The sequence below is a fragment of the Ferrovibrio xuzhouensis genome, assembly GCF_042648965.1.
GTDB lineage: Bacteria > Pseudomonadota > Alphaproteobacteria > Ferrovibrionales > Ferrovibrionaceae > Ferrovibrio > Ferrovibrio xuzhouensis.
Map to the genome: position 1 here is coordinate 53,080 of NZ_JBHRYJ010000006.1, position 55,348 is coordinate 108,427.

Consider the following 55,348-nt stretch of genomic DNA (forward strand, 5'->3'; position numbering starts at 1 on the left):
TCGTCGGCCTGCCCTATGCTCTGCCGGAGACGATGGACGTCAGCGCGGTCAAGGGCGGTTCGCCACTCGGCGCCGGCACCATTGCCGGCCCGGATGGCAGCCGCCAGCCGAGCGAGACCGAACTGAAGACCGCCCGCTTCCAGGGCAAGCATGTGGCGGGCATTGCCGCCAAGCTGAAAGCGTAACAGTCTCCGCATACCCAGACTGCGGCGGCGGCCATGCAACGGACCGCCGCCGCGACAGGAGGTCGTCATGATTCATGTCATCCCGTTCGACAATCTCGGACGCATGCATATCGACTGGCTGAACAGCCGGTTCCACTTCAGCTTCTCCGGCGTCCCCGCCCCGATGGGCAACGGCTTCGGTGCCCTGCGGGTGTGGAACGACGACGAGATCCAGCCGCATTCCGGCTTTCCGATGCACGGTCACCGCGACATGGAAATCATCACCTATGTCCGCAAGGGTGCGATCACCCATGAGGACAGCCTCGGCAACAAGGGCCGCACCCCGGCCGGTGATGTCCAGGTGATGACCGCAGGTACCGGCATCATGCATTCCGAATGGAATGCCGAGGACGACCTGACGCATCTGTTCCAGATCTGGATCGAGCCGCGCCAGCGCAACCTCAAGCCGCGCTGGGACCAGGCGCAGTTCCCGAAGGGCGACCGCGCCAACCGGCTGGTGCCGCTGGCCTCGGGCGAGGAAGCGGTGCGCAGCGATGCGCCGTCGACCCTGCTGATCAACCAGGACGCCACGCTCTATGGCGCCCTGCTGGAGAAAGGTGTCAGCACCACCTATGACCTGAAGGAGAACCGCCTCGCCTATGTCGTCGTCGCCGACGGCAAGGCGATGGTGAACGGCCAGACCGTCGAAACCCGCGCCGGCGCCGCCCTGGTCGGCGAGGGCAAGCTGGAGATCAGCGCCCCCGAGGGCGCCGAGATCCTGATGTTCGACGTGCCGCGGCCGAACTGACCTGACGGCAGACGGCAGACAACCGGCCGGCCGCGGCTAATCCGCGGCCGGCTTTTTGCTGCCCGGCCCCTTGCCACCCAGCGCCTGCAGCGCCTGCTCGATCCGGTCGATGTCGCGCAGGTGGATATCGGTCTGCGTGAAGGGAATCTCGATGCCCTGCGCCAGGCAGGCCTTGTAGATGGCGAAGCGCAGGTCGCTTTCGATCAGGATGCGGCGCTCGACATCGGAAATATAGCCGCGCACCGCAAAGGTCAGCGCGCTGTCGCCGAAATTGCGGAACAGCACGGTCGGCGCCGGCATGCTGAGCACATCCGGGCTGGCCTTCAGGCAGTCGAGCAGCATGTCGCGGGCCTTGTCGACATCGGTGCCATAGGCGAAGCCGATATCGATATCGACGCGGCCGAGCCGGTTACGATGCGTCCAGTTCATCACCGGACTGGAGATCAGCTCGGAATTCGGGATGATCACCGAGGCGCGCGGAAAGGTCTCGATCTCGGTCGAGCGCACGTTGATGCGGCGGACATAGCCTTCCTTGTCGCCGACCACCACCCAGTCGCCGACCTTGACCGGCCGCTCGATCAGCAGGATCAGGCCGGAGACGAAATTGTTGACGATATTCTGCAGGCCGAAACCGATACCGACCGACAGCGCGCCGGCGATGATCGCCAGGTTCGACAGATCGAGACCGACGGCCGCCACCGCGGCCAGGCCGGCGACCAGATAGCCGAGATAGGTCAGCCCGGTGACCATCGAATTGCGCACGCCCGGATCGATGCCGTGCTGCTGTTCCAGCCGGGCATTCAGCCCGCCACTGAGAAACCGCGTCAGCGCGATGCCGACCACCAGCACCATCAGGGCGGCCAGCATGTCGCCGAGCGACAGGGTCACCGGCCCGATGGCGACGCCGAAATACAGTTCGCGCAGATAACCGAACAGCGCGCTGCTGCTCATGCCCCAGGACAGCAGCAAAGCCGCCACCAGCAGGCCGGCCAGGATGATCTCGGTGGCAAAGCCGAGCAGCAGCTGCGACGAGGTGCTGAGCGTGCCGCTCATGCCGAGCATCTCGCGAGCGGCGCGGGCCCGGCCTTCGGCATCCTCGGCGAACTGGTTGAGGCCGTCGCGCAGGGCGACGCGGACCAGGATATAGGCCGCCAGCGCCAGTACCGAGGACAGCAGGCCGTAGGACAGGAAGGCGGCGAAGCTGTAGTAACCGAGCAGGATCGCCGCGGCGGCCAGCAGGTTGAGCAGGACCATGCCCCAGGCCAGCAGGCGCACCGGGCGGTTGGCGGCAAAGGCCGGGCGCCACAGCCGCGGATCGGCAAACAGCAGGTTGAAGACGGTCAGGAAAACGGCGACGGCGGCGATCACCAGATTGCGGCCGGCAGTGCCGAAATCCGGCACGCGGGACGGCGCCACCAGCATCGACACCAGAACCACGCTGACCGCGAACAGCGCCACGCGTCGCAGCAGCAGGGTCTGCTGCTGCGGCGGCAGCGGGATCAGCGCCCAGGCCGGATGGCGCGGCGACAGCACCGCATAGGCCAGGCCGAAGGCCAGCAGGGCGATGCTGACCGCCTGCATCATCGAATGCACCATGGTGCCGAACAGGCCTGTGATCCAGCCGTCGGTGGCCAGCACGCCGTAGACGCTCCACAGCACCGCCATCGGTACCGCCGTGGCATTCAGCCAGGCGACGAAGGCGGCAAAGGTGCGCCGCGCCGGCGCCGGGCTGGCCAAAGCGGGATCAACGCCGAAATGACGGCTCAGCGGCCGCTGCACGATCACCAGCACGACGACGGCAATCAGCGCGACAACCGCGACCTGCAGCAGGGTGACCGGGCCGGAGCGCCGCGGCGCGACGGATTGCCACCATTGTGCCGGTGCTGCGATCACCTGGGTGGCGACCGCCGCGATGTCGGTCATGCCGTCCTGCCAGAAATCGGTGGTCAGCGGCGACGGTCCGCGGTAGCTGAGCTGGCGGGTGAACTGGCTGCGCGCCTCGTCGCTGACGCGGTCCTGCAGGGACTGGATGCGGGCCAGTGCCAGATCGGCCTGCTTCACATTGTCCTGCTCGGTCTGCAGGCGCGCGGTCAACTGGCGGCGCGAGGCGGCGATATCGGCCGACTCGCGCGGCTGGCCCGCGGCCGGCGCCGGACCGAGGGAGTCGAGCTGCGCCTGAGTGGCGGTGGCGACCTGCTTGCGACGGTCGCGTTCCTGGGTCGCCTCCACCCGCAGGCGGTCGAGTTCGCCGCGCAGGGCGGCAAAGCCCGTATCGTCCATGCGCGGATCGCCAAGCTGCCGGGTGACCGCGTTCAGTGCGCTGTCCCAGTTCACCGTGGCCGGACGGTCCTGCGCCATGCCGACGCCGGATACAGCCCACAGCAGCACTGTCAGCACGAGGAACAGCCCAGATCGACGCATTGTCTTTTCGCCTTGCAGCCAGAAATCCTGCAGCCGCCGCTCCATGGTCCCCGCCCCATCTTCCGGCCAGGGTGTCACGTTTCGGTGATACGCCGCCATCGGGGCGACGCTCGCGTGCAATTTACCTCCTTTGCTGCCATTTTTGGGCAAAAACAAGGCTCGGCTCATACTTCCGTCCGTCCGACACCCAATAAGGATCGATATCCCGCAATGGCGGCGAAACGCTTCATACCGCTGACACTGCTGATGCTGGGGCTGGCCGCCTTCCTGGCCCTCGACCTGCGGCATGTCTTCAGCCCCGACGCCCTGCGGCTGCACCAGGCGGAATGGCAGGACTGGATCGCCGTCCATCCGCTGCTCGGCCCGGCCGCCTATACCCTGCTCTATGCTGCCGTGGTCGCCTGCTCCCTGCCGGTGGCGTCTTTCGTCACCGTGGTTGGCGGCTTCCTGTTCGGCGCCTGGTTCGGCACCCTGTGGACGGCGCTCGGCGCCACTGCGGGCGCCGCCATCGTCTTTCTCGCGGCCCGCACGGCACTCGGCGACCGGCTGCGCGCCCGGGCCGGATCCCGCCTCGCCCGCCTGGAAGCGGAATTCCGCGACAACGGTTTCAGCTACCTGTTGTTCCTGCGGCTGGTGCCGGCGTTTCCCTTCTGGCTGGTCAACATCGCACCGGCGATGATCGGCATGCCGCTCGGCCGCTTCATGGCCGCCACCGCGCTCGGCATCCTGCCGGGCACTTTCGCCTTCGCCTATTTCGGCTATGGCCTGCAGGCGACGCTGCGCCAGAGTGAGCATCTGTCGCTGCGGGCCGTGCTGAGTCCGGAAATCCTGATCGGCTTGACTCTGCTGGCCCTGCTGTCTCTGCTGCCGGTATGGATCAGACGACGACGCCACCGCTCGCACAATGACTGAACAAAGAGCATGACCGAGCGGATCGACTGCGACATTGCCGTGATCGGCGCCGGCTCCGCCGGCCTGTCGGTGGCGGCCGGCGCCGCCATGCTGGGCGTGCGCACCGTGCTGATCGAACGCGGCCGCATGGGTGGCGACTGCCTGAATTACGGCTGCGTGCCGTCGAAGGCGCTGATCGCGGCATCACGCCATGCCGTCGGCTGGCGCCAGGCCGGCCGCCTCGGCATCCGCTATGCAGAGCCGGAGATCGATTTCCCCGCCGTCATGCGCCATGTGCAGGATACCATCGCCGCCATCGCACCAAATGATTCCATCGAACGCTTCACTGCGCTCGGCGTGCAGGTGCTGCAGGGAGAGGCATGTTTCACCGGCCCGGACAGCCTCACGGTCGACGGCCGCAGGATCCATGCCCGCCGTTTCGTGATCGCCACCGGCTCGCAGCCGCTGATCCCGCCGATCGAAGGGCTGGCCGACACGCCCTATCTGACCAACGAGACGGTCTTCGCCCTCGACCGGCTGCCGCTGCACCTGCTGGTGATCGGCGGCGGCCCGGTCGGCATCGAGCTTGCCCAGGCGTTCCGGCGGCTCGGCAGCCGGGTCTCGGTGATCGAACAACGGCACTGCCTGCCGCGCGAGGACACGGAACTGTCCGGCCCGGTGCTCGATGCCCTGCGCGACGACGGCGTCGATATCCGCCAGCAGACCGCGGTTGTCCGCGCCGAGAATACCGCAGCCGGCATCGTGCTGACCCTGCAGGCAGCCGACGGCACCACGGAGCGCATCGCCGGCTCCCACCTGCTGGTGGCGGCCGGTCGCCGACCAGCCGTTGACGGCCTGACGCTGGAGCGCGCCGGCATCGCCAGCGGCCCGGCCGGCATCACGGTCGACCGCGGCCTACGCACCAGCAACCGCCGGGTCTATGCCATCGGCGATGTCACCGGCCTCAGCCCGTTTACCCATACCGCCGGCTATCACGCCGCTCTGGTGCTGAAAAACGCCCTGTTCCGGTTGCCGGCAAAGGCCGATCACGACCTGATGCCGCGGGTGACCTACAGCGATCCGGAACTGGCCGCCGTCGGCCTCGACGAGGCCGCCGCCCGGGCCCGCCATGGCGCCATCCGCATCCTGCGCTGGCCCTTCGCCGCCACCGACCGCGCCCAGGCCGAGGGCCGCACGCAGGGTCTGGTCAAGGTGATCGTCACGCCGCGCGGCCGGATTCTCGGTGCCGGCATCGTCGGACCCGATGCCGGCGACCTGCTGCAGCCGTGGAGCCTGGCGCTCGGCCGCCGGCTCGGCATCGGGGCGATGCAGGCGATGATCGCGCCCTATCCGACGCGCAGCGAGGCCGGCAAACGGGTCGCGGGCGAGTTCTTCCGTCCGCAACTGTTCAATCCCCTCACCCGCCGCCTGGTCCGCTTGCTGGCCCGTCTGGGCTGACCGGCGCTATACTCCGGCCATGCAGAATCCGCCGTCCAGTGAGAGTGTCACCCTTCCGGCTGCCGGCCATGCCGTCGCGGCCCGGCATCGCTGGGGGCTGAACAGCCTGTCCGGCCGGCTGCTGGTGCTGACCTTCGCTTTCGTGATGCTGGCGGAAATCCTGATCTACCTGCCGTCGATGGCCCGATTCCGCATCACCTATTTCGAGGCCCGCATCGAACTGGCCGACCAGGCGGCACTGGCCCTGCTGGCAGCGCCGGACGGCATGGTCAGTCCCGAGCTGGAAGCCCAGCTGCTGCATAATGTCGGCGGCAAGCTGGTGGCGATGAAGCGCAAGGATTCGACGGCACTGATCCTGAGCGACCGGCAGGAACTGCCGATGCTGGGCGAACCGATGGACCTGTCGCACTGGATGTGGTGGGACTCGATCTTCGACGCAATCATGGCACTGACCGGCGATGTCGACAAATACGTCCGCGTCGTTGCCCCGTCGCCGCGCGACGCCGCGACCCGCATCGAGGTGGTGCTGCCGACCGCGCCGCTGACCGAGGCGCTGCGCGATTTCTCGTGGCGCATCCTGACGCTGTCGCTGCTGATCTCGATCGCCGCCGGCGGCCTCGTCTATTTCAGCCTGCAATGGTGGATGGTGCGCCCGATCCAGCGGCTGATCGGCAGCATCGTGGCGTTCCGTACCGCACCGGAAGATGCGCGGCAGACCATTCAGCCGTCGCGGCGCGGCGACGAGCTGGGACGGGCGGAACGCGAACTGCAGATGATGCAGCAGGACCTGCGCCAGGCCCTGATCCAGCGCGCACGGCTGGCCCAGCTCGGCATCGCCGTCAGCAAGATCAGCCACGACCTGCGCAACATGCTCGCCTCGGCGCAGCTCGTCTCCGACCGGCTCGCCGCCTCGGAAGACCCGACCGTGCGGCAGGTCGCGCCGCGGCTGGTCGGTTCGATCGACCGCGCCATCGAGCTCTGCGCCCAGACCCTGCGCTACGGCAAGGCCGAGGAGCAGACGCCGAAACTGCAGCGCCTGTATCTCGCCGCGCTGGTCGACGGCGTGGCCACCGGACTGGGCCTGCCGGAATCCGGCACCACCATTCGCTGGGTCAATGCCGTGCCGCCCGATCTGGAACTGCAGGCTGACCCCGACCAGCTCTATCGCATATTGAACAACCTGGCGCGCAACGCCTGTCAGGCCATGCCGTCGGGCGGCACCGTGCATGTCAGCGCCATGTCGACCGGCGACTGTGTGGTGATCGAGGTTGCCGATACCGGCGGCGGCCTGAACGAGACCGCGCTCGGCCATCTGTTCGAGGCCTTCCGCGGCAGCCGCAACGGCGGCACCGGGCTTGGCCTGGCGATCGCCCGCGAGCTGGTCCGCGCCCATGGCGGCGAACTGGAACTGGCCCGTACCGGTCCGCTGGGCACCACCTTCCGGATCACCCTGCCCGACGCCGCCTGCTGACCGGTCTCCGGCAATTGGCCCCCGGCGATTGGCCGCCCGGTTAACCATGTCGCTTAACTGTATCTTCAGCGCCAGGCCTGCAATACTGGACGTTGCCAGAATGACACAACCCGGTGCGGCCGCCTCGCGGTCGTCATGCGCAGGAGAGAAATCATGCGCCGGCTGCTGCAGTATCGCTATCTGATCGCCATGGTCCTGACGGTTGCCGCCCTGTCCGGCTGCAACAAGGCCGATGACTATGTTCCCGGCCAGGGCCTCGGCCAGGCCGGCCTGATCGGCATCGGCGTCGAGGTCGCCAAGATCAAGGTCGAGCGCCGGCTGGAAGTCACCTGCAATCCGCTCAACCTGCTGAGCGACGGCACCTACTGCGTCAGCAACTACAAGCCGACCGACCGCCAGGAAGTCTGGTGTTTCAAGTCGCTGGGCACCGTTGATTGCTACAACGAGCCGGACCCCTATTCGCTGGCCGGCCACCAGCTGCCGGCGGCGCCGCGGCCGCTGGCCGATCCGCGCATGCCGATGACACCGCCGGGCCGGCGCACACCGCCGCAGGTCGCTGTCGCCCCCGCCGGGATGGAACAACCGGTCGAGGCAACGCCGGCCGAACCGGCACCGACGATCATGGCCGCGCCGCAGGCTTCCGCACCACCAGCGGCCGCACCGCCGGCGCAGCAATAACCGCCGGGTGGCCCGTACCGCCGATCACGAAGCCGGCAACGCCCTCTTGTCCCGTATGACAGCGTGCCAGTAGCGCCGGACCTTTCCCGCTTCAGTCCGCCGTCAGCGCCGAGAGGCCGAGCAGCGCGCGCCGGCGCAGCCACAGGCTCGGCCGGTAGCGGTCATCGCCGGTGATCGCCTGCAACTGCGCCAGCACCGTGTGCACCGTTGCCGGGCCCATGGCATCGGCGAGCGCCAGTGGCCCGAACGGATAGTTCAGACCCAAGGTCATCGCCTTGTCGATATCGTCGGGTGAGGCCACGCCGATCTGCGCCATTTCGCAGCCGAGATTGGCCACCATGGCGGCAATGCGCTGGCCGATGAAACCGGGGCTGTCGTGGATCGCGGTGACCGCCCGGCCGGCCTCATGGAAGCGCGCGACCAGGGCATCGAGCAGGTCCTGTCGCCCGCCCGGCGCCCGCATCAGGGTCAGCCGCTTGTCGAGCCGGCCGGCGATGTCGATGGCGAACAGCCGCCGATGATCGAGCTGCAACCGCGCCGCATAGGTCGAGCAATCCTCGCCAAGCGGGGCACAGAGGATCGGCAGTTCGCCATCGTCAAAGCCGGTGACATCGAAGCCGAAGCTGCGCAGCAGTTCGCCGAGCGCCTCGTCCTCCTCGGCCAGCACCACGCGGGCGGCCGGCGGCGTGCTGGAGGGCGCATCGGGCGACGGCACCATGGCCTTGCCGTCCGGGCCGTATTCGAAAAAGCCGCGACCCGACTTGCGGCCGAACTGGCCACTTTCCTTCAGAAGCTGGTGCAACGGTGCGGTCGCCAGCCGGCGGTCGAAGAAATAGCCCTCATGGATGATCTGGCTGACCGGGAAATTCACGTCGATGCCGGTCAGGTCCATCAGTTCGAACGGCCCCATGCGGAAGCCCCAGGCGTCGCGCATCACCGCGTCGACCTGGGTCGGCGTCGCCACGCCCTCGGCAACGATCCGCAATGCCTCCTGCGTATAGGCACGGCCGCCGAGATTGACGAGGAAGCCCGGGCTGTCCTGCACCACTACCGGCACCCGGCCCATGCGCTCGCCCACCTTCACCAGCGCAGCGATGGCATCGTCGGACGTGCCGGGCGCGCGGATCACCTCGACCAGTTTCATCAGCGGCACCGGATTGAAGAAATGCAGGCCGGCGACACGCGTGCGGCCGCTGCAGGCGCTGGCGATGCTGGCAATGCGCAGCGAGGAGGTATTCGACGCCAGCAGGCAGTCCGGCCGGACGATGGCCTCGAGCTGGCGGAAGACCTCCTGCTTGACGGCAAGGTTCTCGACGATCGCCTCGACCACCAGGTCGGCGGGCACCATGTCTTCGAGGCGGTCAATCACCTGCAGGCGCATCTTCGCCGCCGCGGCGGCATCGTCCGCCAGCCGGCCCTTGCTCACCATCTGGTCGAGCTGGGCGGCAATGGCCTCGGCGGCCTTTGCCGCCGCGCCGGGCGCCGCATCGAACAGCCGGACGGTCATGCCGCCGGTAATGCCGACCTGGGCAATGCCGCGCCCCATCGCGCCGGCGCCAACGATTCCAACAATTTCAATATCTTGCAGCTTCTCGGGCAAAACTGTTCCTCCATCACAAACCCGGTGATCCTGCCGGGACGCATCTTGATCCGCAAGCCATCACCCCCCACATCTCCCCTAACCGGGGTGCCTCATGAGGGCTTCGGAAAGGATCTCGCTTACGAAGGAGACCGCAATGACGCGTGTGTCACTGTTTTCCAGTCCGCTGCTGCTTGGCTTCGACCATGTCGAACGCATGATCGAACGGGCCGCCAAGACCGGCAGCGAAGGCTATCCGCCCTACAATATCGAGCAGATCGGCGCCGACGGCCTGCGCATTACCCTGGCCGTCGCCGGCTTCGGTGCCCGCGACCTGTCGATCACCGTCGAGGACAACCAGCTTGTCATCCGTGGCAGGCAGGCCGACGACAAGGATCGGGTGTATCTGCATCGCGGCATCGCGGCGCGCCAGTTCCAGCGCAGCTTTGTTCTGGCGGACGGCATCGAGGTGATCGGGGCCCAGCTCGGCAACGGATTGCTGCATGTGGATCTGCAGCGCCCGAGACCGGAAGCCCAGGTCCGCAGCATCGCCATCACGACAACCGACAATGACAGCAGCGATGCACTCGGCGTTACCGGCAAGACCGGCAGTGCCGACTGAAAGGCCCAGCAAGGAGAAAAACCATGGCCATTCCCAGCAACCATGACGGATCGACCGCCGGCCGGCGCGCACCGCAGGCCATGAGCCCCGAGATGTTCGCCAATCTCGGCGCGCCTGATCTTGCCTATATCCGCCCGGTCACGGTCGACCAGGGCGAAGGCGGGCAGGTCAGCGCATGGGGCATCTTCGCGGCCAACGGCGACCAGCTCGGTCTGGCACCGCAGCGCGATCTTGCCTTTGCCGCCGCCGTGCAGAACGAACTGGTTCCGGTCAGCGTTCACTGACCCGGCAGCATCCGCCGCCTGGTTCGGCCATTTTCTCGTCAGGCCGGACAGGCGGCGGCAATGCGCGTGCGGTTCTCGGTTTCCATCTGCCCGGTCCGGGCATCGACCTCGATGACCGGGCGCTGCGAAGCGACCGGGATGCCCCAGTCCATCCGCAGATAGCCGGTGCCACCGGCGGAGACGTTCACCAGGATGGTGGTCGGTCGCGGACCGGCCACGGCAACCTCGTGCCGCCCGGGCGCCACATCACAGAAAAATACCCCGCCCGGCAGGGCCTCGGCGATCTTGCGGCCATCCAGCATCACCGCCGGCTTCGAGGCATCGCCGAGCAGCGAGTTTGGCCCGCCGAGGCTGAGCGTGGTGCGATAGAAATAGAGACGCCCGCGACCGGCGGCGATGGCGCCGTCCTCGTTGCGGTCAGGCGCCGGCGGGATGCCGCAGCCGGCCAGCAGCGGCACCAGACCGAGAAACAGCAGGCCGCAGAGGCGCGGAAGGAAACGGCTGGTCATGAGGAATCCTGGAGGTGAGCGGGGCCTCTGCTTTAGCCCTGCCGCCTTACATCCGCCTGACAGCGCCGCAGGAACCGTGGCCGCCCGCGGTCAGGCTGCCGCGTTGCTGGCCGAACTGTCGGTCAGCAGGGCGAACAGGGCATCCGCGCTTTCGGCGCCGCGCAGCTTTTCGCAGATCGCCTTGTCGCGCAGCAGCCGCGATACCTTGGCGAGCGCCTTGAGGTGATCGGCGCCGGCCGACTCAGGCGCCAGCAGCAGGAAGATCAGGTCGACCGGCATCTCGTCGATCGAATCGAAATCGATCGGCCGCTCGACACGGGCAAACAGGCCATACAGCTTGTCGAGGCCGGCGAGCCGGCCATGGGGAATCGCAATGCCGTTGCCGACACCGGTGGTGCCGAGACGCTCGCGTTCCAGCAGAACGTCGAAGATGGCCCGCTCGGGCTGGCCGGTGATCCGGGCCGCCCGCGCCGAGAGCTCCTGCAACGCCTGCTTCTTGCTGTTGGCCTTGAGATTCGCGACGACGCCGTCAGGACTCAAAAGCTGAAAGATTTCCATCGAGAAAAATGCCTCCGCGGCAGGTACCGGTAACGTCCGATCCGGAGATCAGGCCGTTTCATCGGCACTGGGCACACGCGTGTGGTGGTTACGCCGCTTGCGCTTGTCGCGCCGCAGCTGCTTGGCCAGTCGATCCAGAGCCTGGTCGAAACTGGCGTAGATTTCGGTATCCTGGCCTTCAGCCTGCGCATCGATGCCGGTGCCGACATGCACAGAGCAGTGGCAGCTGTACATCGAGCCTTCACGGCTGAAGACCACCTGGGCCTCGATGGCATTGTCCATATACTTCGCCACGGCGACTGGAAGCTTCTCGTCGATATACGCGCGCAAGGAATCGCCAAGGTCGAGGTGCTGTCCGGAAGTCAGGATTTTCATGATGCTATAAAACCCGAATTCGCTCGGTCGTGACATGATTGATTGTAGTACGGCCACCAGGGCCCGTCATGCCGGTCGCGGACCATAGAGAAGCCCCCCTCCCCTGTCAACCTCGGCCAAACCGCATCAAGTCGTTGATAAAAAACGACATTAACCTTCTCACAAAAATGAAACGGCTCTAATCGGCACTCAGGTGCTAATCATCAATCCACTGGCGCAGCAGATTCTTGCGCACCTTGTCGAGCATATCCTGCGCCGCCGCGGCCGCGCGGGCATCACGGCTCTGAATCATATTACTGATCATCGCCAATTCCAGCATGATTTCGCGCCGCGCGGGTTCGCGGATCATGCTCTGCAGCCAGCTGACGCAGGCGAGGCGCTCGCCGCGCGTCACCGGCCGCACCTCGTGAAAATAGTAGGTCGGGTACACCACCATCTGGCCGGCCGGCAGCTTGTAGGTCGAATTGCCCATGCCGCTCTTGATCACCAGTTCGCCGCCATCGTAGTCCTGCGGGCTGCTGAGAAACAGGGTGAATGACATGTCGACGCGGATCTTGTCGCCCTCATCGCCCATCAGGGCATTGTCGACATGGTCGCCGTAGAACATGCCCTCTTTGTACAGATTGAAGCGCGGCGGCAGAATCCGCCGCGGCGCCGCCACCGTCTGGAAGGTGCTGTTGCGGTTGAGCGCGGCAGTGATCAGATCCTGCGCCTCGGACATGCGCTCCGAGCGGCGATCGGTCTGCAGGTTGTTCTTCACGTTACGCGCGCGCCCGGCGGCGGTCAGCCGGCCATCGAGAAAATCCTCCGTGGCGGCATTCGTCCGCAGGGTCGCGACCTCGGCTTCGGTCAGAACATCCGGAATGACGACAAACATCAGAATTCCCCCGGCATCACAATCCCCTTGGCATCACGATTTCCGTGGCCGCAACGGCGGCGGGATAATCAATCGCCTGCTTCGGATTTCGTCTTAGTGCGGAAAATATCGCTCAGGCCTTCCGGGCCAGAGACAGTGACCCCCAGATCGCGGACGAGGCCATTGGTCAGGCCGTAGACCCAGCCATGTAGGCTGAGTTCCTGGCCACGCGCCCAGGCATTCTGCACGATCGATGTCTTGGTCAGGTTTACGACCTGCTCGCGGACATTCAACTCGCACAGCGCATTCAGCCGCTTGTATTCGTCGACCATGGCCCGCAGCTCGACCTTGTTCTTCTCGTAGGTCTCGCGGATCGGCAGCAGCCAGTGATCGATCAGGCCGAGCTGTTCGGGCTGCATTGCCGCACGCACGCCGCCGCAGCCGTAATGACCGGTGACGATCACATGCTTGACCTTCAGGAACTCGACGGCGAACTGCAGCACGGACAGGCAGTTGATGTCGGCCGGATGTACCAGGTTGGCGACGTTGCGATGCACGAACATCTCGCCCGGGTCGAGGCCGCAGATTTCGGTGGCCGGCACCCGACTGTCGGCGCAGCCGATCCACAGGTAGCCCGGATTCTGCTGATGCGCCAGCCGGTCGAAGAACCCCGGATCGGTGCGCAGCTTGTCTGCCGCCCAGATGCGGTTGGAGTCGAACAGCGGTTTGAGATCGGATGTCATGATGATGCCTCAGCCAACAGAGAGCAGGCCGGCTTTTTTCAGACGCCGGCGCTCCACCGAGGAGGGAATGTTCATGGCTTCCCGGTATTTGGCAACGGTCCGGCGGGCAATATCGACGCCCTTGCCAGCCAGCATCTCGACGATCTTGTCGTCCGACAGCACGTCCTCGGCGATTTCCGCATCGATCAGCGACTTGATGCGGTGGCGGATCGATTCCGCCGAGAAGGCCTCGCCGCCATCGGTGGCCGCAATACTGGCGGTGAAGAAATACTTCATCTCGAAGATGCCGCGCGGCGTCGCCATGGTCTTGTTGGAGGTGACGCGACTGACCGTGCTTTCATGCATGTCGATCGCCTCTGCCACCGCGCGCAGGTTGAGTGGCTTGAGATGCGAGACGCCGTGGCGCAGGAAACCATCCTGCTGGCGGACGATCTCGCTGGCCACCTTGAGGATGGTCTGGGCACGCTGGTCGAGCGACTTGACCAGCCAGTTCGCCGAATTCATGCAGTCCGACAGGTAGGATTTCATCTGCTTGTCGGGCGTGGCGGGCTTGTCGCGGTTGATCTTCGCGTAATAACGGCTGTTCACCAGCACGCGCGGCAGCGTGTCGCTGTTCAGTTCCACCACCCAGCCGCCGTCACTGGCCCGCCGGATATAAACGTCCGGCACCAGGGTCTGCACCGGTTCGCCGCCGAACAGCAGGCCGGGCTTGGGGTTGAGCGCGCGGATCTCCTTGACCATATCGGCCACGTCTTCCTGGTCGACCCCGCAGACCCGCATCAGCCCGACGATGTCGCGCCGCGCCAGCAACTCGAGATGATCGAGCAGGGCCTGCATGGCGGGATCGAGGCGGTCGCGCTCGCGCAGCTGCAACGCCAGGCATTCCTTCAGGCTGCGGGCGAACAGGCCGGCCGGCTCGATGGTCTGCAGGTCGAGCAGCACGGCCTCGACCTCATCCTCCTCGATGCCGAGCCGTTCGGCGATATCGGCCAGCGCCTCGGTAACATAGCCGGCCTCGTCGAGCGCATCGATCAGCGCCTGACCGATCAGCCGGTCGCCGGCATTGGTCGGCATCAGCGACCACTGCGTCTCGACATGCTCGCGCAGATTCTGCGGCTCGGACAGGGTCTGTTCCAGCGAACCGCCGCCGTCCTCGAAACGGGAATCGCCGCCACGGCCGCTGATATAGCTGCCCTCGATGCCGATGCCGTCGCCGACGGCATCATAGCCGCTGTCCGTGGTGAAGGTGTTGTCGCCCTCGGCATCCATCGACTCGCTGGCCGCGCCGGTCGCCCCGTCGGCATTGAGGTCGAGTCTTCCCTCCGCGCCATCGGCGGCCTCGGATACCTCGAAGGGGGCCTTCTCGTCGTCGCCGGCCCCGCCCTCCTCGGCCTCGCCGCGCTCCAGCAGGGGATTGCGCTCGAGCTCCTGCTCGACATAGGCCATCAGTTCCAGGTTGGAGAGCTGCAGCAGCTTGATAGCCTGCTGCAGCTGCGGCGTCATAACGAGCGCCTGGCCCTGCCTGAGTTCAAGACGGGGACCGAGAGCCATGATTCAGGCCCGCGTTACCAGCTGAACCGTTCGCCGAGATAAACTCGGCGTACATTCTCGTCCGCAACGACTTCGCTCGGACTGCCCTCCATCAGCACCTTGCCATCGTGCATGATGTAGGCGCGGTCGATGACATCGAGTGTTTCGCGGACATTGTGGTCGGTGATCAGCACGCCGATGCCGCGATGCTTGAGATGCGACACCAGCTCGCGGATTTCACCCACGGCAATCGGATCGATACCGGCCAGCGGTTCGTCCAGCAGCATGAAGGACGGCTGGGTCGCCAGCGCGCGGGCGATTTCGCAGCGCCGCCGCTCGCCGCCGGACAGTGCCAGTGCCGGCGTGCGGCGCAGGTGGGTGATCGAGAATTCCGCCAGCAGGTCGTCCAGCATGGCTTCCCGCCGATCCGCCTCGGACTCCACCAGCTCGAGTACCGAGCGGATATTCTGCTCGACGGTCAGACCGCGGAAGATCGAGGCCTCCTGCGGCAGATAGCCCATGCCGAGCCGCGCCCGCCGGTACATCGGCAGGCCGGTGATGTCGTGGCCGTCCAGCGTGATCGTGCCGTGATCGGGCCGGATCAGGCCGGTCATGATGTAGAAGGTGGTGGTCTTGCCGGCGCCGTTCGGGCCCAGCAGTCCGACCGCCTCGCCGCGCTGCACATACAGCGACACATCGCGCAGCACCGGCCGTTTCTTGAAGCTCTTGCCGAGCCGGAGCGCGGCCAGCCCCGGGCTGGGGTTGTCGGCCACCAGCCGCAGGCCGTCGCCGTCTCCCGTCACATCCAGCTTTTCGCCGCTGACGGTCATGGTTTCTTGCCTTCCGGCTTGGCGGCCGGCGCCTTGTCCGGCTGGCTGGGTTCGCTGGGCAGGAACACGCCCTGGACGCGGCCGCCGGTCGCCGGATCACAGGTGCTGCGACCGCTGTCCTGATACATGACCGCCTTGGCGCAGCGCACGGTGCCTCGGTCATTGGTCAGCAGCACATTGCCGGTCAGGGTGATTACCTTCTTCTCGACGTCATAGATGCCGAAATCGCCCTGGCCACGCTCTTCCGGGGTCGAGACGAACACATTGCCCTTCGCCTCGATGCGGGTGATCGAACTGGCATCCGGCCCGGCGGCGGCGGGAGCCGAAGCCGGCTTCTTCTGCGCGGCCGCCGCATCCTTCTGACGGTCGCGGTAATAGACATAGAGTTCATCGGACCGCAGGCGGGTATCCCCCTGGACCGCATCGACCTTGCCGCGGAAAATCGCCAGCTGCTTGTCCTGCTGCACTTCCAGGGTGTCGGAATTGATGTTGATCGGCTGATTGGTGTTGCGGTTCTTGTCGAGGCTGACCTGCGCATAGGCAGGCCCGCCGACAATACCGGCAATAATCAGGGCGGCCAGAACAATACGCATGCCGGATCAGCTCCGTTGCTCGTGCGGGAGAATCGTGGTCTTCACGCCGTTGATGAAATGAATGACGCGCCCCTTGTCGTAGACCCGCAGACCGTTGGCATTGATGGCGCCGAGACTGGAATGACCCCAGACCTTTTCATCACTCGACAGCAGCTTCGTATCCAGATTGATCTCGGCCGACAGGCCATGCATCTCGTAACCGTTGTCACTGAATACCGCGATGTTGCCATACAGATTGAGCAGCCGCTTCTTGCCATCGTAATAGCCGGTATCGGAGGTCAGCGACCACCAGGCCCCGTCATTCATCGACAGGTCGGCATGGACATTGTCCATGGTCACCAGCTGGTCATCCTGCGGATCCTGGATCGCCCGGTCGGCCGTCACCACATACGGCTGGTTGTTGGCATCGACGCCCCGGTAGCGCGGATTTTTCATCACCAGTGCGGCATTCGTGCTGTCGGTGTCGGTAAAATTGAGCGGCAGGAAAGTCGCGCGCTTGGTCAGCTGCGGCCAGGCCAGCACCGCCGCGATCGTCACGACCGCCAGCACCGGCAGGACGAACTTCATGAACTGCACATATCGCCGGCGCCGGGCCAGTGTCGTCACCAAATCGCCGCGCGCGCGGGGGGCGAAATCCGCGGCGCGATGCTGCCGGTCGGCCGGCTGGTTATCCATCTCGGCCGCCATCATGTAATTCCGGCCCGCACGCAATCGTGCATATGCAGGATGCCAACCGGACGCCCGCCGGCGACGGCGAAAAAAGCCGTGATGCGCCGGCTGTTCATCTCGCGCAGCGCTTCCACGGCCAGCGCATCCGGCGCAATGGTCATCGGCGACCGCGTCATCACGGTATCCACCGTCTGCGCCAGCAGGTCGCCCTCGATATGGCGGCGCAGATCGCCGTCGGTGACAATGCCGATCAGCCGGCCCTTGTCGCGCCCCTTGAGGCCGACGATGCCGATACAGCCGAAGCTGCGCCCGGCCATGGTCACCAGTGCCTCGCGCATCGGCGTGCCACTGTCGACCAGCGGCATTTCGGGGCCGGCATGCATCAGGTCGCCGACCTTGATCAGCTGCTTGCCGAGCCGGCCACCCGGATGGAACACCCGGTAATGATCGCGGTTGAAGCCCTTGCGCTCCATCAGCGCAACGGCCAGCGCGTCACCCAGCGCCAGCGACATCGTGGTCGAGGTGGTCGGCGCCAGCCCCATCGGGCAGGCCTCTTCCACCGGTGGCAGGACCAGCACGATATCCGATGCCTTGCCGAGCACGGATTTCGCCTTCGACGTGATGCCGATCAGCGGGATACCGAAGCGCTTGGCATGAACGATCAGGTCGGCCAGTTCCGGTGCATCGCCGGAATTCGACAGCGCCAGCAGGACATCGCCCTGCATCACCATGCCGAGGTCGCCATGGCTGGCTTCGGCGGGATGGACGAAAAAGGCCGGGGTGCCGGTCGAGGCCAGCGTGGCGGCGATCTTGCGGCCGACGTGGCCGCTCTTGCCCATGCCGGAGACGATGACGCGGCCCCGGATGCCGGTGGCGGTTGCCGGGCCGCCGCTGACCGCCATCATGGCGTCGACCGCCCTGGTGAAAGCCCCGTCGATCTGCGCCGCCATGGCCGCCAGGCCATTGGCTTCCATCAGCAGAACCCGGCGACCGACAGCCACGTCCGCGCTGACCGCCGGCTTGGCACCGGCAACCTTGACCACCTTGGGACTGCTCGTCGCACGTTTAGTTCCGGCGCGCCTGACACGCGCGGCGGACGGTGCGGATGTCATGGGCTACCCACCGCTAGCGAGACTACTAACAAGAATCGTGCCAAATATGGAGAATCGGGTCCGAAAATGCAAACCGCTTGAGCCTGCGGTTGCCTTTTTTCAGTGCATAACCCGATGGATACCGCCTATGGGCGAGTTCAGTGGGCGAAGATGTCCTCTTCCGGCCAGCCGGCCAGATCGAGGGCGGCGCGGGCCGGCAGGAAGTCGAAGCAGGCCTGGGCAAGGGCCATCCGGCCCTCGCGCACCAGCATGCCGTCGAGGACCGCCTTGAGCTGGTGCAGGTAGAGCACGTCCGAGGCGGCATATTTCTGCTGGGCTTCGGTCAGTTTCGGCGCCCCCCAGTCGGAGGACTGCTCCTGCTTGGAAATCTCCACCCCGATCAGCTCGCGGCAGAGGTCCTTCAGGCCGTGGCGGTCGGTGAAGGTGCGCACCAGCTTGGAGGCGGTCCGGGTGCAGTAGACCGGCGCCGTGGCAGCGCCGACGTATTTCTTCAGCGCCGCCAGGTCGAAGCGGGCGAAATGGAACAACTTGAGGACCTTCGGGTCCTCCATCAGGCGCTTCAGGTTCGGCGCGTGGCAGCCGGCACCCGCCTGAAACTGCACCAGATGGGCATTGCCGTCGCCGGACGACAGCTGCACCACGCAGAGCCGGTCCCGATGGGTGCGCAGGCCCATGGTTTCGGTATCCACCGCCACCATGCTGCCGAGATCGAGGCCGTCGGGCAGATCGCCCTGATATACGGTAATGGTCATCTGCGCGTCCCTGCTGCCAGCATTTCTGCCAAGGGGGCGCCCCGGGGAGGGGCACACCCTTCTTTACGAAGTCGAGGCGTGATCGCCACGCGGCGCGAGACTAAAAGGAATTGGTGCCCAGGATAAGACTCGAACTTACACGACCTTTCGGTCACTAGCACCTGAAGCTAGCGCGTCTACCAATTCCGCCACCTGGGCAGGCGGTGCAGGCTGGCCCGTTGGCCACCCCGACCGAGGCGTGTCTTTACGGCTCCGGCCGGGGGAAGTCAAGCGCCCGCCGCAAAGAACTGCCGGGACTTGCCACGCCCCCCGGTCCTGCCGATAACGGGATCCTGCGTTCAGGGAAAAATGCCGATGGATCAAGTGGAATGCCTGGTGATCGGGGCCGGCGTGGTCGGCCTGGCGGTGGCCCGCAGCCTGGCCCGCCGCGGCCGCGAGGTGGTGGTGGCCGAAGCCGCCACCCTGATCGGCAGCGAGACCAGCTCGCGCAATTCCGAGGTGATCCATGCCGGCATCTATTACCCCGCCGGCAGCCTGAAGGCGCGCAGCTGCGTCGAGGGCAAGCAGGCGCTGTATGCCTATTGCGCCGAGCGCGGCATCGCCCATAACCGCTGCGGCAAGCTGATCGTCGCCGCCGACGCGGCGCAGATTCCCGATCTCGAAGCCCTGAAGGCAAAAGCCGAGGCCAATGGCGTCGACGACCTGCAGTGGCTCAGCCGCGAGCAGGCGCTGGCGCTGGAGCCGCAGCTGCATTGCGTCGCCGCGCTGTTGTCGCCATCGACCGGCATCATCGACAGCCACGGCCTGATGCTGGCCTACCAGGGCGAGGCCGAGGACCACGGCGCCATGCTGGCCTTCGACGCTCCGGTCACCGGCGGCGCGGTGCGCAACGACGGCATCGAGATCGCCACCGGCGGCGCCGCGCCGATGCGGCTGAAAGCGCGCCATGTGATCAACGCCGCCGGCCTGCAGGCTCAGGCGGTCGCCGCCGCGATCGACGGCCTGCCGGCCGATGCCATCCCGCCGACCTATTATGCCAAGGGCAATTATTTCATCCTCTCGGGCATGAAGCCGCCGTTCAGCCGGCTGATCTATCCGGTGCCGGAGCCCGGCGGGCTCGGCACCCATGTCACCATCGACATGGGTGGCCAGATGCGCTTCGGTCCCGATGTCGAATGGATCGACCGCATCGACTATGCCGTCGATCCGGCGCGCGGCGAGAAATTCTATGCCGCCGTGCGCCGCTACTGGCCCGACCTGCCCGACGGGGCGATCCAGCCGGGCTATGCCGGCATCCGCCCGAAACTGTCGCCGCCGAGCCCCGAGAAGGGCGGCAAGGCCGACGATTTCGTCATCCAGGGCCCGGAGGTCCATGGCGTGGCCGGCCTGGTCAACATGTTCGGCATCGAAAGTCCCGGCCTGACCGCTTCGCTCAAGCTCGGCGAGCATGTCGCCGATCTGGTAGACTCCGGCCCATGACCGACGCACGCTGCATCCTCGACGGCCAGTTCGACCTGGCGGAATCGCCGGTCTGGTCGGCGGCATTGCAGCGCCTGTGGTTCGTCGACATCAACCGCCCGGCCCTGCATCGCTTCGATCCGGCCAGTGGCCGCGACGAAAGCTGGCCGATGCCGGAGTCGATCGGCTGCGTCGCGCAGGCCGCCGATGGCGGCATGATCGCTGCGCTGCGCAACGGCATTTATCGCCTTGACCTGGCTGGCGGGCAGCACCGGAAAATCGCCGGCGCGCCCTATGATCCGATGGAGACGCGGTTCAACGACGGGCGCTGCGACCGCCAGGGCCGCTTCTGGGCGGGCAGCATGTTCGAGCCGCGCAAGGAGCCGGTCGGCGCGCTCTACCGTCTCGACGGCGAGCGGCTGATCCCGCAGGAGATCGTCGGCGGCGTCAGCACCTCGAACGCCCTGGCCTGGAGCCCGGACGGCACGACGATGTACCACGCCGATACCAACAGCCATCGCGTCCACGCCCATGACTACGACATCCGCACGGCGGAACTGTCGAACCGCCGGGTTTTCCTCGACCTGACGGCGACCGGCGAACGGCCAGATGGCGCCACGGTGGATGCGGCGGGCAATTACTGGGTCGCCTTCTACGGCGCCGGCAAGGTCGTGCAATTCGCGCCCGATGGCCGCCGCCTGCGCGAGATCCTGCTGCCGGTGAAGGCGCCGACCATGCCCTGCTTCGGCGGCCCGGAGCTGAAGACGCTCTACATCACCACGGCGCGACAGAAGCATACGGCGGAGGAACTCGCCGCCATGCCGCTGGCCGGCGGGATTTTCGCGGCCGATGTGGAGACTCCCGGCCTGCCGGAACCGCTGTTCGCCGGCTGATACCGCCTATTTCTGGCGCGCGATGCGGTTGCGCAGGATGCCGATCTTCTCGACCTCCAGCTCGACCACGTCGCCATCCAGCAGATAGCGGCCATGCTCGAGACCGCAGCCGTCGCCGACGGTGCCGGAACCGAAAAATTCGCCCGGGTACACTGTCTCGTCGGCCGAGACGCGCGCCAGCAGATCCTCGAACTTGTGGTGGATGGTGCCGGAGTTGCTGTCGCACCAAGTCTTGCCGTTGACCCGCGCCCGCATGCGCAGATTGTACGGATCGCCGATCTCGTCCAGCGTCACCAGGAACGGCCCCATGCTGTTGCCGGTGTCGAAATCCTTGCCCTTGCAGGGCCCGAGCATGCTCTGCATCTCCAGCCCCTGGGCATCGCGCGCCGAGAAATCGTTGAAGATAGTGAAGCCGAAGATATGGTCGAAGGCTTCCGACGGCTTGATGTTCTTGCCCTTCTTGCCAAGGAAGAAGCCGAATTCCAGCTCGAAATCCATCACATGGCTGTAGCGCGGCCACTGCACGACGCCTTCGGGGCCGTTCACCGAGAAGCGGTTGGACTTGTAGTAGATCGGCATGCGGTACCAGCTCGCCGGCACCTTCGCAGCCCCCATCCTGATCATCAGCGGCGCCAGCACGGGATGGCGCATGCGGATCATGGTCTTGCGGGCCTGGAAGACATGCTTCTCGAACAGCATGCTATCGCGGATCTGCTCCGGCACCGGCACCGGCGCATGCAGTTTCGCATCGGCCAGCGTCACCCGGATCTCGGCCCTGGCATGCAGGTCGCGCACGCGGGCCAGCGCCGCATCGCCGCCCTGGATGATGGCCAGTATGCTGGGGAAACTGTCGCCGAGGTCGACGATCATGGCGCCGTCGCCGGTCAGCACGCCGGGACGCCCAAGTCCATTGATTCCTGGGCCGCGGGCCGGGTGACTGAAAGTGCAGAATTTCATCTGTGACTATTCCTCGATGATGGCAACGGCCCGCGTCCAGCCGGCCGAGGCGCCGCGGATCTTGTGCGGGAAGCAGGAAATGGTGAAGCCGTGCGACGGTAGCGCCTCGAGATTGTGCAGCTTCTCGAGGTGGCAGTAGCCGATATGGCGGCCGGCCTTGTGACCTTCCCAGATCAGCGAAGCATCATGGCTCTCGGCGAATTTCTTCGCCGTATGCACGAAGGGCGCATCCCAGCTCCAGGCATCGGTGCCGGTGACCCGCACGCCGCGTTCCAGCAGGTACATGGTGGCCTCATAGCCCATGCCGCAGCCGGTGCTGACGTAAGTAGGCTTGCCATAGGCGGCACCGGCGGCGGTGTTCACCACCACGATGTCATGCGGCTTCAGCGCATAGCCGACACGCTTGAGTTCGGCCTCGACATCGGCGGCGGTGACGACATAGCCGTCGCCCCGGTCGCGGAAATCGAGCTTCACACCGTCGCCGAAGCACCACTCCAGCGGCACCTCGTCGATGGTCCAGGCGCGCTCGCCCTTGTTCATGGTCGAATGGAAATGATACGGCGCGTCGAGATGCGTGCCGTTATGGGTGTTGAGCTGGACATTCTCCACCGCCCAGCCCTCGGCTTCCGGCAGGTCCTCTTCCTTCAACCCGGGAAAGAATTTGACCACGTCAGAGGCGCTGTCCTTGTGGCGGATGTACTCGATCTTCGGGCCGAAGCCCGGCGGATCGGAAATGACGTCGTTTTCCAGATAGATCGAGAGGTCGACGAAACGGCGGGCCATGCTTCCTCCTGACCGCCCCGGCGGGCGGCTGTTCTTCTGCCTATTGGCGCCACTCTACCGACGATAAAGTATTTTGTCGATTTTTTTATGTTTTGTCGTTGACACTCGCCCGAGCCCGACCCCAGAGTGGCGCCATGACCGAGGACCGGGGCAAAGCCGAAATCCGCGACCTGGCCGCCGAGGCCGGCAGCCTGACGGAATTCGCCTTCCGGCAGATCCGCGCCGACATCATCGCCGGCCGCTTCCCGTCCGGCGTCAAGCTGCAGATCGAGGACCTGAAGGCCCGTTACGGGCTGAGCGCCAGCCCGTTGCGCGAGGCGCTGGCCCGGCTGGTCAGCCAGGGCTTCGTGCAGATCGAGAACCAGCGCGGCTTTCGTGTCGCGCCGATGAGCGCCGACGATCTCGCCGACATCACGCTGGCCCGCAAGGTGATCGAGACCGCCGCGCTGAAACGCGCCTTCGAGCGCGGCGACGACGCATGGGAGGCCGGGATTCTCGCGGCCTATCACCGGCTGGAGCGCTTCGTGCAGCGCATGGACAACGCGCCGGTCGAGAATCTCGGCGAGTTCGGCGAACTGCATAAGGCCTTCCATGTGGCGCTGATCGCCGCCTGCGGCTCACCGCGCCTGCTGGACGAGCAGGCCCGGCTCTATGACCAGGCGGAACGCTACCGCCACCGCATGATGACCGCCTATCTGCTGGAAATCGGCATCGGCATCATGGACGAGCACAAGCAGCTGATGGAGCTGGTGCTGGCACGCAAGGCCGAAGACGCCTGCGCCATGCTCGACCATCATCTCGACCACACCTACCAGTTCTGTTTCGGGAGCGACACGGCACAGACCGCACCACCCTGATCGCTCCACATTGCATGACCGCGGCAAAAACACACCCTTAGGGAGGAAACAATGTCCGCAATCCGCAACGCCACGCTGGCGGCCGGCATCGTCACGGCCGCACTGTTCGCCCATCCGTCGCAGGCCGAGACGATCAAGATGACCGCCTTTGCCGGCCATCCGCCGGTCTTTCCGTGGGTCAAGCTGATGGATGATTATTTCATCCCCGAGGTCGACAAGCGCCTCGCGGCAGCCGGCGGCAAGCTCAAGATCGAGTGGAACCGCGCCTATGGCGGCACCCTGGTGAAGCTGGGCAGTGAGTCGACCGCGCTGAAGGACGGGCTCGGCGAGATCGGCTTCGTTTCGACCATTTTCGAGGCGCCGAAATTCCCGCTGCAGAACGTCACCTATTACACGCCGTTCGGCACCGACGACATCTCCATCGTCTCGAAGGTGATCACCGCCCTGCAGGACAAGATCCCGGAGATGAAGGCGGCCTGGACCAAGAACAATGCGGTCTTCCTCGGCGGCACCGGCCTCGATGCCTATTACCTGTTCACCAAAAACCCGGTCGAGAAGCTCGACGATCTCAAGGGCCTCAAGATCAATGCGCCGGGCCCCTCGGCCAACTGGCTGAAGGACACCGGCGCTATCGCCGTCGCCGGCAGCCTGCAGACTTACTACAACGACATCCAGACCGGGGTGACCTCGGGCACCCTGACCTTTGCCTCCGGCGCCTTCCCGGCCAAGGTCTACGAGGTGGCGCCCAATATCACCAAGGTGAATTACGGCGCCCAGTTCGGCGGCGCACTGGCCATGAACAAGCGGGTGCTCGACCACCTGCCCAAGGATGCGCAGAAGATCTTCCTCGATGTCGGCCGCGACTATGCCGAGAAATTCAACGCCCTGCTGACCGGCACCTCGAAAGGCCTGATGGAAAAAATGGTCGCCGCTGGCGCCAAGGTGCGCGAGGTTCCGGCCGCCGAGCGCAAGCAATGGGCGGCGGCGATCCCCAATCCGGCCCTGCCCTGGGCCAAGGACCTTGATTCCAAAGGCCTGCCCGGCACCAAGGTACTAAAGGCCTATATGGCCGAAATGAAGGCCAATGGCGTCGTCTATCCGCGCGACTGGTCGAAGGAATAGCCCCGCTTCCATAGCGTCAGCAGAATGGTGCCGCGCATGTTTGCCAGATTCCTCGGGCTGATGAACGCCTGCGGGACCGTGTGGATTTTTCTCCTCATGATCCTGATCAACAGCGACATCATCGGTCGCGAGCTGTTTGAATCCCCCGTGCGCGGCACCACCGAGATCCTGTCGATCTCGATCGTCGGCATCGTCTTCCTGCAACTCGGCCATACCCTGATGAGCGGCAAGATCACCCGCTCCGACATGGTGATCGACAACCTGCTGGCGTTCCGGCCGCGTATCGGCCATGCCCTGCAATGCATCTTTCATCTCGGTGGCGCCGTGCTGCTGGGCATCATCTTCTGGGGCAGCATCGACCTGTTCACCGATGCCATCGCCATCCAGGAATATGTCGGCGCCGTCGGCGACTTCACCGCGCCGACCTGGCCGGTGCGGCTGCTGATCCTGATCGGCAGCGCCGCCACGGCGATCCAGTTCCTGCTGCTGGCTGGACGCGACCTGCGGATTGCCCTGGGGAGGCAGCCATGAGCGGCCTCGAAATCGGTTTCGGCACCATCGCCGCGATGATGGTGCTGATCTGGCTCGGCGTGCATGTCGCGGTCGCGCTGGGCCTGACGTCGTTCGCCGGCGTCTGGCTGCTGAAAGGCAGCCCGGTGGTCGCCACCGCCATGCTGTCGCAGGGCGCCTATGACGCCATCGCCTCTTACGTCTTTGCCGTGGTGCCGCTGTTCGTCCTCATGGGGTTCCTGGTCAGCATCGCCGATGTCGGCAAGGATGCCTTCGAGGTCGCCAACCAGGGCCTGCGCCGCCTGCGTGGCGGCCTCGGCATGGCCACCGTCGCCGCCAATGCGATCTTCGCCGCGATCACCGGGATTTCCATCGCCTCGGCCGCCGTCTTCACCCGCGTCGCCGTGCCCGAGATGCTGCGCTACGGCTACACGCCGAGCTTTGCTACCGGCGTAGTAGCCGGCTCGTCCGTGCTTGGCATGCTGATCCCGCCCAGCCTGCTGATGATCCTTTATGGCTTCCTCGCCGAGGTCTCGGTCGGCCATATGTTCATGGCCGGGATTCTTCCAGGCCTGCTGCTCGCCGTCGCCTATGGCGTCAGCATCGCCGCCATGGCCCGGCTGGTGCCGCAGTTCGTCGGCGGCAGCGCCACCGGCGACGCGGTGACCGGCGACCTGATGGGCCTGCGCGAGATGCTGGTCAAGCTGCTGCCGATCCTGCTGCTGATCGTCGCCGTGCTGGGCGGCATCTATGGCGGCTTCTTCAACGCCACCGACGCCGGCGCGGTCGGTGCCGCCGGCGCGCTGATCATCGCGCTGGTCAAGCGCCGGCTTGATCGCCGCAAGCTGTGGCAGGTGATGGTGGAAACCGGCCATGTCACCGTCTCGGTCTCCTTCTTGATCATCGCCGCCAGCCTCTATACCCGCATGCTGGCGCTGTCGGGCGTGCCGCAATACCTGGTCGGGGAGATCGCCGGCGCCGGCCTCGGCCCATATGGCTTCCTCGCCTGCTATATCCTGCTGGTGGTGATCATGGGCTGCTTCATCGATTCTAGCTCGATCCTGCTGATCGTGCTGCCGCTGATGCTGCCGATCGCCAGCGGCTTCGACATGAATCTCATCTGGTTCGGCATTGTCACCATCGTCGCCGTCGAGATCGGCCTGCTGACCCCGCCGTTCGGCCTCAGCGTCTATGTGATCAAGAGCACGCTGGCCGATTCCCGCATCACGCTGGGGACCATCTTCCGCGGCGCCCTGCCGTTTGCCGCCATCATGCTGGCGGTGCTGGTGCTGCTGGTGATCTTCCCCCAGCTTGCGCTCGCCCTGCTCTAGCGAAAAGAGGCTGCCATGAACAAATCGCCCCGCCGCATCGTCACCGGCCATGACGCCGCCGGCAAATCGGTGGTCGCCATCGATACCGTGCTGGCGCCGAAGGTCTCCAACCCCGAACGCGGCGTCGATTTCTATGAAATCTGGAACACCACCGGCAGCCCGGCGCCGGTCGGCAACGAGGCCGATCCCACCGACCGGCCGCTGACCATCCCGCCGCCGAAGCATGGCAGCATCATCCGCTATGTGGATTTCCTGCCGGAAAGCGCGGCGACCAAGACCATGGACGCCGAAGCCGCCCGCGCCGCTTTCGCCACCGTCGGCACTGCCCATGCCTCGACCTGGAAACCCGGCCAGCATCCGATGATGCATCGCACCGAAACGGTCGATTACGGCATCGTCGTCGAGGGCGAGATCACCCTGATCCTTGACGATACGGAAACCCGCCTGACTGCCGGCGATATCGTGGTGCAGCGTGGCACCGACCATGCCTGGGCCAACCGCTCGGACAAACCGGCCCGCATGGCTTTCATCCTGCTGGATGGTGCATTTTCCCCGGAGCTGCGTAAACTGCTCGAAAAAGGCTAGAGCAACCCTGGAGGAACCATGACCGCGCCTGACACTCCCGCCATGCTGTGGTCCCCCTCGCCGGAGCGCCTGAAGCGCAGCCGGCTGCGGCAGTATATGGACTGGCTGGCCCGCGAGCGCGGCCTCGACTTCGCCGATTACGACGCGCTGTGGCGCTGGTCGGTCGCCGACATCGAAGCCTTCTGGGCCTCGATCTGGGATTATTTCGAGGTCCGGGCGCACAAGCCCTATACCAAGGTTCTCGGCCGACGCGACATGCCGGGCGCCGAATGGTTCACCGGCGCCGAACTGAATCTCGTCGACCAGATCCTGCGTCATGAAATCGCCGCCAAGCCGGCCATTCTCTATGCCTCCGAGACCGCAGCGTTGCGCGAGATGTCGTGGGCCGATCTGCACGGGCAGGTCGGTGCCGTCGCCGCATACTTGCGCGCCGCCGGGGTGAAACGCGGCGACCGCGTCGTCGCCTATGCGCCGAATACCCCGGAGACCATCGTCGCCTTCCTGGCGATCGCCAGCCTCGGCGCGGTCTGGTCGGTCTGCGCGCCCGACATGGGGCTCGCTTCGGTCCTCGACCGTTTCCGCCAGATCGAGCCGGTGGCCCTGGTCGCCGTGCCGTCGAGCCACTACAATGGCAAGCTGATCGACAAGGGCGCGGTGCTGGCCGAAATGGTCGCCGCCCTGCCCAGCGTGAAGACCCTGATCCTGTTGCCGGGCGAGAGCAGCCACTCTGTGCCGCAGGGGGTAACGGTCGCGCACTGGACCGAGATCACGGCAAAACCTGTACCGGTGCAGGTCGAAGCTTTGCCCTTCGACCATCCGCTGTGGATCGTCTATTCGTCCGGCACCACCGGCCTGCCCAAGGCCATCGTGCACAGCCATGGCGGCATCGTGGTCGAGATGCTGAAAATGATGGCGCTGCACAACGACATCGGACCCGATGACGTCTTCCACTGGTATTCCAGCACCGGCTGGATCATGTGGAATGCCCAGGTCGCCGGGCTAGTCACCGGCGCCACCATCGCGCTCTACGACGGCAGCCCGTCGCATCCGGACTGGACCCGCCTGTGGCGCTTCGCCGGCGAGGCGAAGCTCACCGTCTTCGGCGGCGGCGCCGCCTTCTTCGCCAACTGCCTGAAGGCCGGCGTGAAGCCGCGCGAAGTTACCGACCTGTCGCGCCTGCGCACCATAGGCTCGACCGGCTCGCCGCTGTCGGAAGACGCCTATGCCTGGATCTACCGTGAGCTCGGCCCCGATATCTGGCTGATGCCGATCTCTGGCGGCACGGATTTCGCCGGCGCCTTTGTTGCCGGCTGCTCGATCCTGCCGGTCTATATCGGCGAGATGCAGTGCCGCTGCCTCGGTGCCGATATCCAGGCCTATGACGAGGCTGGCAAGCCGCTCAGCGACGAGGTCGGCGAGCTGGTCTGCGTGCAGCCGCTGCCGTCCATGCCGCTCTACCTGTGGAACGACGCGGACGGCAAACGCTATCGCGACAGCTATTTTGACGTCTATCCGGGCATCTGGCGCCATGGCGACTGGATCCGCATCACGCCGCGCGGCGGCGCGGTGATCTACGGCCGCTCGGACGCCACCATCAACCGCTACGGCCTCAGGCTCGGCACGGCGGAAATCTACCGCGCCGTCGAGGAGCTGCCCGAGATTCTCGACAGCCTGGTGATCGACCTCGAATTCCTCGGCCGCGACAGCTACATGCCGCTGTTCGTGGTGCTGCGGCCCGGCCTGACGCTCGATGCCGCCCTGAAGGACAGGATCAACCAGGCGATCCGTGCGGCAGTGTCGGCGCGTTTCGTGCCGAACGACATCTTCCAGGTGGCGGAAGTGCCGCGCACCCTGTCCGGCAAGAAGCTGGAAGTGCCGGTGAAAAAGATCCTGCTCGGCCAGCCGGCCGAAAAGGTCGCCAATCCCGGCACCATGGCCAATCCCGGCAGCATCGCCTGGTATGCGGATTTCGCGCGCCAGCGCGACATGGCCCAGGGGGCGGCTTAAAGGCGGCGGCCTAACCTGCCTTCAGCTGGGCCCGGCGGGCCAGCAGGATGCCGAGCAGCACCACGGCGCCGCCGCCAAGCTGCAGGGGCTGCAGCCCCTCGCCGAGCCACAGCCAACCGAAGAAGGCGGCGGCGACCGGCTGGATCAGCACCACCAGCGACGAGAACGACGCCGGCAGGTGGCCAAGCGCATAGGCGATCAGCCCCTGTCCCAGCGCCTGGCTGATCCAGGCCAGTCCGAACAGGATCAGCCAGCCATGCAATGTGGCCGGCAGCAGTCCCTCGCCCATCACCCAGACCATCGGCAGCAGGGCGATGCCGGTGACCAGGCTCGACCACAGCATCAGGTCCTGGGTACCGTGGCGGCCGCGCAGCTTGGCCACGGCGATCATGTAGCAGCCGTAGAAAACCGCCGTGGTAAACGCCAGCATGTCGCCGAAGACATTGGTGCCGCCGAGTTCGAGGCTGGCGCCGACCAGCATCAGCGCGCCGCAGATCGCCACCAGCATGGCGACCAGGAAGGCGCCAGTGATCTTTTCGCGCAGCACCAGCCAGGCGCCGAGCGTGACGATGACCGGGGCAAAATTGCTGAGCAGCGTGGCATTGGCCACGGTGGTGTACTTGATCGCCAGGTGCCAGAAGAACAGGTCGCCGGCAAACAGCAGGCCCGGCACCAGGATCAGCGCCAGCGGCGGCAGCGGCCGGGACTGGCCCACAGCTACCGCCACCCTCGGCAGAGCCGGCATGAAACGCCACCACAGCCAGATTGGCGGCACGGCAAGAATGGCACGGTAGAAACCGGTGGCGGTCGGTCCGACTTCCGATAGCCGCACGAAGATCGGCGAGAAGGCGATGGCCAGCGCACCCAGTACCAGGGCGGCGAGCGCAAGCTGCTGGCGCAGACGCAGGGCGGCAGCAACGGGAACGGCGGTCGGCGACGGCATCGACATAGAGGCGGCCTGGCGGGACGGTTTTTGTTCTGCCCCCGGCTTAGCCCGGCCCGGCGGGTGACACAATGGTCATGGCGCCGGGGCCAAGACGCCCGGTCGAGTCGTCAGCGGCAGGGCTCCATGGTGACGGCCTGCTCGGGGCCGATGCCGGGGAAATAGCTGCCGAGGTCGCGGCATTGGCCCTTGATGCACAGATGCCAGTCGCCCGGGGTGAAGGGCGAGCGGGTCAGGGTCAGTTGCGGCTGCGGCGGCAGCCTGGGCTTCCAGACCCAGAAGCCGTTCCTGAAGACGGCATCCGGGCCGGGGTCCATGCCGGCGCCACTCGACTGCACGGCCGCCTGCTCGACCACCAGCCCGGCTTTGGTCAGATCCCAGTGCTCGCGCCATTCGGTCTTCTGCACGCTATGGATCCAGCGCAGGTCGACCGCCGAGGTGTGCAGAGCCACCACGGCGGCGCCCAGCGCGAGGCAGAGCCCCGCCACCGGATCAGGCCGCGGCCGGTGCGTCGTCGCGTTTGGTCTTCCACCAGTGGAAGACCAGGAAGGCGATGGTCAGCGCCGCCGCGATCTCGTCGGTGGCCGGATAGGCCACCACGAACAGGAAGGCCGCCGCCGTCGCCCAGAGCCGCTCGATCCAGCCCATGCGGCCGAGCAGCCAGCCGCTGGCCGCGCCACCCCACAGGCAGATGGCGATCACCGCCTTGATCGCCACATAGGCGGTATCGAACCACGTACCACCCTGCAGCATCAGGGCCGGGGTATAGACCGCCATGAACGGCACGACATAGCCGGCGAGGCCGATCTTGGTGGCATTCAGCGCGATTTTGGTATGCTTCTCCTTGGCAATCGACGAGGCCGCCAGCGCCGCCAGCGCCACCGGCGGCGTCAGGTCGGCCATGATGCCAAAGTAGAAGCAGAACATGTGGCTGATCAGAACCGGCACGCCCATGCCCTGCAGCACCGGCGCCGCCATCGAACTGGTGATGATGTAGTTCGGGATGGTCGGGATGCCGGTGCCCAGCACGATGCAGGCCACCATGGTCATCACCAGGGCCAGCAGCAGGTTGTCGCCGGCCACCGAGAGGATGCCGCGCGCCAGCTCGTTGGCGATGCCGGTCATCTGCGCGATGCCGATCAGGATGCCGACCAGCGCGCAGGCGACGCCGACGCCCAGCGCGCCCTTGGCGGCATCGGCAAAACTGAGCAGCAGCAGCCGCTGGGTCTCGCGGCCACCCTTGACGAACCAGGTCAGCACCACCAGCAGGGCGATGACGATGATGGCGAGCTCCTCGATGCGCAGGCCGGAATAGCGATAGATGACCGCCGTGCACAGGCCGAGGCCAATCCAGAACAGGATGCGGTAGAACATCACCTTGGTCTGGCCGGCGGCCTGCTGGCCGAGGATCAGCACGGTGGTCAGAGCCATGCCCATGGTGCCGGCGAACAGCGGCGTGAAACCGGAGAACAGCAGGTAGACCAGCACGGCCAGCGGCAGCAGCAGGTACCATTTCTCGGTCAGCGCCTTCAGCGCATTCGGGCAGTCTTCTTTCTTCAGGCCGACCAGGCCGGCACGGCCGGCTTCCAGATGCACCATCCAGAAGGCCGAAAAGAAATACAGGATGGCCGGAATCACCGCGGCGAGCGCCACCTGCGAATAGGGCACGCCGATGGTCTCGGCCATGATGAAGGCGACCGCGCCCATCACCGGCGGCATGATCTGGCCGCCCATCGACGAACAGGCCTCGACCGCGCCGGCAAAGGCCGGCCGGTAGCCGAACTTCATCATCAGCGGGATGGTGAACTGGCCGGTGGTCAGCACGTTGGCAACGCCGGAACCGTTGATGGTGCCCATCAGGCCGGACGAGATCACCGCCACCTTGGCCGGGCCGCCCTTGTGGTGGCCGACGGTGCCGAGTGCGAGGTCATTGAACAGGCTGATCATGCCGGCGCGTTCCAGCAGGGCGCCGAACAGGATGAACAGGAAGATGTAGGTCGCCGAGACGAAGGTCGGCGTGCCGAGAATGCCCTCGGTGCCGAAATACAGCGTGTCGATCACCTGGGTGTAGTCGAAGCCGCGATGCACCAGGAAGCCCGGCAGGTCACGGCCGAAAATCGCATAGGGAATGAACAGCGCGCAGAGCAGCGGCAGTTCCCAGCCCATGATGCGCCGCGCCGCCTCGAGCACCAGCAGGGTGATGATGGTGCCGACCACGAGGTCGGTGGTGCTGGGGTCACCGGCGCGCTGGATCAGGTCCCCTTCATAGACCCAGTGGTAGAACGACAGGCCGAAAGCGATGACGGCGAAGGCAATGTCGTACCACGGCGCCTTGCTGCCCTGGTCCTTCTTGCGGAAGCGGAACAGGAAATAGGCGAGCGCCAGCAGGAAGCCGACATGGACGCTGCGCAGCACCATGGTGGGCAGCGGACTGAAGGCTGCGGTGACGATCTGGTAGAAGGTGAAGACGATGGCAATGGCCAGCACCGCCTTGCCTTGCCAGCCCTCGAGCGCGGCAGCACCATGCACGGGATTCTCGCGGTCGATCACCGCTGCTGCTTCTTTGTTGCCGGACATGCGGCTACCCCTTGCCTGCTGGAACGCTCAATCCTGGAAGTAAAACGCCGGCGCCCATGAGAGCGGGCGCCGGCGCAAGACGTTGGCGACTGGCCGCTTACTTCAGCAGCCCGGCTTCCTTGTAGTACTTCTCGGCGCCCGGATGCAGCGGCACCGGCGAGTTCAGCGGCATCTCCGCCTTGATGATGCCCTTGGCGGCCGAATGGGCGGCATAGAGCTGGTCGAGGCCTTCGACCATCGCCTTGGTCATCTTGTAGGCGAGATCGTTGCTGACCTTGGTGGTGGTGACGAAGAAGTTGCCGACAGCCGCGGCCGGAATGGGCTGGTCGATGCCCTTGTAGGTACCGGCCGGAATGTCGGTGGCGATATAGGCGGCGTCGCCGACCTTCTTCACCACGTCGGCCGGAACCGGCACGAACACGATGTCGACCGAGGTGGCAAGATCGCGGATCGAGGAGACGCCGAGGCCGGCCGATTGCAGGGTGACGTCGATCTGGCGGTTCTTCATCAGGTCGACCGACTCACCGAAGCCGAGATATTCGACCTTGGAGAAGTCCGAGTACTTGAGGCCGGCGGCGCCGAGAATGGCGCGCGCATTGATCTCGGTGCCCGACTTCGGCGCGCCGACCGAGATGCGCTTGCCCTTCAGGTCGGCGAGCGTCTTGATGCCCGACGACGCGCTGGCGACGATCTGGATGTAGTTCTTGTAGGCGGCCGCGATGGTGCGCAGCTTGTCCAGCTTGTGCGGGAAGCCGGCTTCCTCGTCGCCCTTCCAGGCATTCGAGAGCGTATCACCGAGGGTCAGGGCCAGTTCGCCCTTGCCGGTGTTCAGCAGGTTGAGATTCTCGACCGAAGCCTTGGTCGGCTGCACCGACACCTTCGCGCCCGGGATCGCCTTGGTATAGATGTTCGAAAGCGCCACACCGATCGGGTAATAGGCGCCCGAGGTGCCGCCAGTCAGGATGTTGACGAATTCCTGCGCCCGCGCGGCGCCGGCAGCGAAACTGAGAGACAGGGACATCGCCGCGGCAGCGACAAGGGTCCGGCGTGAAATGCTCATGGTGTCCTCCCCTAAGGAATTGCTACTTAAATATGGAACCTGCGTTCGAGCGCCGTTTTACCGACTGGGCGCCGAATGCGCAAATCCTTTGTAAATTCAAGCCGCAAGCGGCATGCCGTGACAGACACGGACAAAGAATTTCCACCCCCGCAACACTATCAGCACGATCAGCAAACCGCGTCGACACTGCCACGCCACCGACCTGTCATCCGGCTGCCATGCTGCAATGCGCAATAACGGCCGGTCAGGCCCGAACGCGCCCTGCCGGTAGAAACCGGAAGCCATCCTGGGGATGCCTGTTGTGTGCTGGAAACGGCTCCGCCCGTGGCGGTTGCCGCAATCCTCCCCGTGATGCTCCCGCTCTGTCGGCGGAGCCTGCCTGTATCAGCAAGACCCGTACCACCGGCGGGCCGCCGGCTAGGCTGTTGATTCTGTGTCGGCGCGGCGCTTATTGCAGTGCGGTATTCGGCATATATCCGCCGAGCCGGAACGGGTGCTCGGCGGATTTCCGCAGGCGGCTCTATTCCTGGTCCGGCAGGTAGCGACGCCGGTCGATACCGTAGCGCTCCATCTTTTCATTCAAGGTGCGGCGCGGCAGGCCGAGCCGCTCCATGGTCTGCCGCACATCGCCCTGGCTGTCGCCGAGTGCCGTCTCGATGCAACGCTTCTCGAAGGCGGCGACACTCGCCGCCAGGCTGCCGCGGCCTTCAGCGGCGGCCTCGCCGCGGCCGTCGAGGCCCGCCAGCGGACCCGACAGCGCCTTGAGGCCAAGCACGTGCCGCTCGGCAACATTGCGCAGCTCGCGCACATTGCCCGGCCAGTCATAGGCCTGCAGCGCCAGCAGGGTCGCCTCATCGGGCGGCAGGGCATCGCGGCCGTGCAACTGCGCCGCCTCGAGCGCGAAATGCTGGAACAGCAGCGGAATATCCTCGCGCCGCTCGCGCAGCGGCGGCAGCACCAGTTCGGCAACATTCAGGCGGTAATACAGATCCTCGCGAAACTGCCCGGCAGAGGCCGCCGCGCGCAGATCGACCTTGGTGGCGGCGACGACACGGAAATCGACCGGGATGGTGCGGTTCGATCCGAGACGCTCGATCACCTTGTCCTGCAGCACCCGCAGAAGCTTGGCCTGCAGGGCCAACGGCATGCTCTCGATCTCGTCGAGGAACAGCGTGCCGCGATCGGCATATTCCAGGCGGCCGACGCGGCGCTCGGCGGCACCGGTGAAGGCGCCGCGCTCGTAGCCCATCAATTCGCCTTCGAACAGCGCCTCGGGCACGGCGGCACAGTTGATCGCCACGAAGGGATGCGCGGCCCGCGGCCCGAGATCGTGCAGGCAGCGCGCCACCATTTCCTTGCCCGCCCCGGTCTCGCCGCGCACCAGCACCGGCACGGCGGTCGGCAGCAGGTCGAGAATGTCGCGCCGCAGCTCCTCGATGGCCCGGCCGGTGCCGATCAGCCGTCCGGCAATGTCGCTGCCCGACGACAGCCGCAGCAGCAGCCGGCGATTTTCCATCACCAGCCGGCGCTTGTCGGCGGCGCGGCGCAGGGTCTCGACCAGCCGCTCCGGCGAGAACGGCTTCTCGATGAAGTCGTAGGCACCGCGTCGCATGGCATCGACCGCCATGGCGATGTCGCCATGACCGGTGATCAGCACCACCGGCAGATCCGGATCGATGGCGCGCAGCCGTTCGAGGAACTGCAGGCCATCCATCTGCGGCAGCTTGACATCGGAAATCACGATGCCCGGATATTCCGGATTGAGCCGCTCGAGCGCCGCCATTGCCGTTTCATGCAGTTCGACCTCGAAATCGGCCAGCTCCAGCCACTGCCGCATCGACAAGCGGACCGCCTTCTCGTCATCAACGAACAGAACCTGCGGCTTAGCACTCATTCCCGGTCTCCGGTGGCGGCGTCCGGCGACGGCGCCGGCAGCCACAGGGTGAACACGGCGCCGCCCTGCGGCGCATTGTCGGCGACCAGCGTGCCGCCGAAATCGCGCACGATGCCATGCGAAATCGCCAGGCCGAGACCGAGGCCCTCGGCCTTCTGCTTGGTGGTGAAGAACGGATCGAACAGATGCGGCATGTGTTCCGGCGAGATACCGATGCCGGTGTCGGCGATACGCAACGCCCAGCCGCCGTCCTGTTCCGTCGCAGCGATATCCAGCCGGCGTACCGGGCCATCGACCATGGCATCGCAGGCATTGCGCAGCAGGTTGATCAGCACCTGCTCGATGCGGATGTCGTCGGCCGCCACGGTGGCGGTCTCGGGGACATCGATCCGCACGTCGACGGATTCGAGGCGTAGCCGGCTGTCGAGCAGCATGATGGCGCGCCGCAGCACTGTGCGCAGCAGCACCGGCTTGCGGTCGGCGACGCTCTTGCGGGCAAAGACCTTCAGATGGCGCGAGATTTCCGCCATGCGCCGGGTCAGGTCCTCGATCATCGACAGGTTGCCGGTGACGCTGGCGAGGTCGCCGCGCGACACATGCACCTTGGACGCGGCGGCATAGGTGCTGATCGCGGTCAGCGGCTGGTTGATCTCATGGGCGATGGCCGCCGACATCTGGCCGAGCGCCGCCAGCTTGCCGGCCTGCACCAGTTCGTCCTGCGCCTCGCGCAAGATGCTTTCGGCCCGCTCGCGTTCGATAATCTGTTTCTGCAGGTCGGCGGTACGCTCGGCAACGCGCAGTTCCAGTTCGTCGCGGGCCCGGCGCAGGGTCGCCGCCATCGCCTCGCGCGCCTGCTGGCGCAGGCGGTACTGGCGCAGGAACAGGAAGGTTAGTGCCAGCAACGCGCAGATGGCCAAGGTGGCGAACACCGCCTGCCTGCCCTGGTTGGCGGCCGGCGCAGTATCCGACAGATAGATCATCTGCCAGTGATAGCCCGGCAGCGGCTGGTCCTGCCGCAGGTAGTCGCGGCCGGCCAGCGCCACCAGCGACGCCCCGTTCCAGTGGCCGGCACCATGCAGCGGCAGGGGACGCAGGTCGAGGCCGGTATACTTGCGGGTATCCTCGAGCGTCTTGCGGGCCGCGGCATCCAGCGGCCGCAGGGCGGTGAAGCGCCAGGCCGGCCGGCTGGACAGGAAGACCACGCCGAACTCGTCGACCAGCAGCACGGATTCGCCGGCCTGTTCCCATTCACGCTGCAGCGGTTCGATGTCGAGGCGCACCACCACCGTGCCGATCGGCTCACCACCGTCTTCCACGGCTTCGGCGAAGAAGAATGCCGGCTGTCCGGTGGTGGCGCCGATGGCGAAGAAACGGCCCCGTCCATGCGCCAGCGCGTTCTGGAAATAGGGCCGGAAGCTGTAATTCTGCCCGACGAAGCTGGTCGGCTCGGACCAGTTGCTGGCGGCCCGCGTGGTGCCGTCGAGACTCATCACATACAGCACCGAAGTGCGGGCGGCGGCATTGAGCCGCTGCAGCCGCGCATTGACGTTCTGGATCAGTTGCGGATCGTCCGGATGGCGCAGCAGAGCCCGCACGTCGCGATCCTGCGCCAGCACGCCGGGCAGGTATTCGTATTTCTCCAGATGATTGCGGAAGGACGAGAGGTAGAGGCCAAGCCGCTGGCGGCCGCGCCCCTCGATATCCTCCATGCCCGACTGGCGCAGCAGGCTGCCCGCCCACCAAGCCAGCAGCAGCGACAGCGCCAGGAACACCGCCGCGAAGCCGAGCAGCCGGCGCCGGGGCGGCGTCAGCATCAGCGGCATCGAGAGAGACGGAAACTGGGCGGTCATCGGGCCTGCGCGGATCATCCGGAAGAATGGCCCACTATTGCCGATTTTGCCGCGCTCGCAAGGCCCGCGCCGTGGCTGCAGGTCAGGCCGGCGGGGCGCGTCGTGCCAGCAGCAGATTGCCGAGCAGCGGCAGGGCATAGGCCGCGGCCGTCAGGCACCAGAAGATCGCCTCGCGATTGCTCAGCGTCTCGATCAGCAGCACTAGCACCGGCAGGGCCAGCAGCAGGAAGACAAGCGCCGCCTCGACCAGGAAACTGCCGCCGGCAGCCGTACCTGCGGGCTGCGGCTGCCGCGTGAAGGCGGCTCCGAGCGCCAGCAGGGCCGCGCCGCGCTCATTGCCGCCACCCAGCCAGACGCCGAGCAATCGCAGGGCGGCGAAGCCGCAGACCGGCAGCAGGAAATAGTCGAGCGGAAAATCGCGATAGCGGCCGGCGACCACCAGCATCAGGCACTGATAGGCGGCCAGCAGCGCGAACAGTCCGAACAGCCACTCCCCGGCACGGGCACGCTGCCGGTCGCGGAACTGAGCCTGCAGGGCCGGCGCCGCCCGGCGATAAAGAAACGGCAGATAGAGCGGTGCGAGGCGGCGGATCTCGGCCAGCCGTGCCGCCAGCGGCAGCACAGGTGCCGCCGGCTGCGGCCGGCGGCCGAAGCGGTCGAGCAATTCGCCGGTCAGCAGGCCGGCGAAAACCGCCTGCAACAGGGCCATCACCACGAATTCGCCAAAGCGCAGCATGGAATAATTGTGCGACAGGCCGAACTCGAACGTGCCGGCCAGGAAGGCGCCCAGCATCTGCACATACAGCACCGCCGCCAGCATGCGCGGCAGTGGCAGGGCGGCCAGCCGCGGCGCCCGCGGGATCAGCAGGATCAGGGCCACCAGCAGGGCGATGCCGGACACCAGCGGCCATTGCGGCAGATTGGAAACCTTGCCGCCGAGCTGGTATTTCGGCTGGCGGAATTCGTCGAGCACGCCCCAGGCGCCGCCGACGGTGCCCTCCAGCGCCACCTTCCACGGCTGGTCGAAGGCCTCGACAAGGTTGTACTGCAGCTTTTCGCGCTCGGCGAGGCGCAGGAAGTCGGCAATGAAGGTCGCCGCCTCGATCTGCGACGGGATGGCGGCGCGGCGCGAGCGGCCCTGGCTCGGCCAGCCGACCTCGCCGATCACCACCGGCTTGCCGGGCAGCGCCTGCCGTACCTTGCGGTAGACCTCCATGATATGCGCCATGGCGTGGTCGACGCCGACCGGCATGTCTTCCCAGTAGGGCAGGAAATGCACAGTGACGAAATCGACCTCGTTCAGCAGCTGCGGGAAGCGCAGCCAGAATTCCCACACATCGGCATAGGTCACCGGCTGCTTCACCGCCGCCTTGATGCGGCGGATATAGCCGATCAGCTGGTCGACCGTGAGGTCCTTGCGCAGCAGCACCTCGTTGCCGACCACCAGCGATTTGATGGTCTCCGGGTATTCGTTGGCGAGTTTGATCGCCGCTGCCACCTCGGCCTCGTTGATGGCGAGGTCGGCGCCGAGCCAGACGCCCTGCATGACGCTGATGCCATAGCGGCCGGCTTCCTTCGGCACGATATCGAGGCCCTCGCGCGCCGTGTAGGTGCGCACGCCGCGGGTGATGCCGCGCAGGCTGGCGAGGTCCTCCTCGACCTCTTCGGGCGTCGGATAGACCTTGTTGAGCGGCCCCTGGCCGCGGCGGAACGGCGCAAAGGACACGCTGGCGATCTCGGTCGGCACCGCGCCGGGCGCGTTGTCGCCGACCGGCACCGGCCGGTTCTGCCACCACCAACCGAGAATGTTGAGCGCCGCCGCCAGTGCCACGCAGGCAAACAGCAGCAGGATGCGGGAGGCCGGCTTCGATGTCGGCGCGTGCATGCGATGGCGGTCCGGTCGGGAGTGTGCGGGGCCGGCTATTGCGCCGGACTGCCCTGTTGCGAGGGAATGTCGGTCGGCTTGGCCGCAGCAGGCTTGTCCGCCGGCGCCGCCGAAGGCGCGTCCGGCCGGCGTCCCATGGTGCTGATCGTCGCCAGCGCCAGCGACGCCCAGTAGGGCACCGACTGCGCCCACATCACGATCGCCCAGAGTCGCGCTTCCGGATCCTCGCCGCCCTGGAAGTTCCACATGCCGATGCCGGCCAGCAGCAGCAGGGCGCCGAGCAGCACCTCCTCCTGCGCCATGATCAGCGCCTGGATGACCGCCGCCTGGCCCTCGTGCTTGGGCGTGCGGATGAAGGGCAGCTTGGAGGTGAACAGGCCATACAGCATCGCCTTGGCGATGGTATAGGTCAGCGCCAGACCGGCGAGGCCGGCGCCCATGCGCTGGCGGAAGCTGCAGGGTACGCGGATTTTATACAGCCACAGGAACTGCGCCAGCTTGGCGCCGAACACGGCGACGACCGGCAGCAGGAACAGCGCCAGCGGCAGTTCGAAATACTTCGGCAGGATCAGCACGCCGACCGTCCACACCAGCGAGGCGATGGCGAAGATCAGGCCGAGCGCATCGGCGAACCACGGCATCCAGCCGGTGACGAAATGGTAGCGCTGCATCGGGTCGAGTTTGCGCTCGTCGCCCGGCAGCATGTCGCGCCAGTGCCGCTTGATGATCTGCACCGCACCATAGGCCCAGCGGAAGCGCTGGCTCTTGTAGCCCGAGAAGCTGTCGGGCGTCAGGCCGTAGCCATAGCGGCGGTCGGTATAGACCGAATGCCAGCCACCGGCGAGCAGGCGCAGGCCCATCTCGGCATCCTCGCAGATGCACCACTCGGCCCAGCGCCCGACATGGTCGATGGCGGCGCGGCGCACCAGGGTCATGGTGCCATGCTGGATGATGGCATCGCGTTCGTTGCGCTGGACCATGCCGATCTGGAAGAAGCCGGCATATTCCCAGTTGATGAATTCCTTGAAGGTGTCGCCCGGCCAGTCGTAATGGTCCTGCGGCGCCTGCACGAAGCCAATGTCCGGGCGATCGAAATACGGCACCAGCGACTTCAGCCAGTCCGGTTCGACCAGATAGTCCGCATCGATCACGCCGACGATCTCGACATCCGGCGCGGTATTGTTCAGCGCGAAGTTCAGCGCCCCGGCCTTGTAGCCCTTGAGCGGCGCAACATGGAAGAAGCGGAAGCGGTCGCCCAGCGTGGCGCAGTATTCCTCAACCGGCCGCCAGATCTTCTCATCCTTGGTATTGTTGTCGATGATCAGGACTTCGAAATTCGGATAATCGAGCCGCGCCAGCGCATCCAGCGTCTTCTTCAGCATCTCCGGCGGCTCGTTATAGGCCGGCACATGGATCGACACCTTCGGCCAGCTGCGGTCGACGTCCGACGGGAACGGCAGGAAATGCCGCTTGCGCCGGCTGGCCCAGATCACTTCCGACAGTTCGAGGCCTTCCGCCAGCACCACCATGAACAGCAGCAGCAGCAGCGGCAGCAGCATCGCCCACATCAGCGCGATGCCGGGACTCATGTAGGTGCGCAGGCCGGAATCGACCACCATGACCAGCGCCGAGGTCACCAGCTGGATCAGCGCGCCGAAAAAGAAGCGGCCGAAGAAACGCAGCTCGGACCAGCGCGCCAGGAACCAGGCCATCAGCGGCAGGGCCAACAGCACGCTGGCGGCGGCCAGCTGCGGCCAGTGCGGCCGGTCGTTGACCGGGCCGACCATGGGGAATTTCGGCGTGCGGTCGGCGGTATAGATGCCCCAGTAGGCGCCGACCGAGCCCTCGATGTTGCGCTTCCACGGCTGGTCGAAGGCTTCCTGGATGAAATAGTCGAGGCCGCGCTGGTTGGCGGTGTTGAGGAAGGCACGCAGGAAGCCGGCCTGGGTGGTCGGGCTCGGCACGGCATCGCGGCGGATGCGGCCTTCCGACGGCCAGCCGATCTCGGTGATCACCACCTTCTTGGTCGGATAGGCATCCTTGACCTGCTGGTAGCGGCTGAGCGCATATTCCATCGCCTTGTCGGCCGGCTGGCCTTCCCAGTAGGGCAGCAGATGGATGGCGATGTAATCGACTTCCTTGCCGAGCTGCGGATAGCGCAGCCAGATATCCCAGGTCTCCGGTGTCGACACCTCGACATGGCGGCCGGACAGTTCGGTGCGCACGCGGCGGATATACTGGATCAGATCCTGGATCGGCATGTCGCCGCGCAGCAGGGTCTCGTTGCCGACCAGCACGCGGTGCACGTTGTCCTGCGTCTTGGCGATGCGGACGAGATTGGCGATTTCCTGTTCGTTGCGCTCAAGCCGGCTGTCGAGCCAGCTGCCCTGCACGACCTCGAGGCCATAGCGGTCGGCGATCTCGGCGATCTTGCCCTGGCCGTCGAGTGTCGAGTAAGTGCGGATCTGCCTGACCTGGCCGGCCAGCAGCTGCATGTCGCGCTCGATGTCCTTGTCGCTCGGCATCTTGTCGCCGCGCGGATCCTGATCGCCCTGGAACGGCGAATAGTCGACGCCATTGATCAGCTGCCCCCAGGGGCGCGGCTCGACCGGGCGGTTGAGATAGGCCCAGCCGGCAATGTTGACGGCGGCGATCAGGAGAAGGACGAAAAGTCCCGAGTAGCGCATGGCTGCCCTTGGCGAAATGATGACTGCAGAACGCCGGCAGCGGCCGTTGATCTCGCCTGATCCCCCGGCCGGACGTGATCCGGTCCGGACGGGTTCTAGGCTGGTAATATGGCGGCTTTGCGGCGACCGGCGGACTATACGGGGGCGTCGGAAAAGAGTCGAGAGGACAGCCGGTTATCGTCCGGTAATGCCACGCGCGATACTGCCCCCGCCGATCGGCAGCGGCCCGTCGGCCTTGACCGCGCGCAGCACGAAGTTGGAGCGGATGTCCTTGACCATCGGCAGCACCAGCAACTGCCCGGTCAGCAGCCTTTCGTAGGCGGCGAGGTCGGCGACCACAAGCTCTGCGACAAAATCCGGCTCGCCCGACACCATATTGGCCGCCACCACCTCCGGCATCGCCTCCAGCGTCTTCTGCAGCGCGGCGGCATTCTCCGCCGAATGCTTCTCGACCTTGATCTCGATATAGACGGTGAGGCCAAGGCCGAGCCGGCCGCGGTCGAGGATGGCGCGATAGCCGCGGATATAGCCTTCCTGCTCCAGCCGCTTGACCCGGCGCAGGCAGGGCGACGGCGACAAGCCAACCCGGTCAGCCAGCTCGACATTGCTCAGCCGGCCGTCCGCCTGCAGGGCGGCGAGGATTCGCCGGTCGAATTCGTCCAGCCCGGAATCGGGCATGATCCACCTCAATTTCGACCCGTGAAGGCCTGTTGTTGCTGGAATCTAGCGTTTCAAGGCACAAATGCGCAAGGACATGCCGACCCCGGATATGCATGATGCCGCCATGACCAACACTGCCCCGCCGCTTCCCGTCCCGCCGGCCCCGCTTGCCGCCGCCGACCTGCTGCCGCGCGACCGCCTGCTGGGCGTCGGCGCCGCGCTGGTCACCATCGTGATCTGGGCCAGCTTCATCGTGGTCAGCCGCTTCGGCGCCACCCACAGCCTGACCGTCTGGGACGTCGCCTTCCTGCGCTACGCGCCGACCACCCTGCTGCTGGCGCCGCTCTGCGTGAAATCCTGGCCGCGGCTGCGCCAGGCCGGCCCGCTCAAGCTCGGCCTGATGGCGGTCGGCGGCGGCATGCCCTTCCTGCTGGTCGGCATGAGCGGCATGCAGTTCGCGCCGGCCGCCCATGCCGGCGCCATGATGCCGGGCGCCATGCCGCTGTTCGTCGCGCTGTTCGCCGCGGTGGTCTTCGGCGAACGCTATCCGGCGGTGCGGCTCGGCGGTTTCGCGCTAATCGTCGTCGGCGTGCTGGCCATCGGCGGCTACCATCTGTTCCTGCTCGGCACCGGCTACTGGCGCGGCCATCTGCTGTTCCTGACCGCCGCCGCGCTGTGGGCCGGCTATACGCTGGCGCTGAAGCGGGCGGCATTGCCGGCCCTGCCGGCCATCGCCTTCATCTACGTGCTGGGCGGCGCCCTCTATGCGCCGGTCTATTTCCTCGCCCTGCCCTCGCATCTGGCCACCACGCCCTGGCCGGAGATCGGCCTGCAGCTGGTGCAGGGAATCCTGTCCGGCGTGATCAGCCTGTTCACCTACAGCGTGGCCGTCACCCGGCTCGGACCCACGAAAGCCGCCGCCTTCGGCGCACTGGCCCCGGCGCTGGCAGCCGTCGCCGCCATTCCGCTGCTCGGCGAATGGCCGGACACCGCAAGCTGGGCCGGCATTCCGGCCATCGTGCTCGGCGTGATGTTGGCCAATGGCGCATTTGGTGGTAAACCTGCATCTAACCTTAAAGGAGGTTAGATATGTTCGACCACATCTCCATCGGCGTAAGCGACCGGGCCCGCAGCACAGCTTTCTACGACGCGGCGCTGAAGCCGCTCGGCATCACCCGGCTGTATGACGGTGAGCACGGTGTCGGTTATGGCACGACGCGCGCGCAGTTCTGGCTCAATCCCAGCACCAGCCCGGCCCCGCGCAATCCCGCCTCCGGCTGCCACATCTGTTTCCGCACCGACAGCCGCGGCGCCGTGCAGGCCTTCCATGCCCTGGCGCTGAACCATGGCGGCGAGGATGACGGCGGCCCCGGCATCCGCCCGCAATATGCGCCCGGCTATTATGCCGCCTTCGTCTGCGATCCCGACGGCTACCGCATCGAGGCCGTCACCTTCTCCGCCGAGTAAGCCATGCCCGCCGCACCCGACCTGCCTGCCGCTTTCGCCCCGCCGCCGCAGCCCTCGCCGCGCAGCGATGTCGAGATCTACCGCATGTGGGAGATCTACAAGGCCGTGAATGCCCGGGTGAAGGCGGGCGGCGAAGTCGTCAACCTGCTGGTCGGCGAACCGACCCTGCCGCCGTCGCCCAAAGTTGTGGCGGCAGCCAGCCGGGCGCTGAGCGACGGCCGCACCATCGGCTATACCGAGGCCCTCGGCATGCCTTCCCTGCGCGAGGGCATCGCACAGCTCTATCGCCGCCGTCACGGCCTCGACATCCCGGCCGCGCGCATCGCCGTCACCGTCGGCACATCGTCGGGGCTGCTGCTGGCCTTCCTGGCCGCCTTCGAGGCCGGGCAGACCGTGGCCGTGGTCGAGCCGAGCTATCCGGCCTATCGCGGCACGCTCAAAGCCGTGAACCTGGTGCCATACCGCCTCGGCACCGATGCCGCGACGCGCTACCAGGTGACGCCGGCGATGATCGACGCCTTGCCGCCCGAAGTCGCCGGCGTGGTGGTGGCGAGCCCGGCCAACCCGACCGGCACCATGCTGACGGCGGCCGAGTTGAAAGCCATTCATGCCGCCTGCCGCCGCCGCGGCCTGTGGCTGATCGTCGACGAGCTGTATCACGGCGTCACCTACGACCGCCCGGCCGACACCGCGCTGGCCGCCGGCGACGACGTCATCGTCATCAACGGCTTTTCGAAATTCTGGGGCATGACCGGCTGGCGCATCGGCTGGCTGGTGCTGCCCGAACGGCTGGTGCCGCGCATCGAGGCGCTGCACGGCAGCCTGCAGATCTCGGCGCCGACCCTGTCGCAGATCGCCGCCATCGCAGCGCTGGAGACCGACGACGAAATGACCGCCCGCGTTTCAGCCTACGCGCGCAACCGCGACGCCCTGCTGGCCGCCCTGCCGCGTTTCGGCATCACCCGCTTCGCGCCGCCCGACGGCGCCTTCTATCTCTATGCCGATATCGGCGATTTCACCGACGACAGCGTCGCCTTCTGCCGGCGCATGCTGGACGAGACCGGCGTGGTCACCGCGCCGGGTGTCGATTTCGACACCATGCAGGGCCGGCATTACCTGCGCTTCTCGTTCTGCATGGACGAGGCGGTGGTGGCCGAGGCGATCCGCCGGCTGGAGTCGTGGTTCGCCGCACAGAACCGACGATAGCGGACCGGCGCCAGCGGCTCAGTCGAGCTGCAGCACCTGCCATTTCAGATAGGCGCTTTCCGGCACATGCGGGTGCACCGGATGGTCGGGGCCGGCGCCACCGGAGAAGACGATCCGGCCGTTGCGGCCGGACTGGCCGAGGCCGATGGCGACTTCCTTGGCGAACAACTCGCCCGGCAGCAGATGGGCACAGCAGGCGACGAACCAGAAGCCGCCCGGCGCCACCAGCGGTGCCGCCAGCTTGGCGAGCTTGCGATAGGCGCGGCTGCCGGGGCCGAGGTCCTTGCGGCTTTTGACGAAGTTGGGCGGATCGGTAATGACGATGCCGAAGCGCGCGCCTTCCGCGTTCAGTTTCTCCAGCGCCTCGAAGCCGTCCGCCTTCTCGAACCGCGCGATGCGGTCGAGACCGTTCGCTTTCGCCGCCTGCGTCGCCAGCGTGATGCCGAGTTCGGACCGGTCGATGCCACGGACCGATTTCGCGCCGGCCTTTGCCGCGGTCAGCGCGAAGGCACCGGTATGGCAATAGCAGTCGAGCACATCCTGGCCGGCTGACAGCGACGCCATCTTCGCGCGCGCCTCGGCGAGGTCGTAATACCACCCGGTCTTCTGGCCTTCGAGCAGGTCGAGGGCAAACTGCAGGCCGCCCTCCTCCACCTGCGGCAGCGGATCGATGCTGCCCTGCGCCAGCCGGATCTCTTCTTCGAGGCCTTCCAGCTTGCGCACCGGTGAATCATTGCGCAGCACAATGGCGCGCGGCTGCAGCACCGCCTGCAGGGCCTGCAGCAGCAGTGGCGTCAGCACCTCCGCACCGGCGGTATTGGCCTGCACGGCAACCGCATCGCCGAAGCGGTCGATGATGAAGCCCGGCATGCCGTCGGCCTCCGCATGCACCAGCCGATAGAATGGCGCGCGGAAAAAACGCTGACGCAGCGCCAGCGCGCTGTGCAGCCGGGCAGCGAGGAATTTTTCGTCTATGCGCGCACCGGTGTCAGTCGACCACAGACGTGCCGCAATCAGCGAATGCGGATTGAAACTCGCGACGCCGATGCCGCCGCCATGGGCATCGAACACGCGCACCAGACTGCCTGGCGGCAATGCCTTCGCCGTTTGGTCGAGTTCCAGTTCGTTCGAGTATATCCAAGGGTGGCCACCCTTAACGCGTCGTTCCTCGCGCGGTTTCACGCGCAGAGCGGGCAACGATGAAGCAGGCATGGACAAGCCCTCAGGGTTTGGTTTATCTGCGCGATCCGATATCCGATCGGGACAGGGAAAGCGAGCTTTATAAGATGTTCACACTGCACGACCAGTTGCGCCGCGACACGCTGCCTGTCTGTCGCATGAAGCTTTGCCTCGTGCAGCTGATGAACGACGCCCAGTACCCTTGGCTGATCCTGATCCCCGCCGCCGAGAACCTGACCGAGATCGCCGACCTGAACGAAAAGCAGCGCAAGCTGCTGATCAACGAGATCGCCCAGGCCGAACGCGTCCTGCTGCATGTGTTCCAGCCGCACAAGCTGAATGTCGGCGCACTCGGCAACATGGTACCCCAGTTGCACATCCATGTCGCCGCCCGCTTCCGGGAAGACCCGGCCTGGCCGGGACCGATCTGGGGCAAGCTGCCGGCAAAGCCCTATGACGACGGCGCGCTGCGCGCTACAATCGCCAAGCTGCAGAACGCCTTCATCGCGCGGGTCTGACGCCGGGCGGCCCGGCTTTCACGTCCTGGCCGCCTGCCCGTCTTTCAGGTCCCTCTGTTCCGGTGTGACACCATGTCGGATCCCGTGCTTTCCAGCGCCATGCTTTCCACTGACGCCATCGAACTTGTCGGCATGATCGCCGGCGGCCTGACCACGCTGGCCTATGTGCCACAGGTGGTGAAGGTCTGGCGCAGCCGGTCGGCCCGCGACATCTCGCTCGGCATGTTCCTGCTGATGAATGCCGGCATCCTGCTGTGGCTCGTCTACGGCCTGCTGATCGGCTCGCCCGGCCTGATTGCCGCCAATGGCGTCACGCTCGGCCTGACTGTTGCCGTGCTGGTCGCCAAGCTGAGATTCGACCGCCTGCCCACCGCCCCCGTGCTCGCCGAGCCGGCATCAGATTCAGTCTGAGCCCTGTGGGCTTGTATGCCCGGACTGGCGGCCCGTCCGTCGCCAGCGTATAATTGAAGCATGCGCCGCCGGGATTTCCTCGCCTCATCCGTCGCGGCCGGCATCGCTGCCGGCCTGCTGCCGGGTGGGGCCGTCACGGCAACAGCCCAGGACAGCAGCGCCCCCGAAGCATCGGCTGGCGCTCCGGCTGGCGCTCCGGCCGGCGGCGGCAGCTTCTTTCGCATCCTGACCGGTTCGGCCCATACCACTGCCTTTCCGGTCGGCACCCTGATCGCCTCGGCGATTTCCAATCCGCCGGGCAGCCGGCCCTGTGACCGTGGCGGCTCCTGTGGCGTGCCGGGCCTGATCGCGGTCGCCCTGACCAGCCCCGGCTCGGTCGCCAATATCGCCGCCGTCACCAACGGCAGCGTCGAATCCGGCTTCGCCCAGGCCGACCTGATCTATTCCGCCTATAGTGGCGAGGGCGTCTATTTCCGCCGCGCCAAGCAACCTAACCTGCGCGTCCTGGCCAACCTGTATCCCGAGACGGTGCATCTCGTGGTCCGCCGCGGCAGTGGCATCGACAGCATCACCGACCTGCCGGGCAAGCGCCTCTCGATCGATCGCACCGGCTCGGGCACCCGCTTCAATGCCGAGATCATCCTCGCCGCCTATGGCCTGCGGCTGAACCAGATGAAAGTGCTGGAAGTCGATCCCGGCGAGGCCACCGATCTGCTGACCCGTGGCGAACTGGATGCGTTTTTCCTGATCTCGGGACAGCCGGCGCCGACGGTGGGCGATCTGACCGCGCGCGGCGTCGCCGATCTGGTGCCATTGGCCGGCAAGCAGATCGACGGTGCCTTGAAGCGCCACCGGTTCTTCAGCCGCGATATCATCCCGCTCGGCACCTATACCGATGTCGGCGAGGTCGAGACGCTCAGCATCGGCATGCAGTGGGTGGTCGCCGACAGCCTGGACGAGGATCTCGCCTATCAGGTGGTGCGGGCCCTGTGGCGCCCGCAGAACCGCAAGATTCTCGATTCCGGCGTCGCGACGGCGCAGAAAATCCGCCTCGGCACCGCCGTCACCGGCCTGTCGACGCCGTTGCATCCGGGCGCCGAACGCTTCTACCGCGAACTGCGCCTCATCACCTGAGGCCCGAGTGCCTGGGCGCCGGTCAGTTCTCCGGCAGCGGCGCCTCGCCCTTCGCCCCGGCGATCCAGTCCTGCATCGCCGGATGGGCATAGATCGCATCCACATAAGTCGCCGAGACCGGATCAAGTTTCACGCCGTAGGTGCGAAAGCGGGTCGCCACCGGGGCATACATGCAGTCGGCGACACTGAAGCGGCCGAACAGGAAGGGCCCGCCCTCCTCACCCTCGATGTCGCCGAAGCGGCCGCGGCAGTCCTGCCAGATCTGCTGCACCCGGGCGATGTCGGCGCGGGCTTCCTCGCCGGCAACGCCGGAGGTCGTGCCCTTGCTGTGAATGTCCATCGGCAGGTCACGGCGCAGGCCGGTAAAGCCGGCATGCATCTCGGTCGACACCGCGCGGGCGACGGCACGGGCGCGCGGGTCGGACGGCCACAGGCCGACATAGGGAAACGCCTCGGCGAGATACTCGCAGATCGCCAGACTCTCCCAGACCAGCAGGTCGCCATGGGTGAGTACCGGCACCTTGCCGGCCGGCGAATGGGCGATGATCTTCGCCCTGGTCTCCGGCTGGCGCAGGGTGACCATGACCTCCTCGAAAGGCTCGCCGGTGGCTTTCAGCGCCAGCCAGGGCCGCAGGCTCCAGCTCGAGTAATTCTTGTTGCCGATAACGATCACGAGGTCGGCCAAGGTCGGTCTCCGTCTGTTTCGTGGCGCTGCCAAAACCCTTATAAACGAGAGCCATAGTGCCGCCCAGCCACGAGTTCCGTCGAAGAGGCCTGCCGTGACCGCCACCCTGACCGCCAAGACCCCCGCCGCCACCCCGGTCGAGACCTATACGCCGAAGCAGTGGACCGCGCGGCGCAGTCGCGAAAAGCCGGCCGTGACCGCCTGGGCCGCCGCCCAGGGTTTTACAGCAAAGCCCGGCCAGGTGCTGGTGCTGCCCGACAACCGCAGCGGGCGGGCGGCCCGCGTGCTGGCCGGGATCGGCGAGACGCCCGACCTGTGGTCCTGGGCCGCCATCGCCCAGGCCCTGCCCGAAGGCGAATACCGGCTGGCCGACAGCAAAGCCGGCGACGATGCGGCGCTGGGCTGGGCGCTGGCCGGCTACCGCTTCGACCGCTACCGCAAACCGGCCGCCGGCAAGAAGGGCAAGCCGAAGCTGGTCTGGCCCGCCAAGGCCAACCGCGCCCGCGTGATCGCCCTCTACGAGGCCATCGTGCTGGCCCGCGACCTGATCAATACCCCGGCGGCCGACATGGGTCCGGCCGACCTGGCCGAAGCCGCCCGCGCCGCGGCACTGATCGGTGGCGCCCAGTTCAACTGCATCATCGGCGACGAACTGCTGGAACAGAATTATCCCATGGTGCATGCGGTCGGCCGTGCCTCCAATCGCCTGCCGCGCCTGATCGACCTCGTCTGGGGCAACCCGAAGCACCCGAAACTCACTCTGGTCGGCAAGGGCGTCTGCTTCGACACCGGCGGCCTCAACCTCAAGCCCTCGGCCGGCATGCTGCTGATGAAGAAGGACATGGGCGGCGCCGCTGTGGTGCTGGGGCTGGCCACCGCGATCATGGCGATGAAGCTGCCAGTGCGGCTGCGCGTGCTGATCGCCGCAGTCGAGAACAGCGTCTCGGGCAATGCCATGCGGCCGGGCGACGTGCTGACCAGCCGCAAGGGGCTGACCGTCGAGATCGGCAATACCGATGCCGAAGGCCGGCTGGTGCTGGCCGATGCGCTGGCTGAGGCCGATGGCGAGAAACCCGACTGGCTGATCGACTGCGCGACGCTGACCGGCGCTGCCCGCGTCGCCGTCGGCCCCGACCTGCCGGCGCTGTATAGCAACGACGACGCGATGGCGCAGTCCCTGCTCGAGGCCGGCCGTGCCGCCGCCGATCCGCTGTGGCACATGCCGCTGTACAAGCCCTACCGCGAATACATCGAGGGCAAGGTCGCCGATATCAGCAATTCGGGCGACACGCCGTTCGCCGGCTCGATCACGGCGGCCCTGTTCCTCAACGAATTCGTCGAGAAGACGAAGTCCTGGGCGCATCTCGACATGTTCGCCTGGATGCCGCGTGCCCGGCCCGGCCGCCCGTTCGGTGCCGAGGCCACCGGCCTGCGCGCCATGTTCACCGCCATCGAAAAACGCTACGCCGGTCGCCGGCGCTAGACTCGCTTTCCGTCTTTGCGACGGCCGCCCCAACCGGGGCGGTAACAGCGGGCTGCTCTGCCCGCTGCGGTTGGATAAATCCCGGTTTTCCCGATCTTTCCTGCTGTTTTTTTGCCCCGATCACAGGCTGGTCACAGGGGTCACAGGCTTGTCGGTCGCGTGGTCACAGGGCCGTGGCTAGGCTTCTTTCCAACAAGCCAAGTGCATTTCAGAAAATTCTTTGACAGGAGATACGACCATGCCTTTCCCCGGAATCGCTTTTTTCATCGTCCTCGCTTTGCTGCAGTTCTTTGTTGTCGCCGATAATCTGGTCAGCTGGTTCCATCTCGACGAGATGATCGCCGTGCAGGTCGCGGCGTTTCTCAGCGGCCTGCCTTTATTCGCGTGTTTCTACCTGATGCGCGAAGAAGCCGATATAGATGCCTGAGGAAGCATCTGCTCCGCCGGCTGGCGGGGATTGATCAGCCGTCATTTCGCGGCATGGAAACAGGGCGCTCACCGAGCGTCCTGTTTTCTTTTGGGAGCGGCTTTTCTTTTGGGCACGGCTGTCTTTTTCACCGCCTTCGGCTTCGACATCTTTACCGTCTTGGGTTTCGCCGCGGGCTTTTTCGCCGCCTTCACCGCCGCCGGCTTCACGCGTTTCGGCTTTTTCGTCGTCGCGGCGATGCGAATCGCATCCATGGCCCAGCGCCGCAGTTCGTCCGGGTCCATCAGCACATCTTCGGGCAGTTCGTACCAGCGCTGCACCTCGCGCCGGCCGGTGCTGCGGGTATACCAGAAGGGCTCCATGCCGGCCGCCTGGTAGCGCGGCCGCGTCGCATCGTCGACCACGAAGAACAGCCGGCTGGATTTGGTGATCATGGCGAACTGCACGCCATCCATGGTCAGACCGGTGCCGGAAAAGAACCGCACCGGCCGCACCGGACCCAGTCCCGCCATGCAGTCGAGCACGAAATCCACGTAATCGCTGTCTGCCGCCATCGGCTATGGCTTCCCGAGCTTGTCCGTCAGGTTCCGTATCATGTCGAGCGGGAAGGGAAATACAATGGTCGAGCTGTTCTGCGCACCGATACTAGCCAGCGTGCTGAGGTAGCGCAGTTGCATCGCCTCGGGCCGGCCGCTCATGATCTCGGCGGCCTCCAGCAGCTTCTGCGCCGCCTGCAGCTCGCCCTCGGCATTGATTACCTTGGCGCGGCGCTCGCGCTCGGCCTCGGCCTGGCGGGCGATCACCCGGATCATGCTCTCGCTGATATCGACATGCTTGATCTCGACATTGGCCACCTTGATGCCCCAGGCATCGGTCTGGGTGTCGAGGATTTCCTGGATGTCGTGGTTCAGCTTGTCGCGCTCGGACAGCATCTCGTCGAGGTCGTGCTTGCCGAGCACCGAACGCAGGGTCGTCTGGGCAAGCTGGCCGGTGGCGGCGAGATAGTCGGCCACCTGCACGATCGCCTTTTCCGGATCGACAACGCGGAAATACAGCACCGCGTTGACCTTGACCGAGACATTGTCGCGCGAGATCACATCCTGGCTTGGCACATCAAGCACCACGGTGCGCAGGTCGATACGCACCATCTGCTGGATGAAGGGCACCAGGATGATCAGGCCGGGACCGGAAACCCCGGTGAAGCGGCCCAGCGTGAACACCACGCCGCGTTCGTATTCGCGCAGCACGCGGATCGCGGCCGCCAGAAAAACGACCACCAGCACGACGACCGGCACATAATAAGACATCTGCATCCACATCATCCTGCTCCTTGGCGATTGTCTGTTGAGGACGGTCGGTCGCTGTCGAGCGGCCGGACCACCAGGGTCAGCCCCTGAAGCCTGGTGACCCGCACCGCGCTGCCGATATGCAACTGGTCGACCCGCGCCGGATCGGCGGCAGCGGCCTGCCAGCGTTCGCCATGCACCAGCACATGACCGACCGGGCCCTCCCAGTCGAGCACGCGGGCCGGGGCGCCCAGCATCTGTTCCGGCCCGGTCACCACCGGTCGCCGTCGTGCCCTGAGCGCCAGCCGCAGCACCACGAAGATGAAGCCGAGGCTGAGCGCCGCCATCAGCGCGATCACCGGCCAGTCGACGGTGAAGGCCGGCATGTCGGTATCGATCAGGATAGTGGCGCCAAGCGCGAAGGCGATCACCCCGCCGATGCCGAGCGCACCGACCGAGGGCGTGAACATCTCCGCCACCATCAGCACCACGCCGAGCAGCATCAGGCCAAGCCCCGCGTAGTTCAGCGGCAGCACTGCCACGCCATACAGGCCGGTCAGCAGGCAGATCGCGCCGATCACGCCGGGGAAAAAGACGCCCGGATTCATGAATTCGAAAATCAGGCCGTAAACGCCGATCATCATCAGGATCAGCGCCACATTGGGGTTGGTCACCACCGCCAGCAGTTCGCTGCGCCAGTCGGGATCGAGCGGCACCACGGTCAGTCCGCGGCTGTCGATAGCGAATTCCGTGTCGCGCAGTTTCACGACACGGCCGTCGATCTGGGCAAAAAGGTCGTCGAGACTGCCGGCCAGCAGGTCGACCACATGCTGTTTGACCGCCTCGGCCGCCGGCAGGCTGGCGCCTTCGCGCACCGCCTGTTCGGCCCAGGCAACATTGCGGCCGCGCAGGTCGGCGAGCGCCCGGATATAGGCGGCGGCATCGTTGACGATCTTCTTTTCCATGGCGGTCTTCGGCGGCGGCCCCTTGTCCTTGCCTTCCGCTGGCGTGTCGTCACCGTCGCCAAAGGGCAGACCGCCGCCGCCCATCTGCACCGGCGTCGCCGCGCCGAGGTTGGTGCCCGGCATCATCGCCGCCACATGACTGGCATAGAGGATATAGGTCCCGGCACTGGCCGCCCGGGCGCCGGATGGACTGACCCAGGTGACCACCGGCACCGGGGAATCGAGGATCGCCTTGATGATCGCGCGCATCGAGCCGTCGAGCCCGCCTGGCGTGTCGAGCCGCAGCACCACCAGCGCGGCCCTGCGTTCGGCCGCCGCCGCCAGTCCGCGCACGACATAATCGGCAGTGGCAGGGCCGATCGCATCGGCAACCCGCAGGATCACCGCCGTGCGGCCCGCTTCTTCTGCGGCTGGCAGTCTGGTGGCAAGGCCCAGGCCTGTGGCCAGCAGCAGCGCCGCAATGACGGCAACAGGCCGGCGTGTCATGCCGCCGCCGCAGCGACGAAGCATGGCCTGCAGGACATCCGGTATCCGCAGCACAGCCATAGCGATGATTATGGGGTGACCGCGCGCCGAAACCCAGCCCGGAGTGGCAGAAATCGAGCCATGCTGCACTGCGGCCGGTGGACTTTTCCCGGCAAATATCGACAATGCCCGGCATGCAGGACAGCGACATCGAGCGGATTGCCGGCTGGCTGGTCGAACGCGGACTGGCCGGGATATCGGAATACGAACTGCTGAAGGGTTTCAGCGAACTGTGCCGCGAAACCGGTCTCGATCTCTGTCGCTCGCTGGCCTTCATCGACACGCTGCATCCGGTCTACGAGGGTCGCGCCTTCTTCTGGCGCCATGATGGCAGCCAGGACCAGTGGCAGGTCGAATACGGTCCGACCAGCGACGGCGAGTCGGCGGACGAATGGCAGAAGACCAGCTTCTATCACCTGCTGACCACCGGCGGCAGCGAACTGCGGCGCCGCTTCTGCGACGGTGACCCGCCCGACTTTGCCCATCTCGAGAAAATCCGCGACGAGGGCCAGACCGATTACGTCGCCCTGCTGCACAGGTTTCCCGGCGATAACCACATCGGCGAGATGGATTGCTTCTACTCGCACTGGACCACCAGCCATGCCACCGGCTTCTGCGACGACGATCTGGCGGCGATGCGTCGCCTGGTCCCCGCGCTGGCGCTGGCGGTCAAATGTACTTCGCTGGCCCGCGTCGCCGGCACCCTGGTCGAGGTCTATCTCGGCCGCGATGCCGGCCGCCGGGTGCTGGGCGGCCGCATCGCCCGCGGCGTCGCCGATCGCATCCATGCCGTGCTGTGGTTTTCCGACCTGCGCGGCTTCACTGCGATCACCGACACGGCGGCCCCCGACGAGATCATCCCGCTGCTGAATGACTATGCCGATGCGGTGATTTCTGCCGTACACGAGGCCGGCGGCGACGTCCTCAAGCTGGTCGGCGACGGCACGCTGGCGATCTTCAAGTCGGCCGATGCCGGCGATGCCTGCCGCCAGGCGCTGGCAGCGGAAGCCGACCTGCGCCGGCGTGTCGCCACCCTGAACGCGCGCCGCACGGCCGAGGGCCGGCCGGTCACCTCGGTCTATCTCGGCCTGCATGTCGGC

54 protein-coding genes and 1 tRNA gene (2 of these 55 running past the window's edge) are annotated in these 55,348 nt (G+C 66.2%); 25 read left to right on the forward strand and 30 right to left on the reverse strand.

Annotation, left to right across the window (positions count from 1 at the left end; genetic code table 11):
- Positions 1-185: the 3' portion of an NAD(P)H:quinone oxidoreductase gene (gene wrbA / locus ACFOOQ_RS20290; protein ID WP_379729519.1), read on the forward strand. Its footprint begins 415 nt before the window's first position; 185 of the gene's 600 nt are visible here — the last part of the coding sequence; its start codon lies off the left edge, out of view; the stop codon is at positions 183-185.
- Between the two features lie 67 nt (positions 186-252).
- Positions 253-972 (forward strand): pirin family protein, encoded by a 720-nt coding sequence (locus ACFOOQ_RS20295; protein ID WP_379729520.1) that lies wholly within the window; start codon positions 253-255, stop codon positions 970-972.
- Positions 973-1,008: 36 nt separating this feature from the next.
- Here ACFOOQ_RS20295 and ACFOOQ_RS20300 read toward each other — a convergent pair whose 3' ends face one another.
- On the reverse strand, positions 1,009-3,393 hold the full coding sequence (locus tag ACFOOQ_RS20300; RefSeq protein ID WP_379729521.1) for a DUF3772 domain-containing protein: 2,385 nt from the start codon (positions 3,391-3,393) through the stop codon (positions 1,009-1,011).
- A 210-nt stretch (positions 3,394-3,603) separates the two neighbouring features.
- Here ACFOOQ_RS20300 and ACFOOQ_RS20305 point away from each other — a divergent pair, with 210 nt between their 5' ends.
- The 4 genes from ACFOOQ_RS20305 (at position 3,604) to ACFOOQ_RS20320 (ending at position 7,891) form a co-directional block, all read left to right on the forward strand.
- On the forward strand, positions 3,604-4,305 hold the full coding sequence (locus ACFOOQ_RS20305) for a TVP38/TMEM64 family protein (protein WP_379729522.1): 702 nt from the start codon (positions 3,604-3,606) through the stop codon (positions 4,303-4,305).
- A gap of 9 nt (positions 4,306-4,314) precedes the next feature.
- On the forward strand, positions 4,315-5,742 hold the full coding sequence (locus ACFOOQ_RS20310; protein ID WP_379729523.1) for a dihydrolipoyl dehydrogenase family protein: 1,428 nt from the start codon (positions 4,315-4,317) through the stop codon (positions 5,740-5,742).
- 19 nt (positions 5,743-5,761) lie between these two features.
- Positions 5,762-7,213, forward strand: coding sequence for a sensor histidine kinase (locus tag ACFOOQ_RS20315; RefSeq protein WP_379729524.1), 1,452 nt, complete (start codon positions 5,762-5,764; stop codon positions 7,211-7,213).
- Positions 7,214-7,366: 153 nt separating this feature from the next.
- Positions 7,367-7,891: a hypothetical protein gene (locus ACFOOQ_RS20320; RefSeq protein WP_379729525.1), complete on the forward strand. Its 525-nt coding sequence runs from the start codon at positions 7,367-7,369 to the stop codon at positions 7,889-7,891.
- 91 nt (positions 7,892-7,982) lie between these two features.
- On the opposite strand, the gene ACFOOQ_RS20325 is transcribed toward ACFOOQ_RS20320, so the two are convergent.
- Positions 7,983-9,491, reverse strand: a complete 1,509-nt coding sequence (locus tag ACFOOQ_RS20325; RefSeq protein ID WP_379729526.1) for a 3-hydroxyacyl-CoA dehydrogenase — start codon at positions 9,489-9,491, stop codon at positions 7,983-7,985.
- Positions 9,492-9,627: 136 nt separating this feature from the next.
- Here ACFOOQ_RS20325 and ACFOOQ_RS20330 point away from each other — a divergent pair, with 136 nt between their 5' ends.
- Both ACFOOQ_RS20330 and ACFOOQ_RS20335 read left to right on the forward strand, forming a co-directional pair.
- Positions 9,628-10,092: an Hsp20 family protein gene (locus tag ACFOOQ_RS20330; RefSeq protein ID WP_379729527.1), complete on the forward strand. Its 465-nt coding sequence runs from the start codon at positions 9,628-9,630 to the stop codon at positions 10,090-10,092.
- Between the two features lie 23 nt (positions 10,093-10,115).
- Positions 10,116-10,376, forward strand: a complete 261-nt coding sequence (locus ACFOOQ_RS20335; RefSeq protein WP_379729528.1) for a DUF1150 family protein — start codon at positions 10,116-10,118, stop codon at positions 10,374-10,376.
- A 38-nt stretch (positions 10,377-10,414) separates the two neighbouring features.
- Here the strand turns inward: ACFOOQ_RS20335 and ACFOOQ_RS20340 are convergent, their stop codons facing one another.
- The 12 genes from ACFOOQ_RS20340 to ACFOOQ_RS20395 form a co-directional block, all read right to left on the reverse strand.
- Positions 10,415-10,885, reverse strand: a complete 471-nt coding sequence (locus ACFOOQ_RS20340; protein WP_379729529.1) for a DUF2846 domain-containing protein — start codon at positions 10,883-10,885, stop codon at positions 10,415-10,417.
- Between the two features lie 90 nt (positions 10,886-10,975).
- On the reverse strand, positions 10,976-11,443 hold the full coding sequence (ptsN, locus tag ACFOOQ_RS20345; RefSeq protein WP_379729530.1) for a PTS IIA-like nitrogen regulatory protein PtsN: 468 nt from the start codon (positions 11,441-11,443) through the stop codon (positions 10,976-10,978).
- 48 nt (positions 11,444-11,491) lie between these two features.
- Positions 11,492-11,818, reverse strand: a complete 327-nt coding sequence (gene hpf, locus ACFOOQ_RS20350; RefSeq protein WP_379729531.1) for a ribosome hibernation-promoting factor, HPF/YfiA family — start codon at positions 11,816-11,818, stop codon at positions 11,492-11,494.
- A gap of 196 nt (positions 11,819-12,014) precedes the next feature.
- Positions 12,015-12,695, reverse strand: coding sequence for a Fe2+-dependent dioxygenase (locus tag ACFOOQ_RS20355; protein ID WP_379729533.1), 681 nt, complete (start codon positions 12,693-12,695; stop codon positions 12,015-12,017).
- A gap of 68 nt (positions 12,696-12,763) precedes the next feature.
- A complete protein-coding gene (gene can, locus ACFOOQ_RS20360) occupies positions 12,764-13,417 on the reverse strand; it encodes a carbonate dehydratase (protein WP_379729535.1) in 654 nt (217 codons plus the stop codon).
- A 9-nt stretch (positions 13,418-13,426) separates the two neighbouring features.
- Positions 13,427-14,968 carry an RNA polymerase factor sigma-54 gene (rpoN, locus tag ACFOOQ_RS20365; protein WP_379729536.1) on the reverse strand — a complete coding sequence of 514 codons (1,542 nt, stop codon included), beginning with the start codon at positions 14,966-14,968 and terminating at the stop codon, positions 13,427-13,429.
- Between the two features lie 14 nt (positions 14,969-14,982).
- Positions 14,983-15,777, reverse strand: coding sequence for an LPS export ABC transporter ATP-binding protein (gene lptB, locus ACFOOQ_RS20370; protein WP_379729537.1), 795 nt, complete (start codon positions 15,775-15,777; stop codon positions 14,983-14,985).
- Positions 15,774-16,370 carry an LptA/OstA family protein gene (locus ACFOOQ_RS20375; RefSeq protein ID WP_379729539.1) on the reverse strand — a complete coding sequence of 199 codons (597 nt, stop codon included), beginning with the start codon at positions 16,368-16,370 and terminating at the stop codon, positions 15,774-15,776. Before ACFOOQ_RS20375 ends, lptB begins: the two co-directional genes overlap by 4 nt.
- A 6-nt stretch (positions 16,371-16,376) precedes the next feature.
- Entirely contained in the window at positions 16,377-17,045 is a 669-nt protein-coding gene (lptC, locus tag ACFOOQ_RS20380; RefSeq protein WP_379729540.1) for an LPS export ABC transporter periplasmic protein LptC, read from the reverse strand.
- 11 nt (positions 17,046-17,056) lie between these two features.
- A complete protein-coding gene (locus tag ACFOOQ_RS20385; protein ID WP_449265827.1) occupies positions 17,057-18,082 on the reverse strand; it encodes a KpsF/GutQ family sugar-phosphate isomerase in 1,026 nt (341 codons plus the stop codon).
- Positions 18,083-18,288: 206 nt separating this feature from the next.
- On the reverse strand, positions 18,289-18,903 hold the full coding sequence (locus ACFOOQ_RS20390; RefSeq protein WP_379729541.1) for a ribonuclease D: 615 nt from the start codon (positions 18,901-18,903) through the stop codon (positions 18,289-18,291).
- 111 nt (positions 18,904-19,014) lie between these two features.
- Positions 19,015-19,101 (reverse strand) — tRNA-Leu (locus ACFOOQ_RS20395).
- Between the two features lie 156 nt (positions 19,102-19,257).
- On the opposite strand from ACFOOQ_RS20395, the gene ACFOOQ_RS20400 reads away from it, so the two are divergent.
- Together ACFOOQ_RS20400 and ACFOOQ_RS20405 are read left to right on the forward strand one after the other, a co-directional pair.
- Entirely contained in the window at positions 19,258-20,382 is a 1,125-nt protein-coding gene (locus ACFOOQ_RS20400; protein ID WP_379729542.1) for an NAD(P)/FAD-dependent oxidoreductase, read from the forward strand.
- Positions 20,379-21,254, forward strand: coding sequence for an SMP-30/gluconolactonase/LRE family protein (locus ACFOOQ_RS20405; protein WP_379729543.1), 876 nt, complete (start codon positions 20,379-20,381; stop codon positions 21,252-21,254). Before ACFOOQ_RS20400 ends, ACFOOQ_RS20405 begins: the two co-directional genes overlap by 4 nt.
- Positions 21,255-21,260: 6 nt before the next feature.
- Here ACFOOQ_RS20405 and ACFOOQ_RS20410 read toward each other — a convergent pair whose 3' ends face one another.
- Both ACFOOQ_RS20410 and ACFOOQ_RS20415 read right to left on the reverse strand, forming a co-directional pair.
- Positions 21,261-22,145 (reverse strand): fumarylacetoacetate hydrolase family protein, encoded by an 885-nt coding sequence (locus tag ACFOOQ_RS20410; protein ID WP_379729544.1) that lies wholly within the window; start codon positions 22,143-22,145, stop codon positions 21,261-21,263.
- A 72-nt stretch (positions 22,146-22,217) separates the two neighbouring features.
- Entirely contained in the window at positions 22,218-22,994 is a 777-nt protein-coding gene (locus tag ACFOOQ_RS20415; RefSeq protein ID WP_379729547.1) for a cyclase family protein, read from the reverse strand.
- 134 nt (positions 22,995-23,128) lie between these two features.
- On the opposite strand from ACFOOQ_RS20415, the gene ACFOOQ_RS20420 reads away from it, so the two are divergent.
- The 6 genes from ACFOOQ_RS20420 to ACFOOQ_RS20445 all read left to right on the forward strand — a co-directional run bounded on the left by ACFOOQ_RS20420 (position 23,129) and on the right by ACFOOQ_RS20445 (position 29,406).
- Positions 23,129-23,851 carry an FCD domain-containing protein gene (locus ACFOOQ_RS20420; protein ID WP_379729548.1) on the forward strand — a complete coding sequence of 241 codons (723 nt, stop codon included), beginning with the start codon at positions 23,129-23,131 and terminating at the stop codon, positions 23,849-23,851.
- Positions 23,852-23,902: 51 nt separating this feature from the next.
- On the forward strand, positions 23,903-24,973 hold the full coding sequence (locus tag ACFOOQ_RS20425; protein WP_379729550.1) for a C4-dicarboxylate TRAP transporter substrate-binding protein: 1,071 nt from the start codon (positions 23,903-23,905) through the stop codon (positions 24,971-24,973).
- A gap of 96 nt (positions 24,974-25,069) precedes the next feature.
- Positions 25,070-25,504: a TRAP transporter small permease subunit gene (locus ACFOOQ_RS20430; protein ID WP_379729551.1), complete on the forward strand. Its 435-nt coding sequence runs from the start codon at positions 25,070-25,072 to the stop codon at positions 25,502-25,504.
- Positions 25,501-26,814 (forward strand): TRAP transporter large permease, encoded by a 1,314-nt coding sequence (locus tag ACFOOQ_RS20435; protein WP_379729553.1) that lies wholly within the window; start codon positions 25,501-25,503, stop codon positions 26,812-26,814. Before ACFOOQ_RS20430 ends, ACFOOQ_RS20435 begins: the two co-directional genes overlap by 4 nt.
- Positions 26,815-26,829: 15 nt before the next feature.
- On the forward strand, positions 26,830-27,399 hold the full coding sequence (locus ACFOOQ_RS20440; protein ID WP_379729554.1) for a cupin domain-containing protein: 570 nt from the start codon (positions 26,830-26,832) through the stop codon (positions 27,397-27,399).
- A gap of 18 nt (positions 27,400-27,417) precedes the next feature.
- A complete protein-coding gene (locus tag ACFOOQ_RS20445) occupies positions 27,418-29,406 on the forward strand; it encodes an acetoacetate--CoA ligase (protein WP_379729556.1) in 1,989 nt (662 codons plus the stop codon).
- A gap of 10 nt (positions 29,407-29,416) precedes the next feature.
- On the opposite strand, the gene ACFOOQ_RS20450 is transcribed toward ACFOOQ_RS20445, so the two are convergent.
- The 9 genes from ACFOOQ_RS20450 to ACFOOQ_RS20490 all read right to left on the reverse strand — a co-directional run bounded on the left by ACFOOQ_RS20450 (position 29,417) and on the right by ACFOOQ_RS20490 (position 42,980).
- Positions 29,417-30,355: a DMT family transporter gene (locus ACFOOQ_RS20450; RefSeq protein WP_379729557.1), complete on the reverse strand. Its 939-nt coding sequence runs from the start codon at positions 30,353-30,355 to the stop codon at positions 29,417-29,419.
- Positions 30,356-30,459: 104 nt separating this feature from the next.
- Positions 30,460-30,837, reverse strand: coding sequence for a DUF1850 domain-containing protein (locus tag ACFOOQ_RS20455; protein ID WP_379729558.1), 378 nt, complete (start codon positions 30,835-30,837; stop codon positions 30,460-30,462).
- A gap of 4 nt (positions 30,838-30,841) precedes the next feature.
- Positions 30,842-32,926 carry a TRAP transporter permease gene (locus tag ACFOOQ_RS20460; protein ID WP_379729559.1) on the reverse strand — a complete coding sequence of 695 codons (2,085 nt, stop codon included), beginning with the start codon at positions 32,924-32,926 and terminating at the stop codon, positions 30,842-30,844.
- A gap of 97 nt (positions 32,927-33,023) precedes the next feature.
- Positions 33,024-33,986 carry a TAXI family TRAP transporter solute-binding subunit gene (locus ACFOOQ_RS20465; RefSeq protein WP_379729560.1) on the reverse strand — a complete coding sequence of 321 codons (963 nt, stop codon included), beginning with the start codon at positions 33,984-33,986 and terminating at the stop codon, positions 33,024-33,026.
- Positions 33,987-34,506: 520 nt separating this feature from the next.
- Complete coding sequence (locus ACFOOQ_RS20470; protein WP_379729561.1) at positions 34,507-35,880, reverse strand: sigma-54-dependent transcriptional regulator; 1,374 nt, start codon at positions 35,878-35,880, stop codon at positions 34,507-34,509.
- Positions 35,877-37,730, reverse strand: coding sequence for a sensor histidine kinase (locus ACFOOQ_RS20475; protein WP_379729563.1), 1,854 nt, complete (start codon positions 37,728-37,730; stop codon positions 35,877-35,879). Before ACFOOQ_RS20475 ends, ACFOOQ_RS20470 begins: the two co-directional genes overlap by 4 nt.
- An 82-nt stretch (positions 37,731-37,812) precedes the next feature.
- A complete protein-coding gene (locus tag ACFOOQ_RS20480; RefSeq protein WP_379729564.1) occupies positions 37,813-39,615 on the reverse strand; it encodes a glycoside hydrolase family 17 protein in 1,803 nt (600 codons plus the stop codon).
- A gap of 35 nt (positions 39,616-39,650) precedes the next feature.
- On the reverse strand, positions 39,651-42,302 hold the full coding sequence (locus tag ACFOOQ_RS20485; protein ID WP_379729565.1) for a glycosyltransferase: 2,652 nt from the start codon (positions 42,300-42,302) through the stop codon (positions 39,651-39,653).
- Positions 42,303-42,476: 174 nt separating this feature from the next.
- Positions 42,477-42,980, reverse strand: a complete 504-nt coding sequence (locus ACFOOQ_RS20490; protein WP_379729567.1) for an Lrp/AsnC family transcriptional regulator — start codon at positions 42,978-42,980, stop codon at positions 42,477-42,479.
- 106 nt (positions 42,981-43,086) lie between these two features.
- On the opposite strand from ACFOOQ_RS20490, the gene ACFOOQ_RS20495 reads away from it, so the two are divergent.
- Genes ACFOOQ_RS20495 through ACFOOQ_RS20505 form a run of 3 tightly spaced genes read left to right on the forward strand, consistent with a single transcriptional unit; the run spans position 43,087 to position 45,635 of the window.
- Positions 43,087-44,049 (forward strand): DMT family transporter, encoded by a 963-nt coding sequence (locus ACFOOQ_RS20495; protein ID WP_379729568.1) that lies wholly within the window; start codon positions 43,087-43,089, stop codon positions 44,047-44,049.
- 2 nt (positions 44,050-44,051) lie between these two features.
- Entirely contained in the window at positions 44,052-44,429 is a 378-nt protein-coding gene (locus ACFOOQ_RS20500; RefSeq protein WP_379729569.1) for a VOC family protein, read from the forward strand.
- 3 nt (positions 44,430-44,432) lie between these two features.
- On the forward strand, positions 44,433-45,635 hold the full coding sequence (locus ACFOOQ_RS20505) for a pyridoxal phosphate-dependent aminotransferase (protein ID WP_379729570.1): 1,203 nt from the start codon (positions 44,433-44,435) through the stop codon (positions 45,633-45,635).
- Positions 45,636-45,653: 18 nt separating this feature from the next.
- Here the strand turns inward: ACFOOQ_RS20505 and ACFOOQ_RS20510 are convergent, their stop codons facing one another.
- A complete protein-coding gene (locus tag ACFOOQ_RS20510) occupies positions 45,654-46,847 on the reverse strand; it encodes a class I SAM-dependent rRNA methyltransferase (RefSeq protein ID WP_379729571.1) in 1,194 nt (397 codons plus the stop codon).
- A gap of 74 nt (positions 46,848-46,921) precedes the next feature.
- Between ACFOOQ_RS20510 and ACFOOQ_RS20515 the strand changes: the two genes are divergently transcribed.
- The 3 genes from ACFOOQ_RS20515 to ACFOOQ_RS20525 all read left to right on the forward strand — a co-directional run bounded on the left by ACFOOQ_RS20515 (position 46,922) and on the right by ACFOOQ_RS20525 (position 48,877).
- Positions 46,922-47,332 carry an HIT family protein gene (locus ACFOOQ_RS20515; protein ID WP_379729572.1) on the forward strand — a complete coding sequence of 137 codons (411 nt, stop codon included), beginning with the start codon at positions 46,922-46,924 and terminating at the stop codon, positions 47,330-47,332.
- Positions 47,333-47,404: 72 nt separating this feature from the next.
- On the forward strand, positions 47,405-47,743 hold the full coding sequence (locus tag ACFOOQ_RS20520) for a SemiSWEET family sugar transporter (RefSeq protein ID WP_379729573.1): 339 nt from the start codon (positions 47,405-47,407) through the stop codon (positions 47,741-47,743).
- Between the two features lie 60 nt (positions 47,744-47,803).
- Positions 47,804-48,877 carry a TAXI family TRAP transporter solute-binding subunit gene (locus ACFOOQ_RS20525; RefSeq protein ID WP_379729574.1) on the forward strand — a complete coding sequence of 358 codons (1,074 nt, stop codon included), beginning with the start codon at positions 47,804-47,806 and terminating at the stop codon, positions 48,875-48,877.
- 22 nt (positions 48,878-48,899) lie between these two features.
- Here the strand turns inward: ACFOOQ_RS20525 and ACFOOQ_RS20530 are convergent, their stop codons facing one another.
- Positions 48,900-49,562: a glutathione S-transferase family protein gene (locus ACFOOQ_RS20530; protein ID WP_379729575.1), complete on the reverse strand. Its 663-nt coding sequence runs from the start codon at positions 49,560-49,562 to the stop codon at positions 48,900-48,902.
- 94 nt (positions 49,563-49,656) lie between these two features.
- Here ACFOOQ_RS20530 and ACFOOQ_RS20535 point away from each other — a divergent pair, with 94 nt between their 5' ends.
- On the forward strand, positions 49,657-51,045 hold the full coding sequence (locus ACFOOQ_RS20535) for a leucyl aminopeptidase family protein (RefSeq protein ID WP_379729576.1): 1,389 nt from the start codon (positions 49,657-49,659) through the stop codon (positions 51,043-51,045).
- Positions 51,046-51,283: 238 nt separating this feature from the next.
- The gene (locus ACFOOQ_RS20540; protein ID WP_379729577.1) at positions 51,284-51,472 is read left to right on the forward strand and encodes a hypothetical protein; all 189 of its coding nucleotides are present in this window, start codon (positions 51,284-51,286) and stop codon (positions 51,470-51,472) included.
- Between the two features lie 68 nt (positions 51,473-51,540).
- On the opposite strand, the gene ACFOOQ_RS20545 is transcribed toward ACFOOQ_RS20540, so the two are convergent.
- From ACFOOQ_RS20545 to ACFOOQ_RS20555, 3 genes are read right to left on the reverse strand one after another with little or no spacing between them, the layout of a single operon-like run.
- Entirely contained in the window at positions 51,541-52,026 is a 486-nt protein-coding gene (locus ACFOOQ_RS20545; RefSeq protein WP_379729578.1) for a TfoX/Sxy family protein, read from the reverse strand.
- A 3-nt stretch (positions 52,027-52,029) separates the two neighbouring features.
- Positions 52,030-52,785, reverse strand: a complete 756-nt coding sequence (locus ACFOOQ_RS20550) for a slipin family protein (RefSeq protein ID WP_379729579.1) — start codon at positions 52,783-52,785, stop codon at positions 52,030-52,032.
- A 5-nt stretch (positions 52,786-52,790) separates the two neighbouring features.
- A complete protein-coding gene (locus ACFOOQ_RS20555; protein ID WP_379729580.1) occupies positions 52,791-54,209 on the reverse strand; it encodes an NfeD family protein in 1,419 nt (472 codons plus the stop codon).
- Between the two features lie 173 nt (positions 54,210-54,382).
- Between ACFOOQ_RS20555 and ACFOOQ_RS20560 the strand changes: the two genes are divergently transcribed.
- Positions 54,383-55,348 carry the 5' portion of an adenylate/guanylate cyclase domain-containing protein gene (locus tag ACFOOQ_RS20560; RefSeq protein ID WP_379729581.1) on the forward strand. 270 nt of this gene lie beyond the right edge of the window, so 966 of the gene's 1,236 nt are visible here — the first part of the coding sequence; the start codon lies at positions 54,383-54,385; its stop codon lies off the right edge, out of view.

Excerpts from the sequence above, each read along its gene's own strand:
- hpf (WP_379729531.1), bottom strand. The coding sequence starts at position 11,818 with ATGAAAATCCTGACTTCCGGACAGCACCTCGACCTTGGCGATTCCTTG.
- ACFOOQ_RS20375 (WP_379729539.1), bottom strand. The coding sequence starts at position 16,370 with ATGCGTATTGTTCTGGCCGCCCTGATTATTGCCGGTATTGTCGGCGGG.
- ACFOOQ_RS20405 (WP_379729543.1), top strand. The coding sequence starts at position 20,379 with ATGACCGACGCACGCTGCATCCTCGACGGCCAGTTCGACCTGGCGGAA.
- ACFOOQ_RS20475 (WP_379729563.1), bottom strand. The coding sequence starts at position 37,730 with ATGACCGCCCAGTTTCCGTCTCTCTCGATGCCGCTGATGCTGACGCCG.
- lptC (WP_379729540.1), bottom strand. The coding sequence starts at position 17,045 with ATGGATAACCAGCCGGCCGACCGGCAGCATCGCGCCGCGGATTTCGCC.
- ACFOOQ_RS20335 (WP_379729528.1), top strand. The coding sequence starts at position 10,116 with ATGGCCATTCCCAGCAACCATGACGGATCGACCGCCGGCCGGCGCGCA.
- ACFOOQ_RS20525 (WP_379729574.1), top strand. The coding sequence starts at position 47,804 with ATGCGCCGCCGGGATTTCCTCGCCTCATCCGTCGCGGCCGGCATCGCT.
- ACFOOQ_RS20400 (WP_379729542.1), top strand. The coding sequence starts at position 19,258 with ATGGATCAAGTGGAATGCCTGGTGATCGGGGCCGGCGTGGTCGGCCTG.
- rpoN (WP_379729536.1), bottom strand. The coding sequence starts at position 14,968 with ATGGCTCTCGGTCCCCGTCTTGAACTCAGGCAGGGCCAGGCGCTCGTT.
- ACFOOQ_RS20305 (WP_379729522.1), top strand. The coding sequence starts at position 3,604 with ATGGCGGCGAAACGCTTCATACCGCTGACACTGCTGATGCTGGGGCTG.
- can (WP_379729535.1), bottom strand. The coding sequence starts at position 13,417 with ATGACATCCGATCTCAAACCGCTGTTCGACTCCAACCGCATCTGGGCG.
- ACFOOQ_RS20295 (WP_379729520.1), top strand. The coding sequence starts at position 253 with ATGATTCATGTCATCCCGTTCGACAATCTCGGACGCATGCATATCGAC.
- lptB (WP_379729537.1), bottom strand. The coding sequence starts at position 15,777 with ATGACCGTCAGCGGCGAAAAGCTGGATGTGACGGGAGACGGCGACGGC.
- ACFOOQ_RS20445 (WP_379729556.1), top strand. The coding sequence starts at position 27,418 with ATGACCGCGCCTGACACTCCCGCCATGCTGTGGTCCCCCTCGCCGGAG.
- ACFOOQ_RS20415 (WP_379729547.1), bottom strand. The coding sequence starts at position 22,994 with ATGGCCCGCCGTTTCGTCGACCTCTCGATCTATCTGGAAAACGACGTC.
- ACFOOQ_RS20355 (WP_379729533.1), bottom strand. The coding sequence starts at position 12,695 with ATGTTTGTCGTCATTCCGGATGTTCTGACCGAAGCCGAGGTCGCGACC.
- ACFOOQ_RS20420 (WP_379729548.1), top strand. The coding sequence starts at position 23,129 with ATGACCGAGGACCGGGGCAAAGCCGAAATCCGCGACCTGGCCGCCGAG.
- ACFOOQ_RS20330 (WP_379729527.1), top strand. The coding sequence starts at position 9,628 with ATGACGCGTGTGTCACTGTTTTCCAGTCCGCTGCTGCTTGGCTTCGAC.
- ACFOOQ_RS20450 (WP_379729557.1), bottom strand. The coding sequence starts at position 30,355 with ATGTCGATGCCGTCGCCGACCGCCGTTCCCGTTGCTGCCGCCCTGCGT.
- ACFOOQ_RS20440 (WP_379729554.1), top strand. The coding sequence starts at position 26,830 with ATGAACAAATCGCCCCGCCGCATCGTCACCGGCCATGACGCCGCCGGC.
- ACFOOQ_RS20490 (WP_379729567.1), bottom strand. The coding sequence starts at position 42,980 with ATGCCCGATTCCGGGCTGGACGAATTCGACCGGCGAATCCTCGCCGCC.
- ACFOOQ_RS20505 (WP_379729570.1), top strand. The coding sequence starts at position 44,433 with ATGCCCGCCGCACCCGACCTGCCTGCCGCTTTCGCCCCGCCGCCGCAG.
- ACFOOQ_RS20315 (WP_379729524.1), top strand. The coding sequence starts at position 5,762 with ATGCAGAATCCGCCGTCCAGTGAGAGTGTCACCCTTCCGGCTGCCGGC.
- ACFOOQ_RS20310 (WP_379729523.1), top strand. The coding sequence starts at position 4,315 with ATGACCGAGCGGATCGACTGCGACATTGCCGTGATCGGCGCCGGCTCC.
- ACFOOQ_RS20540 (WP_379729577.1), top strand. The coding sequence starts at position 51,284 with ATGCCTTTCCCCGGAATCGCTTTTTTCATCGTCCTCGCTTTGCTGCAG.
- ACFOOQ_RS20465 (WP_379729560.1), bottom strand. The coding sequence starts at position 33,986 with ATGAGCATTTCACGCCGGACCCTTGTCGCTGCCGCGGCGATGTCCCTG.
- ACFOOQ_RS20425 (WP_379729550.1), top strand. The coding sequence starts at position 23,903 with ATGTCCGCAATCCGCAACGCCACGCTGGCGGCCGGCATCGTCACGGCC.
- ACFOOQ_RS20545 (WP_379729578.1), bottom strand. The coding sequence starts at position 52,026 with ATGGCGGCAGACAGCGATTACGTGGATTTCGTGCTCGACTGCATGGCG.
- ACFOOQ_RS20435 (WP_379729553.1), top strand. The coding sequence starts at position 25,501 with ATGAGCGGCCTCGAAATCGGTTTCGGCACCATCGCCGCGATGATGGTG.
- ACFOOQ_RS20460 (WP_379729559.1), bottom strand. The coding sequence starts at position 32,926 with ATGTCCGGCAACAAAGAAGCAGCAGCGGTGATCGACCGCGAGAATCCC.
- ACFOOQ_RS20485 (WP_379729565.1), bottom strand. The coding sequence starts at position 42,302 with ATGCGCTACTCGGGACTTTTCGTCCTTCTCCTGATCGCCGCCGTCAAC.
- ACFOOQ_RS20300 (WP_379729521.1), bottom strand. The coding sequence starts at position 3,393 with ATGCGTCGATCTGGGCTGTTCCTCGTGCTGACAGTGCTGCTGTGGGCT.
- ACFOOQ_RS20320 (WP_379729525.1), top strand. The coding sequence starts at position 7,367 with ATGCGCCGGCTGCTGCAGTATCGCTATCTGATCGCCATGGTCCTGACG.
- ACFOOQ_RS20510 (WP_379729571.1), bottom strand. The coding sequence starts at position 46,847 with ATGCCTGCTTCATCGTTGCCCGCTCTGCGCGTGAAACCGCGCGAGGAA.
- ACFOOQ_RS20555 (WP_379729580.1), bottom strand. The coding sequence starts at position 54,209 with ATGACACGCCGGCCTGTTGCCGTCATTGCGGCGCTGCTGCTGGCCACA.
- ptsN (WP_379729530.1), bottom strand. The coding sequence starts at position 11,443 with ATGGAAATCTTTCAGCTTTTGAGTCCTGACGGCGTCGTCGCGAATCTC.
- ACFOOQ_RS20480 (WP_379729564.1), bottom strand. The coding sequence starts at position 39,615 with ATGCACGCGCCGACATCGAAGCCGGCCTCCCGCATCCTGCTGCTGTTT.
- ACFOOQ_RS20495 (WP_379729568.1), top strand. The coding sequence starts at position 43,087 with ATGACCAACACTGCCCCGCCGCTTCCCGTCCCGCCGGCCCCGCTTGCC.
- ACFOOQ_RS20390 (WP_379729541.1), bottom strand. The coding sequence starts at position 18,903 with ATGACCATTACCGTATATCAGGGCGATCTGCCCGACGGCCTCGATCTC.
- ACFOOQ_RS20340 (WP_379729529.1), bottom strand. The coding sequence starts at position 10,885 with ATGACCAGCCGTTTCCTTCCGCGCCTCTGCGGCCTGCTGTTTCTCGGT.
- ACFOOQ_RS20500 (WP_379729569.1), top strand. The coding sequence starts at position 44,052 with ATGTTCGACCACATCTCCATCGGCGTAAGCGACCGGGCCCGCAGCACA.
- ACFOOQ_RS20515 (WP_379729572.1), top strand. The coding sequence starts at position 46,922 with ATGTTCACACTGCACGACCAGTTGCGCCGCGACACGCTGCCTGTCTGT.
- ACFOOQ_RS20550 (WP_379729579.1), bottom strand. The coding sequence starts at position 52,785 with ATGCAGATGTCTTATTATGTGCCGGTCGTCGTGCTGGTGGTCGTTTTT.
- ACFOOQ_RS20430 (WP_379729551.1), top strand. The coding sequence starts at position 25,070 with ATGATCCTGATCAACAGCGACATCATCGGTCGCGAGCTGTTTGAATCC.
- ACFOOQ_RS20470 (WP_379729561.1), bottom strand. The coding sequence starts at position 35,880 with ATGAGTGCTAAGCCGCAGGTTCTGTTCGTTGATGACGAGAAGGCGGTC.
- ACFOOQ_RS20520 (WP_379729573.1), top strand. The coding sequence starts at position 47,405 with ATGTCGGATCCCGTGCTTTCCAGCGCCATGCTTTCCACTGACGCCATC.